We start from the raw sequence: 43,591 nt of genomic DNA on the forward strand, positions 1-43,591 counted from the left end.
TAAGAATTTAATTCCAATAAGACCGAATCGTAATTTTAATCGGCATAAAGATAAATACAGAAATAGAGTCAAACCAAAGGTTACTAAAAATCAGCGTGATGCTTTGTGAAATAACCTTAACTTAATGACATTGAGCTCGCGCCAGCGGCCGATACAAACTCGGACCATCTGGGGGTAAAAAAGTTACTGCTAATACGAGTTTACAAGCGCTACCTCAAGGAATGGTGCCAAATGCTGGAGGAAAAATTGTATCATTTACAACGAAAGAACCCACCAAATACTATAGAGTTTTTTCAAGTAATCCCAATGGAGGAGCTTTTCTTACGAAAGTCCCGCCTAAATCAAGCTCTTACGCAAGACATGGATTAGCTTTACCAAAAACTAATAGAGCTACTTTTATACAAGAAGTTATAGTGCCTGAAGGAGTAACATTGCAAAGATCTAGAACTCTTGGTGCGTTTGGTAAAAGAGGTGGGTTAGAACAATTTCAAATATTGAATTTTGAACCAAAAATAAAATTTTTACCGGGAGTTCCATTAAAATAATTTTTAACCATGAAAATCATAAAGCAATTTAGTCCAAATGAATTTGTTTTTGATAATCTCAAAGACAAGAAAACCAGAGAAATTATTTTGGGAGAGGATAATTTGAAAATTGAGTTTAATAAAATTATAGATAGTCAGTTTTTAGGAGGTAATATTGAAAATAAGTATGATGAATACAAAGATTTTTTAGGGCTAGGAATATACTCTAAAGCTCCCTGTGGTGGTTTCATTAACTTTTATAAAATACGAAGTGTAAAAAAGACTAATTATGTGATTTACTCAGGGATTAATGAAGTTTCAAATTCCCATTATGTTATTACGATTCATATGGTTCTAACATTTTAAAATAACACCGGATGGCGCGAGTTTGCACTATCTGCTGGTGCGAGAGTTTCACTCGTACCAGTTTTCGAAGAAAATAAAGGAAATATAGTGAGTACAGAAAGTACGCAATTGCCATAATTCTGCGGCTTTATGGCTAGAAAAATAATCATTTAAACAAGCTTAATTAATACATGAAATTTTATATTCTAACTATCGCTTTAGTCTTAACCTCTGTAACCTCTTTTGCTCAAGAAATTTTAAATGAACAGGAAATTAAACTGCGAACTTATTTATCGGATAAGCGAGAAGTGTATCCTATCGTAAATCAGGAGAGTGGAGATATAGTGTTATTTTTAATGGATAATGACACAATTAATGTACAAGTTTATAACCAGGCATTTGATTTTATCAAATCATATAGATGTAAGCGCCCTAATGGTAAGTATAAGCATCTTTTGGGGCATACAATTGAAAACGACAACTACAACTTATTCTTTACAAATAAAAGAAATAAAGAGTTTCTTGTAAAAACAGTTAATTATAATAAAGAAGTAAGTGAAGAGAAAAAAGTACCAATAAAACTTAGCAAAGAGGAGTATCTGGAAGCGATATGCTATAAAAACAAGTTTTATGTATTAAGTAGAATATTCACTGCATCAATTTATAAGCTACGTGTGTTTGAAGATTGTGAGATGAAGATCTGTGTCGAACATGATTTTAGCAATATATTGCCTAATAAAATCAATTCGAATGTAATTTTAGATGATTTATACGATACTCCAGAACCTGTTATTGATTCTAATTTTGAGAAGATTGTAAACGGTGATCCTAATCCTTTGGATATAACTTCAAACGATAAAAAAATATACTGTCATGAGGATAAGATGTTATTAACATTTGATGATGATGATGACATGACATTGATTGTTAGCATTGATTTAGAGAGTTTTTCATTAGAGACAAAAACATTTACACATGGAGGGGATGTGAATAATACGAGGGTTTTATCAAATTCCTATCTGTATGATAATAAGTTATTTCAATTAAAAGTTAGTAAGAATGAGTTATGTCTCAGAATTCAGGATTTCAAGACTGAACAAATTTTGAAGGAGTATCGAGTAGGAAATGCGCAAGATATAGATTTTAAAAATTCATCTTTAATTCAGGCAGTTGGTTCAGGTGCAGGAGGCAGAGAAAAAGAACTGGAAAAAACAAAGCAAGTATTACGCAAATTACTTTCTGGAGCTATAGGTATAAGTGTTTATCCCAACAAGGATATACTACAGCTTACCGTTGGTGGTATTAATGAGCATGTTTCGCCATCAACTGGGGATGTTTTGCTTGCAGGTTTGTTTGGAGCTTTGGCTGTACCTTTAGCTTCTGGAGGCAAGTATATGGCAGTTCCAAATCATACAATGTATTCGTACTCGTCATATGCAAATAGTCGTTCTGTCTATTTTAAAAGTCTTTTAGATCGAAACAGTTTAGAACATTTACAAGGAATTCCGGCCAAAAATCCTTTCGATAAATTAATGAAATTTGCCAATAATATCGAAACACCTCCTTCCACGCAAACCTTTTTTAAAGTAAATAATTTTTATGTTTTGGGTTATTATATTGAAGAGGAAAAAAAGTATGTGCTAAGAAAGTTTTATTAGAAGAATAAAAACTTTCCTAATAGCAATAAGCCTATGATTTGTTATTGCAAAAAGAAACCAGAAGCCATTTGCAGAGTGTTGGTGGCTAGTTCTTTGGATTGTAAGGTCTGTTGTATAGCAGAGTGTGGGCTGTAAGTTGCCTTAGCGGGAGTGTGAAAAAGAAATTTTAAGGGGCAATTTGGATTTGGTAGAGGCCACACGAAAGGATTCGTGCGGCAGCGAGGGGTTTTGCCGATATGGTAGCCTATGGTCAGCCTTTTATCACCAATCCCGATTTGGTAAATCGATTCAAAAAGGATTATGAATTGACCGAATTACATTCCGAGAGTCATTCCACTTTTTACGGTGGCGGAGAAGAAGGATTTACAGATTATCCTACTTACGAGGAGATGAAGCTTCGAGAAAACTAAATTCCAAACAATAAAATTGAAGCGTAATAAACAGCAACACCCAGCTAACATGAGTTTGAAATGTCTGCTGGTGCGATGTTTCACGCGCAGCTGTTTTCAGAGGAATTATAATTGGTGCAAAAACAATAAGGCATTCCATTTATTGCAGAATGCCTTATTGTTTTTTTGAAATCAAATTGTGGCTTAATTCAGATAAGAATCAACCGCATCTTTTCTCGATTGGGCGTGCGATTGTAAAGTTTCCACTGCCTGATCGAACTGAGAATCGTTGCTAATGTATGAATAACCCGATACTTCGGCATAGGCATGTTCTCTAATCAGCTTATAATGGTTTGTATAAGTTTCGCTCATTTTTGCAGGAATAAACACTTCGTTTACAAAGCTTTGCAGGTAATCATCGTAAACTTGCCTGTACTCATCATCGGCAACAATGTAGCTAATTAATGGCCAAGCCGATCCTACTTCGCTAAGCGATAAGCTTAATGCACCCGATTGTTTTCCGTATTGAAAGGCTTCATTATTATCCCAGGGAATCCATGTTAACAGCTTGGTATCCGGATTGTTGTACAGGTAGTAGTTGTGGGTCATATTGCCATAAGTATCCCAGTTTTGAATGACTGTATTGGCGGCCAGCCATTTTAAAAATCCATCTACATCGAATACGGCTTCCAAATTTGTTTTCCAGAGGGCAATATTGCTGCTTCTGTTGCTGCTGTTAATCATGTCGTACAATGCTCTTACATCCGAGTAATCGCCTTCCTCTTCGTTGGTTTTCTTTTCCATTTCGCCTTCGTCGTAGGTATTTTGGGCAAAACTTGCAGCATCGCCATCGGGCTTGTACAGGTTGCCCGTTCCTTCGCTAAACTGGGTTTCAATTACTGTGTCGTCAACCTCTTCAACCAAAGTGTAAACCCCGTAATATTGTGATCCCGAACCCTTGTCAACATAAACTACGCAGAAGGCAGTATTTGCCGATGCCAAACCAAACTCGCGAAACAGGTCGGCCCCAACTTTCTCGCGCATTAAGGATTCGTCATCAAAATTGTTGTTCAGGTTCAATTGTTTAAATCCGTAGAAACGTTGGTTTTTTAGCGATGGATAATCGTCTTCGAACTCATCAAAATCCAATTTAAAAGAGAGCTTATTGTTCCCCGATTGATAAGCTGATTGTAAAGAGGAATTCCCTTTAAATCGCACCCCTACATGATACCATTCTGTATCGTTAAATGTAAATGAGCAAGGCACCCAAATCGGATCGAAATCGGAGGTGTTCTGCTGTCCTGGTCTCGAGCTTCCCAGGTTCGAAGCCAAATCCGACTGCATGTCCGACCAATCATCCGAATCGATTTTAATATCGAATCGAAGCACTTCATTCTGATTGAATACAATATCGTAGTTCAATTCGGCATCATTGCTATGTGTCGCCTCTGTCCAGTCGGGATAAGTTTCTGTATCAACAATCACTTCTTCCTCTTCTTCTTCTTCTTCTTCTTCGGTGCTTTCTGTAATGTTTTCATCGCTGCGGCAAGCAAAAAACAGGCTTGCACCAAATATCAGTAAGAATGTATAATACTTTGTCATGATAGAATAATTTTAAAATTTCAATTTGTACCCAATGCTTAGAATGTGCTTGTTTTTATACTCGTTCATAAAATAGTCGAACTTGTAGTTGAAGCACAGAAAGTTTTTCTTTCGTAGTTTGTAGTCAACACCAACAAAATATCTCATTTTGTGCAAGTCGCTTTCATTCAGCTGGTGAAATGCTTCGGCACCCAGGTAAGGTGTGAATTTGCACTTTTTAATGTCGTATTTCAATTTTGCCCTGTATCGCAAAAACTTGCCATCTTCATCGTCGTCGGAATTATTGGTATAGCTTACTTTTAATGAGGATTCGATTCTCCAGATCCATCTTTCCAACTTGGTCCCCAATTCGTAACGACTGTAGTATTCTGTGTCTTTATTGTCTCGTTCGTTAGCGTAGAATCGGTATCCGGCATCGAAGGACAAATGCTTGCTGACTTTGTACCTGGCTTTTCCTTCCAGGAAATATTTGTCGAGCGAAAAGTTTTCATCAAATCGCAATTCAGGGCTAAAGCTAAGCCTTAGGTTTTTAACAGGCTTTGTACTAAGCGTGAACGAAGTTCTGGTTTCAGTTTCATTTTCTGTTTCCTGGGCTAATGCACTAAAGCAACAGAAAAACATCAGGAATAAAATGTAGTAGGATTTATTGATATGCATGTTTCTTCACTTTCTTGAATGATTTATTATTTCTGTCCGTTCACATTGTAGAAGAGGGTGATTTCGGCAACATCTCTTAGAAAATCGATCTTCTCAATTTCGAACCTGCTAATGTTGATTCCGGTTCTTTCCTGGAAGTCGATCATCATGGCTTCGTGATTTTCTGAGTTTACATTTTCGATTTTCTCATAAATCAGTTTAATCGATTTCTCCTGCTTCAACATCAATCGTTTTTCCAGGTACCATAATCCGTAAACAATTAATGCGTTGGTTAATACCAGCTCGGCATAGCTTACCTTTTTGTTCGAAAGAGCATTCATTACCGAAATGCCAATAATAATAAACAGGTAGGTCATTTCTTTAATGGGGATGGCATCGGTTCTGTATCGGATGATACCGAAAATGGCGAATAAACCTAAGGCAAAACCTAGTTCTAACTTTACGCTATTAAGCAGGAAACAAAGGAGGAATACGATAACTCCAATGGCCAGGTAGCTGAAATAGAAATCTTTTCGACTGCTATTTTTTGCATACATAAAATGAGTTACCAAATAGATTAATGAGGTGTTTAATGTGAAGCGAACAATGAGTTCGATAAAATCACCTACGTTAATTATTTTGATACCCAGGAAGCGCAATTGCTCTTCCCAGTTGGCAACTTCCTCAACTGCTGGTATCGCGTTTGTAATTGTGTCTGTTACACTGATGTAGTCGATCATTTGTAGGGGGTTTATATGAATACTTGATTTGTCACTTTTTCGAGTGATCTTAACTTTGCTTTGAATGCATTTCGTTTGAGCAAGGGATCTGTTATGGATCTTCCAAGGCAATACTTACTAAAGCCACTCTCTTTAATTTTATGCTGACCTAAGGCCAAAGCCAATGGCGAGTTCTTCGATTTTCCGTCTGATTTAATTTCTACAATCACCAAATTGTCAAGCGTTGCATACTGATTTGAGATCTCAAATTGCAGGTCTAAATCGATGGTGCAACGCTCTTTGAAATTCTTGTTTACCAGGGTTAAACGCGTAAATTTATTCACAAGAGATTCTTGCAAATCATTACAGCAATAAGGTGTGTTCTGATCGATAAATTGACCTTCGGCACTCGAGAAGCAATCCATATTCAATGTTGTGGGAATTCGCTTTTTTACGGTTCTGCCTTTGTTGTTCTTGAATTTAATTTCCAAAAAGGCGATTTTAGAATCAACATAAGTGCGTTTGCGTATCTTGAAGCGATTCAGTTTGCCATTGTGGTGGGCCGAAAACATTTTATTGCCACAAGTATCGAAATAAGTGGTTGTGTATGGCAGGCAACTTTTTCCTCCAATGTGTAAAATGTAGTAGCTGTCTTCTATTGTTCGAAGAAGTTCGGGTAGGTAAGAAATGTGGAACCAAAACTTTCTATCGGTTCTGTTCATTAGCTGTACTTTGTCCATCTCTTCCAATCGGATAGGTGCGAATGATTCTACTTTCATGTTCTTCAGATGTTTGGTATGTGTCAAAAATATTACACAGAGGTTCGAAGGCGAAAAGGAATCAACAGATCGCGTGATTTTATCAACGAATTGGTATCATGAAATGTGCAGGCATAAAAAATGCCTCTTGAATAAAGTTTCAGGAGGCATTCTTTGAACTTGAATGGATGTATTGACCTGAATTAAATCAGGAAGTTATTATCGATATAATTTTGAAATTTTGCTTTGTATTGTTCGCTTACAGGAATATATACATCGTCGAAAATAATCCTGTTGCGCTCAATGGTTCTTATCTTTTTCAGATTTACGATGTAGGAGCGGTGCACACGCATAAAAGAATCATCGGGTAGTTTTTGTTCTATTTTCTTCATGCTAAGCAGCGACATAATTGGCTTGGCATTGTCAAGATGAATACGAACATACTCTCTCATGCCTTCAATGTAGAGGATATTTTCAATTTCGATACGAATAATTTTATATTCCGATTTTATAAACAGGTGATTGGAGTTGGCCTGAAGATCGGTTTTGCTTTTTTCCAACAAATCGAAATGTGCTTGTGCCTTGTTGGCTGCCTTTAAAAATGTGGCATAATCCAATGGTTTTAAAAGATAATCCAGCGCATTTACCTTAAAACCATCAACAGCATATTCGCTATAGGCTGTAGTGAAAATAATTTCCGGTTTTTTTTCCAGCGATTTGGCCAAATCCATGCCATTTAAATCTGGCATTTGGATATCTAAAAACATCAAATCAATATCGTTTGTATTGATAAACTGCAGGGCTTCAATGGCATTGTCGAAACATCCGATTAGTTCCAGAAAACCAGTTTTTTCAATATATCCTGATATTTGTTGAAGAGCTAAAGGTTCATCATCTATGGCAATACATTTAATCATCTTGTAATGGAATTATCAGTTTTACACGGTATTCTTTTTCGGTTTCAATAACATCGAAAGTGTGAATTTCGCCAAATAACAAATCGAGTTGTTTTTGCAGGTTAACCAAACCTACTCCTGTGCTTGATTTTACATTTTTTTTATCGCTTTTGCTATTGGCAACTTCGAATGTTAGTTTCTTTTCTTCCTGAAAAGCAAGTATGTAAATATAGGATTCCTGATTGTAGCTTACGCCGTATTTAAACGCATTTTCGACCAATGAAATAAAAAGGAGTGAAGGTATTTTTATGGAATCATTGGTGAGATTTAGGTCCATATCAATCTTCACCTTGTTCGAATATCGAATACTCATTAAATCGATATAGGAAGTAAGAAACTCAAATTCTTCCTTAATGCTAGCCATTCCCTCTTGCGATTCTTTTAACAAGTATCTCATTAATCGCGAAAGCTCTATGACCGATTTTTGTGCTTTTACCTGATCCATTTCTATTAATGCATGAATGTTATTTAAGGTGTTCATGAAAAAATGCGGGCTAATTTGCTGACGAAGAAAAGACAATTCTGTTTCCAGGTGCATTTTCTCTTTCTCTTCGCGTAGCAATTCTTCTTTCTGCTGCTTAATGCCTAGTTTAATAGCATTATTAAACCCAACAACCAAAAAGGAAATAATCATGTTCTCAAATATGAGATAGGATAATGGTTTTTTATCCCTGGGTTTTGCAGGTGTTGGATTCATAGGTTTTTTTTTCATGGGGCCATGAAAAGGCAAATCCCTTGGACTAATTTGCCTGGGTGGTTTCATTGGTCTTTCCCTGGGAACCGGCGCTTGAAACAAAGCCCTATGCAAAATGCGGGGCAGATGATTAAATGCAGACAATATAAATACAATTGAAACGATCGAAACAAGGTACATAACATGTTTCTTTCGCAGCAATAATTTAGGAGCCAACAAACTGTTGTTGATAACAAATATCAATAAAAAGGGAAGGGTTCGAATCCATTCGAAAACAACTCTATTCCAATTGAATTCATTTCCACCTTTTAATGTAAATACCGGAAGAGATAACACCATGGCCCAGAGAATGGCATAGGTAATGTTCTCGCTTCTTTTTTGTGTAATCATTGTGGAATGGTAAAAGTGTTCTATATGTAAAAGTATTTAAAAATTGTTAGTAATCAGTATACAGTGAGCAGTGAACAGTAATCAGCTATCAAGATAAGAACAACTGATTACTGCATGATATTTATTTTCTACCTCTTTGAGGCGGTCCACTTCGCTGCGATTTATTTTTTTCCAGGTACTCTTCGTATTCCTCTTGCTGTTCCTCTGATAGTACCGATTTTATATCTTCTTCAAATTTCTTTTTCAGATTTTCCATCTCCTTTCTCGAAGGTCTGCCCGATTCAAATATCTCCTTTACATCCTCAAAATGAGCTGTATACAAATCTGAAATTTCTTTGCTTTGATCTGCATTCAAATCGAGAGTGGAAACCAATTCCTGAATCATTTTCTTAATTTGAGTAGAGTTGGGTATAGGTTTTGGACCTTGCTGGCCGCCGCGCTGTGCCTGAACCAAATTGCTACTAAATAACATTCCTATTGCCATAAATAGAATGGCCGATGCTTTGATTACATTCATTTTGCTAAAATTTTTAATTATTCGTTTTACTAAGCATTTGCAGCAGCTAAATAATGGAGTAGATCGAAGAATGAAAAATGCAATCAACGAATGGGGCGATTTTATCAATGAATGGGGAATGTTGGCAATTGATGATGCCTTTTGTTAGAGCTGCAGGGAGTCAGAGTTCGGGAGTAAGTATTTAAAAATCAGTAATAAAGGTTTTATTGGTATCCGAATAGGTGTCTGGTATAAATTAAATTTAGGATATTTTGAATTTGTTGTAAGATGTTATGAATTTACAACTATTCTTATAGTAAAAATGGAACCTAGCTGTTTTAGCATTAGGTACTTCTTGTTTGTTAATTGATGTTTAAAATTGTCTCTTAGTATTTAAGTAGAAAGTGTAATAAACTCGTATCAGTATCCAAATTAAGTTTTTTCCTTAAACGATATCGACTTACCTCTACACTTCTGTGTGCAATGTTAAGATAACTTGCAATTTCTTTTGAGCTCAAATTCATTTTCAGCAGGGCGCATAGTCGCAAATCGGTTGTGGTAAGCTTAGGAAAATCTCGCTTTAAGTTATCGTAGAACCTGTTTTGAGATGCCATAAAATGTTGCTCGAAATTGGCACGATCCTTTTCATTGTTGATCATTTGCAATTCAATTGTTTCCAGGATCTTTTTGTAGTTTTTCTGTGGGAATCTACCTCGCAGATCTGTGTAGGCTTTTGTTAGTTCCTTTTTAATTGCTCCAATTGCTTCATCTCTTTTTAAGATTTCGTTGGTAGAAATAGTTAATTGGTTTTCCAGATTTTCCAATTCTTTTCTTTTTACCTCTTCTTTAAGAACCTCTACTTGTTGTTCTTTCTTTTGCAGTTGCTTACTGTGTTTCACTTTTATTTTGCTGGTTCTTTTCTTGTATGTTCCAATGGAAATCAATGTAATTGATAGGACAATTAAAAGCAAACCAATAGGAATGTATGTATAGGATAGCATTAATGGCAAAATGGTGAATTTGTAACTTATTTCATCAGAATATTTGCCTGCTTCATTCATAAAGCGAAGGTATAGGGTATAATTTCCAGATTCTAACTGTTGAAAACTAAGAGTATTGCCTTGGTTTATATCAATCCATTCGTTCTGTTCAGGAGTTAGTTTGTATTGAAAAATTGGCTTATAAGTTTTAATAAACTTTGTGTTAAATGTGAAAGTGATGTTGCTTCGGTTCTTTTTTAAATTGATTTTTGAATTGGGCTGAAGAGGTAATAATAATGGGGCCTTGTATGGTGATTGTTGAATTTCTATTCTGGTAAAGAAAAGTTCATCATTAACTTCGTTTTTTTGATAATCCTTATTAACCATTGCAAAGCCATTATCAAGACAAAAATAAGTGTTGCTGCCACCAGTTGTTAAACTTTGGAACTTATCGGTGAGGCTAAAGTGCTCTTCAATAGTATAGTTTCGCTTAATATATAAACTGTCTATATCACTTTGTACCAAAGATATTTGTCTGTCGCCAACAACCCAAAGATGATTATTTCCTTCAGAAATTATATTGTTGATTCTATCAGATGAAGATAAAATTCGATTTAATTTTTTGAATGGAACGATTTTGTTCTGGATGTAGTCAAACGTGTACAAACCAATATCTGTAGAAATTACAATGTGTTGATTTGCATTGAAAATATCCAGATGATAATCGCTTGGCAGTCCATCATCGGTACCAAAGGATTTAGAAGATAAAATTTCGCTGTAAGATTTATCAAGTTTAAGTCGGGTTAGCCCTTTTACTTCATGACTCAACCAAACAAATCCATAATTGTCTATTTCAATTAATCTGCAAGTACCCGAAAAACCTTTAACGCTATGTGCAAATTCCCACTCCTTGTTATTCAACTGAAAAACATAAAGGTCGTTGTAAGTTGAAGCAACCAGGTATTTTTGATCATTATGCCAGGTAAGTGAAAAGTCGGTAACTCCTGATTTTCCTGAAATACTAACTGCCTTGTTGTTGCGGATTGCATATAATCCATTGTTACAACCGCATAATAATTCACCTTCAATTACATCTAATTTCCAAATATGTTCATTGATACCAGGCATTAGCTTTAGTTCACTAAAATTAAGATGTTTCGCACTTTTGGCTTTCGCAAATAGTAAGCCTGTGTTGGTGGCCAGATAACAATACCCTTTGTGTTCAATTACGGAGTAGATGGAATAGGGGATGTTCTTTTTGTCTACCCTATAATGCAGGGGAGAGTTGACTATGATATGAGCAATTCCATTATCGAGACCCAACCAAAGATTATCCTGCTGGTCTTTTGCTATGCTTAAAACTGTGTTGTTTTCTAGTCCGTTATGCTGGTTAACCTGATATAGGATATTTCCGTTTTTATCCAGAATAAATAATCCGCCCGATATGGATCCAATGGCATAGTCGCCATTGTTTAGCTTTACTCCACAGTTAATGTTTTGTGTTTTTAGCAATTTATTACTTTCTGCATTCCATTCCTTTATCTTGTCATCTTTCAAGATAAATAAACCATTTTCAGCGCTCCCTATTAGTGTTCCATCATGGTGGTCAAGATAAAATCGCAAGGTAGAGTTGCTAACAGAATCAACGGAACCCATTCTGTTGAATGATTCATTTTTGATTGTGATTAAACCCAGATCGCTGGATTTGGAATAGATCTTCTTATTTGCTTTGCCCAAGAACAAGAAGGCACCTTGTTGTGCAAGTAATTTGCTCGTTTTTGTCGACTCATTATAGGTTAAAATTGCAGCAAATGATTGAAAATAAACAATTGAATCCTGTTTTGTGATCGACCAAAAGCTATTGTTGGTTAAAAATTCTTGATCAAACTGTTCTTTCAGGCTATTATAAGAAAGATTGCCATAAATATCTCTTTCCCAAAATCCAACTTCTTCGTAATGACCAGAGTAAATTCGGTCTGTTTCAGCATCGTAATAGAGAGATCTGGTATTTACTGTATTTGGATACTTGTGTAATTTCCAGTCAAATCCATCGAATTCGAGTAATCCATCGTTGTTGCCAAAGTATATGTTCCCTTTTTTATCAGTTACTACGCTCCAGTTCTGACTCTTGGAATGGTATTCATTTCTAGGGTAATATATAATTACCGGACTGTAATCTTTTGCGATACCGGAAATTGGTATCAACAAATAGATTATAAAAATGATGACTTTATAAAACGATGTATTGCTCAAGATTATGGAAGTGTTAGTGAGTAATGGGATATTCCAAATATAGAATTTTCATTGAATAGCTACAAATGAGATTGTTTATAAATTAGAAAAAAACAACAAAATAATTAATTGTAAATTATTGAAAATAAGCATTAAAAAATAAAATGTTGTAGTGTTGTAGTGGTGTTTGTATGAGGTGTATGGTTCGTGTGTTTGTAATTTTTTGGTATCAGGCTACTTCAGTTTTACTTTTACAATGCATGCTTACAATCTGATTTGATGTTTGGGGTTTCGGTTGGCAAATGAGAAATTCCAATCTTAAACAGAGGTAATAATAAATTAGGAAAATTAAAGAAATTATAATACAGAATTAGCTATAGGAATAATGAAGAATAAGTTTGTTTATAGTGTAATCGTTGTCGGAGCTTTACTGGTTGGATGTAAATCTAATTCCACAAAAGATAAAATAGAATGGAAGAGTTACAGCCAGGATCCGATAATTGAAAATAAGGTGGATTCCTTGCTTTCATTAATGACTCTTGAAGAAAAAGTTGGGCAAATGGCTCAATTCTCTGGACATACAAATTTAACTGGGCCAGCTACTGGAGATGATTTTCGTGAATATGTTGACAAAGGGTTGGTAGGGAGTATATTCAATGTTTTTTCTGTAGATGCTTTAAGACAAATTCAGGAATACGCTATTGAAAAATCGCGCTTGAATATTCCTGTATTGTTTGCCGCTGATGTAATTCATGGTTATAAAACAACCTTTCCTATTCCATTGGCAGAATCGTGCTCGTGGGATTTGGACTTAATGGAAAAGAGTGCTAGGACAGCTGCAATTGAAGCAACTTCTGATGGTATAAGCTGGAACTTTGCACCTATGATTGATATTTCAAGAGATCCTCGATGGGGACGCGTTATGGAAGGAGCAGGTGAAGATCCTTATTTGGGAAGTCTGATAGCAAGTGCAAGAGTGAAAGGCTTTCAGGGAATTAGCACTTATAAAGATTTGGCAAAAACCAACACCATGATTGCCTGTGCAAAGCACTTTGCCGCATATGGCGCAGCAGAAGCCGGTCGTGATTACAATACCGTTGATATCTCGGATTATCGCTTACGCGAAACGTACCTTCCTCCTTTTAAGGCTGCTGTTGATGCAGGAGTGGGTTCATTTATGACAGCTTTTAATGAAATAGATGGAATTCCATGTACTGGAAGTAAATATCTGTATACCGATATTCTGCGTGATGAATGGGATTTTAAAGGTATGGTTGTAACCGATTATACTGCTATCGAGGAAATGATTGATCATGGCTATGCAAAAGATTTGAAGGAGGCAGGAATGCAAGCGGTAAACGCAGGAATCGACATGGATATGAAGAGCATGGCTTTTACCAAACATTTGGAAGAATTGGTGAAGGAAGGAAAAGTTGAAGAATCGGTTGTTGACAGAGCAGCTGCAAGAATTTTGGAAATGAAATTCATGCTTGGACTTTTTGATAATCCATACAAATACATGAACGAAGAAAGAGCAAAGGAATTTGTTGGTAATCCGAATCATATTGAACAAGCATTGAAAGTATCGCAACGCTCGATTGTGTTACTAAAAAATAAAGATCAACTGCTTCCTTTATCTCCAAAAAATAAGAAAAGAGTGGCGCTAATTGGCCCTATGGTAAAGGAAAGAAATAGCTTAAATGGTGAATGGGCAATAAGAGGAGATCGAAACGAAAGTGTTACCTTATATGAAGGGATGAGAGATCGTTATGCCAATAGTAATGTTTCCTTTTCCTATTCTAAAGGGTGTAGTCTTGACGATCAGGATGATATGAAAGGATTAAGAGAGGCAATGCGTGTTGCAGCCAATAGCGATGTTATTGTGTTGGCATTGGGAGAAAACTACCATTGGTCTGGAGAAGCTGCTTGTCGTACAAATATTAAATTGCCTGAACCACAATTGAAATTAATGAAGGCTTTGAAGAAAACAAACAAACCAATTGTTCTTGTGCTCTTCAATGGTCGTCCGTTAGATCTTTCTTGGGAAGATGAAAATGTGGAAGCAATAGTAGAAGCCTGGTATCCTGGAACAATGGCAGGAATGGCAGTTGCTGATGTTCTTTCTGGGAACTATAATCCTTCAGCAAAGCTTACAATGACATTTCCTCGCAACATTGGTCAGATTCCTATTTATTACAATCACAAAAATACGGGAAGACCTTATGTTGATGGAAGTGGTGTAGATTATCTTTCATCATACAGAGATGTACCAAATTCACCTTTGTATCCTTTTGGATATGGACTTAGCTATACCAGCTTTGAGTATCAATCTTTACGAATGAGCTCAAATTCTTTTACCAACGATGGAAATATTAATGTTACTGTAGAAGTAAAAAATACCGGAGAATATGATGGAGAAGAGGTTGTTCAGCTCTACATACAGGACGTTACTGCTAGTGTTACAAGGCCTGTAAAGGAGTTGAAAGGGTTCAAGAAAATACATTTGGAAAAAGGAGAAGCAAAAACTGTAAGTTTTACAATAGATAAACATACGGTTGAATTTTTAGGAATGAATAAACAACTGATTGCTGAACCAGGAAAATTTAGACTTTGGATAGGTTCTCATTCAGCTGATAATACTCTAAAAACCGAGTTTGAGCTTAAAACGAATTAATAATGGTAACAGACATATTAAGCTTATATAATAAAAGAAGTGTGTCTTTAAAGTAGAATTACCTAAATACTAATCATAAAAAATAACTCTATGTTAACAGAAATTCTGAAAAGTGTTTTTGCGCATTTGTTCAAATCATCAAGAGCAATGGGTGCAATTAAGAAAAAGAATACCAGGATATTGGCTATGATTTTACTGCTAGTACTACCTTTTAATGTACTTATGGCTCAAAATCATTCGGTTAGTGGTGTAGTTGCAGATGCTAATGGAGAACCATTAATTGGTGTTACAGTTATCGTGGAAGGTACAACTTTGGGTACTTCAACAGCAATTGATGGTTCTTATGCCTTAACTAATGTTCCTATCGATGGAACTTTGATCTATTCCTTTATTGGTATGCTTACTCAATCGCATCCAATAAACGGACAATCAACAATCAATATTACTTTATTGGAAGATAGTGAGATGGTGGATGAGGTTGTTGTTGTTGGTTATGGTACAATGAAAGTTAAAGATTTAACCTCATCAATTACAACTGTTAAAGCTGATGATTTAATGAAAACTCCAGCCGGGCAAGCTGTTCAGGCTTTACAAGGAAAAGTTGCTGGGGTACAAATCGTTAGTAATGGTTCGCCTGGAGATTCTCCAACTATTCGAGTAAGAGGTATAGGTTCTTATCCAGGAAATGGTAGCGAGAATCCATTATTTGTTGTAGATGGTGTTTTATATGACAATATCGATTTTTTGAATTCGGCCGATATCGAATCAATGTCTGTGTTAAAGGATGCTTCGGCTTCCGCAATATATGGTGTTCGTGCAGCTAATGGTGTAGTTTTAATCGAAACTAAAAGTGGAAAGAAAAACCAGAAAGCTACAATTACTTACGATGGATATTATGGTGTTCAAGTGGCTGCAGATGTATTAAAAATGGCTAATTCTGAGCAGTATGCTCAAATGATTATGGAATCTGGTTCTGATGCTGATATCGCAAAGGTTTACGAATCCATGCAACAGTATGGAAGAAGTCACAACAATCCTAATGTTCCTGCAACCAATACAAATTGGTACGATGAGGTAATGCGAACTGCTTCAATTCAAAATCACAGTTTGAATGTTGCTGGTGGATCTGAGAATGCGATATACTCCTTGGGCTTAAGTTATTTCGATCAGGAAGGTATTTTAGATATGCCGAATGATTACACTCGCTTGAACTTAAGAGCAAAGCTAGATTACGACGTTAATGAATTAATTACTGTTGGAGGTAATATAATTTTTAGTGATGCCGATAAGAACGCTCCAGAGTCAGGAGCATGGAGAACTGCCTATTTTGCTGTGCCAATTATGCCAGTGTATGATGGAGATAACTTGGCGAATGCTAAATCAATGGGTTACAGAGGATCTCAGAATCCATTCGTTGCAATGAATTATAATAGGAATGCATTAAATATTCAGAAGACTTTAGCTAGCTTTTATGCTAAAATCAATATTATTCCTAATAAACTGAATTTCAAAACCTCATATAGTAAGAATGTTTCTGATTTAACAGAGCGTTATGTAAGATTGCCTTATGATATTGGATATCAAACACAACGCCTGCCTGAAGAAGCTTCAATCCGAAGAGTAAGTAAAAAATATACAAATGAAACAATTGATAATGTTTTAACCTATACTGATTCATTCGACAAGCATAACGTAACGGTTATGGCAGGTCATTCTTATCGAAATGATGAGTTTGTAGGTTTTGAGGCAAAAGGTCTTGATTTCCCATATCAGGATGAAAAATCATGGTACTTAAACCAAGCTAAAACAATTGAAGAAGGATCGGTATTCGATTATGGCTCGAAATCATATGGGATTTCATATTTCGGTCGTGTATCCTACAGTTTCGACAATAAATATCTGTTATATGGTACATTTAGAGCAGATGGTACTTCAATTTACCAGGAAAAATGGGGATATTTTCCAACAGTAGGTGTTGGTTGGGTTCTATCGGAAGAAGATTTTATGAGTGATGTTCCATTCGTTGATTTCCTGAAAGTGCGTGCAAGTTGGGGTGAGCTTGGTAACAACAATGTTCCTGCAAATGATGGTACTTCTACGGCAAATGTGGTAGATGCTGCTCTTGGAGATAATAAGATCCCAGGAACTGTAAATCAAAATATTTACTCTTTTCTAAAATGGGAGGTTAGTACCGAAACTAACTTTGGTATTACTTCTACATTGTTTAACTCAAGACTATCAGTAGAGGCTGATTACTATGTTCGTGACACCGATAATGCTGCGATTAGAGTACAAGAACCTTTTACAAGCTTTTCAACATTACGAAACGTTGGTGTAATTCGAAATTCAGGATTTGAATTGGCAGTAAACTGGAATGATAAAATTTCTGATGACTGGAGCTATAGTGTTGGCTTTAACATGTCTACCCTGAAAAATGAAGTAAGAGATCTATATGGTCAAGCATATATTGATGCAGGACAGGCTGAGTTCCGCCAAAGAAGTGCTGTTGGGGAACCATTAATGTCTTTCTATGGATGGAAAACAGATGGAGTGTATCAAAACGATGCTGAAATTGCTGCTGATCCTATAGCTGTTGCAAATGGTTTGGTTCCTGGAGATTACCGCTATGTAAATCAAAATGGTGATGATGTTATTGATGATAACGACCGTGTATTCCTTGGATCATACTTCCCTGATTTAACTTATGGATTTGATTTCTCGGTGAATTATAAGAATTGGAATTTATCTGCAAGTTTCTACGGACAAAGTGGAAACAAGATCTTGAACCGTAAGCGTGGTGAAATTCTTTGGACTTCGGATGGAAACATGGATGCCGACTTGGCTAAAAATCTATGGAGAGGTGAGGGAACTTCTAACAAGTATGTTTCTTCTGCTGGATTGCGTAAGGGTTGGAACCAAAAAATGAGTAATTATTTTGTAGAAGATGGATCATTCTTTAGAATTCAAAATATTCAACTATCATATTTATTCTCTAACAAAACTTTATGGGGTGTAGACATGCCTGATGCAAAAATCATATTTACTGCTGATCGCCCTGTTACGTTTACAGACTATAATGGATTTAATCCGGAAATAGCTAATGGAGTGGATACACAAACTTATCCAATTCCTGCTACTTATACTTTAGGTTTAAACATTAAATTCTAAGTATGCAGATAACAATATTCAAAAGGATAACACATAAAGATATGATAATGAAAATGATATATAAAACAATGATAGTGACACTGCTATTTGCTATTGGTGTAGTATTTACAGCCTGTCACGATGATCTTGATGAACTGCCTGAAAACAGAACTTTTGTTGAAGAGATCGATTATACGAGCGAATCAAATATGTATGATGTCCTTGTTGGCGTATATGCCGAGTTGGCTTCAAGAGGTTGGGAAGATATACCAACCGTAGCGGTACGTGGCGATGATGTTAATCATGGTGGAGAAGGAGACCAGCAAGGATTTGCTGATATTGATGACTTTAAATACGATAATGGTTTTTGGATGATTAACTCTGTTTGGAAAAACTTCTATGGTGATATTTTTAAATTTAATGCTGCCATTGAGGAGTTTGAGAAGTACAGAGAAGCTGGTATCAGCTCAAGTTTGGTAGATCAATACATTGCAGAGGCAAAAGTTTTACGTTCCTTCTGTTTGTTGCAAATCTCTCGTTCGTTTGGAACCATAATGACACCTGAAACTTCACAACCTAGTGAATTATATGGTTTAGAGTTGAAGACAAAGGCTGAGGTAATGCAGTACATTGTTGATCAAATGGCTGAGGTGAAAGCAAGTTTAGTGAGAACTCATCCTGCCGACAGAACTGATATTCCTGGAGGTGTAAACTTATATACCGCTCTTTCTGTTGAGGCAATTGCTCAATTGGAATTAAAGAACTATCAAGGTGTAGCCGATGCTACTTCAGAAATTATTTCAAGTAATACTTATCAATTGGCCGATGATTTTTACCAATTGTTCAAAACTCCTGGAAAACTGAGTAGTGAGAATATTTTGGAACTTCAATATTCAGATTTTGGTGAAGGTACTGGTGATAGAATTGGACATTTATTTGCATTCTACGGATCACAAAACTGGACTCCTGCAGTAGAAGGAGCTTCATCGGGTTGGGGATTTTACGAGCCAAGTATCAAATTCATCAAGTTCATGCTCGACAGAGGTGAAACGGTACGTTTGGAAACAAGTGTTTTGTTTACTGATAGAGGAATTGCAGAAATTCAGAAAGATGGTGAATATCCAAACTTACCTTCATTTGTTTCAAATACAACAAGAGATGGTGATGTAATTAATGATTACGCACGTGCAATGTTTGCAAGTGGTAAACACTACCTGCCTTCGGTTCAATTGATTCCGGGAAGAACTTCTTACGGATCAAATAAGAATTATACAGCAATTCGATATGCTGAGATATTGTTGATGCATGCCGAAGCATTGGTAAGCGGTGCAACAGGAACAGGAATGTCGGCAGATCAGGCTGTTAATGCCATAAGAGCCAGAGCTGGTTTAGGAAACCTATCAGGTGTTTCATTAGATCAGGTAATGGATGAAAAATTTGCTGAGTTAGCTATGGAGTGGGGAATTCGTTTTTACGATATGGTACGCTTGGGTAAATACGACGAACTAAGTTACGAAGGAAGAAGCTTTACTGAGGATAAGGTGTTTATGCCATATCCACTTGAGCAGTCGGATGCTTTACCAATTCTTAAAGATGCGATTCAGGAATAAAAATCTAGTGTAAAAGATTGACTTTTACATGATTTCATAAATAATATCAATAACTATGAAAAATATAAATTTATTAATAGCCGGAGTATTGATGTGTGTTGCTTTTGCCTGTGACAATGATTTGGATTCAATTACTCAAGTGCCAAAAGGTGCCGATGAAACCGCACCAGTCGTTACAATTAATTATCCACAAGAAGGTGATTTGGTACAGGATTCTCTTGAGATTGCACCGGTAACCTTTAAGTTTACAGCTGAGGATGATGTTGAAATGAAGAAAGTTGTGGTTGAGCTTGATGGTCAGGAAATTGAAAGTTACACCACATTTACTGATTATATGGTGGTAAAAAAAGATGTTTTTTATCCTACACTTGAAGTTGGTGCACATACACTTACAGTTACTGCAACCGACTTAACTGACAAAACAACAACTATTAGCGTTAAATTCTTGCGTGTTACTGACCTAGGAATGGTTGGGCCACTACCAAATGAAAGTTTCTACATGCCATTTGATGGTGACGATATTGGTCGATTTGTTTATCGTACCGATATGGTATCTGTGGTTGGATCACCACTATTTAATGATGCTGGTTGGATGAAAGAAGCTTATGAAGGAGCTGAAGATGCTTACCTAACTGTTCCTGTAAGTGCAATTGCTTCTGATGAATTCTCTGCAGCATTCTGGTACAAAGTAAATGCAACTCCTAATCGTTCAGGTATTTTAGTAGTAGGCGCTCCTGACGAAGGAAAGGAAGTTGACAAGCAAAATAACCGTAAGCATGGTTTCCGTTTATTCCGTGAAGGAAATGAGGAAAAACAAAGAATTAAGCTGAATGTTGGAAATGGAACAGGTGATGCCTGGAACGACGGAGGCGAAATCGATGTGAATGGAGAATGGGTACATGTTGCATTTACAATCTCTTCTTCAAACTCAGTTGTTTACATTAATGGTGAAGCTGTAAATCAGAATGATATTACTGGAATTAGCTGGGAGGATTGCGAAATCATGTCTATTATGTCTGGTGATCCATATTTCAATGGATGGAGTCATAAATCGGATGCCAGTCTGATGGATGAATTGAGACTTTTCAATAAAGCTCTAACAACAGAGGAAGTAAATGCTCTTATGGCTGATGTTCCTGATATTCTTGATAGTGAATCATTCTATTTATCATTTAATGATAATTATTTGCCTGAACAAGCAGCTTCTACAATAGGAATGCCTTCTTATTCTGATGATAGTTATTCTCGCGAAGCGTACATGGGTGCAGAAGATGCATATTTGACTGTTCCTGCTGTAGGATTCCTTGGCGATGAAATTTCTGCTACATTCTGGTACAAAGTGAATGCAACTCCTAATCGTGCTGGTATTCTTGTAATTGGTGCGCCAGATGAAGGAAAAGAAGTAGATAAGCAGAACAACCGTAAACATGGTTTCCGTTTATTCCGTGAAGGAAACGAAGAAAAGCAAAGAATTAAGCTGAATGTTGGAAATGGAACAGGTGATGCCTGGAACGATGGAGGCGAAATTGATGTGAATGGAGAATGGGTACATGTGGCATTTACCATTTCAGCAATGCAATCAATTGTTTATATTAATGGTGAAGCAGTAAATCAGGCTGATATTACAGGAGTAAGCTGGGAAAATTGCGAAATCATGTCGATTATGTCTGGCGATCCATATTTCAATGGATGGAGTCATAAATATGATGCAAGTACAATGGATGAACTTCGATTCTATAATAAAGCTCTTACTCAAGCTGAGGTAATGGCAACTATGGAATAGAAATCAATGTGAATTTTTTACAATAGCATATTGTTATGAATCAGGAAGGCTACTTAAACTCGTTTGAGTAGCCTTTTTTTTCAAAATATATTTACTCTGTTTAAAGCTTTTTGTCGAACTTGAAGACAATTAAATAACGGATTTAGCCCTTCAAACCAATATCACAATAATTGTATGATGAGAATTTTACTGCTTATAACAGTTTTAATATCAAGCTTAACGGCTAAATCACAAGTTGTTTTTTTTGATGATGGAACTACAACATCCTATTACGATCAGGGAATTGTAGATGTCAATAATTTGGGGAATAGCCTTTTTGAACATACATATCCACCTGGAAATCCACAGTGGAATGATAAGATTCCTTGTGTTACAAGCTCTTATAGAGGAAATTCGGCATTAAAATTTAATTATACTTCATCGTCCGATGGAAATTGGAAGGCAACGGTTTATAGAAAGTCATGGAGCTTAGCTGATATCACGTCCAGTGATTCGATTTCTTTTTACATATATTCAGAAGAAGATATTCCTTCTAATGTACTGCCAAGAATTGCCATAAAAGCGAATCTTAAAAGTGGCAATGGTGATAATGCTTCCGAATTATATCCTTTAAGTGATTACAATCAGAATGTAAACGCTAATCAGTGGACTCAAATCCGATTTCCTTTATCAGTTATTTTTTATGATACTCAAAACTCCGATTTGGATTTTACTCAAACTAAGGGAATCATCTTTAATCAATCAGAAACCAATAACAGCAGTCGATTAATTTATATCGATGAAATTACAACTTATGAATATTTAGAGTTCATTCCACTTGCAACAGAATTTAAAGCAGTTGGCTACGATTCTCATGTTGAGCTAATGTGGAATGCTCCGCAAGAAGATTTAAATTACAAAATCGAAGCGTCTTTTGATGGCGGAAATACCTACGAATTAAGAGCTGAAACTGCGGAGAATTTTTTGCTTGACTTTATTCCTGACAAAGCTAGAAATAGCACAATCCAATATCGTATCTACACAATTGCTGGCGGCAATCAGTCAGAAGAGCTAACTAGCCAAGCGGAAGTTCGTGATTTTTCTGATGATGAACTTATGGATATGGTTCAGCAATATACCTTCAGATATTTTTGGGAAGGTGCAGATCAGGCTTCAGGCATGTCTAAAGAGAGAGCATCTGGAACAGTTGTTGCTTCAGGAGCCTCAGGAATGGGACTAATGGCCATGATTGTAGCTCATGAAAGAACTTACCTTCCGCAAGAAGAAATTAAAGATCGCATATTGGAAATGCTTGAATTCCTGGAAAGCTGTGATAGGCATCATGGAGTCTGGTCGCATTGGTACAATGGTGATACAGGTGCCAGCCAACCATTTAGCACAAAAGATGATGGAGGTGACCTGGTTGAAACATCATTTGTTGCATCAGCCTTAATCGCCTTAAAGAATTACTTTTCTGGTAATGATAACAAATCGGTTCAGATTAGAGAGAAAGCAGATGAATTGTGGAGAGGTATTGAGTGGAGCTGGCATCAGAAAGATGGAGAAAATCAACTGTACTGGCACTGGTCACCAAATTATGGTTTTGAAAAGAACCTTAAAATTAGAGGATGGAACGAAAGTCTGATTACTTATATCATGGCTGCTTCATCCCCAACTTATGGCATCAATAAGGAAGTATATGACAATGGATGGGCCAATAATGGAGGAATGGTTGATTCACGTTCTTTTTACGGGTATGAGATCTCATTGGCTCCTGATTATGGAGGGCCTCTTTTCTGGATTCACTATACACATTTGGGAATTGATCCTCACAATTTATATGATGCCTATGCTGATTATTGGGAAGAGCATGTGAATACTGTGAAAATACATCACACCTATGCTGTAAATAATCCCAAAGGGCATAAAAATTACAGTGATAAATGCTGGGGTTTAACTTCAAGTGATGATCCTGATAAAGGTTATTCATCACATAAACCATTGTATGATGATAATGGAACCATTGCTCCAACTGCCGCTTTGGCATCAATGCCTTATGCTCCTGAAGAATCGATGAAAGCTTTGAAATATTTTTATCGTGAAAGGGGAAGTGAATTATTTGGACGATTTGGATTCTATGATGCCTTTAACGACAATAAATCCTGGGTGAAACAAGATTACCTTGGAATTGATCAGGGACCGATTATTATCATGTTGGAGAATTACAGAACTGGCTTACTATGGGAAAATGTAATGAATGATAGTGATGTTCAGGAGGGGTTGTATGAACTTGGATTCAATCGAATCACCTCAGTGCCTGAATTGGAGAAAAAATCAAAGCTGATCATATATCCTAATCCTAACCAGGGACAGTTTAAAATTTCATTACCCGAATTTGCAGGTAAAGATGTTACTATCAAACTATACAATTTGCAAGGTCAACAAGTTTACAATGAACTGATACATCGAATGTCCTCGGTTCATGATGTGAATGTTGGAGATTTGAAGTCAGGTTGTTATGTTCTTGTTCTAAGGACTGAAGAACAGTCAATTCAAACAAAATTAATTATCAGATAATACCATTTTATAAATAAATTGGTAAAAAAAAGCATTACAATGCGATTCAAAATATTACTTTATTTACTTACGATCACAATGCTAAGTGCTTGTGTTTCATCAACAAAAAAATCAAATTCTTCAGATGCTGATGGCAATCTCAAATTGACTGATGAACAATTGCTAGACAAAGTTCAGTATCAGACTTTTCAATATTTTTGGGATGGTGCAGAGGAAAATTCAGGAATGGCTTGTGAGCGAATCCATCTGGATGGAATCTACCCACATAAGGATCAACACATTGTTACCCTTGGTGGTTCTGGTTTCGGTGTAATGGCCATTCTTGTTGGTGTTGAGAGAGGCTTTATCAGCAGGGAAGATGCCCTAAAGCGTTATCAGAAAATTGTGAAATTTCTTGCCCAGGCAGATCGTTTTCATGGAGCCTGGCCCCATTGGTTGAATGGAAAAACAGGAAAAGTAAAACCATTTGGAAAGAAGGACAATGGAGGTGATTTGGTAGAAACCGCCTTTATGATACAAGGATTATTAGCCGTTGCAGAGTATTACAGAGATGGTAATGCGGAAGAAAAACAACTGGTAAGCGAGATTGAAAAATTGTGGCATGAGGTAGAATGGGACTGGTACACTAAAGGAGAAAATGTATTGTATTGGCATTGGTCACCAGAATATGATTGGGAAATGGATTTTCCGGTTGGTGGATATAATGAATGTCTGATCATGTACATATTGGCTGCGGCATCGCCTACGCATGCAGTTCAGCCAGAAGTATACCACGAGGGTTGGACATGTAATGGTGCAATCAGCAATGATACAGTTTATTATGGACTACCAACCATTTTGAATTATTACGAACATGGTGATGACCCAATAGGTCCTTTGTTTTGGGCGCATTATTCTTATTTGGGCTTAAATCCTAATGGATTGAAGGATAGATATGCTGATTATGTGGAATTGACTACGAATCATGCTAAAATTCATTACAAGTATTGTGTTGATAATCCTAAAGAATTTAAGGGATATGGAGCCAATCAATGGGGATTGACATCCAGCTATTCCATGAAAGGATATTCTGGTCACCACCCGGGCGACAGCGACTTGGGAGTTATTGCCCCAACAGCCGCCTTGAGTTCATTCCCATACACTCCAAAAGAATCAATGCAGTTTCTAAGATATCTATACACCGAGGCAGATTCATTAATAGGAAAATATGGTCCGTTTGATGCATACAGTCATACCAGTAAATGGTGCAAACCTCGATATCTTGCAATTGATCAGGGACCTATTCCGGTTATGATAGAGAATTACAGAACTGGATTGTTGTGGAAGCTTTTCATGAAGAACAAAGATGTTCAGAATGGCTTGAAGAAATTAGATTTTGTTGTGGATTCAAATTCAAACGAAAATAAAAGATTAGCAGATGACAAGTAAGAAATGTATCCAGGGTTTTGTCTTGATCTTTATTCTGTTTGTTGGACTTACAGGTAAAGCACAAGAAGGAGGGAAATTTCACAAATCTGTTTTTGTGGAAGGTAAGGACAGTTTGAATTATCAAATCATGTATCCTTTGAATTACGATTCTTCCAGGCAATATCCATTGATACTTTTTTTACATGGAGCAGGAGAAAGGGGAAATGACAATAAGCGTCAGATGCATCTGGGATCACATATCTTCAGGGATAAACAAAACCAAAAGGATTATCCTGCTATTGTGGTATTTCCGCAATGTCCCAAAGATGTAATGTGGACCAATCGCAGGAAGTTTAAAAAGCCGGATCGAATGGTATTCGAATTTCCTGTTAGCGATCCTGCCCCTAGGCCGTCTCAATTGGTAAACAGTCTGGTGGAGCAGCTTGTTGCTGATAAAAAGGTGAATGTTGATAAAATGTATGTAATGGGCATCTCGATGGGCGGTATAGGAAGTTTGGAATACCTATACCGATGGCCAGACAAGTATGCTGCAGCCTATATTGTTTGTGGAGGTCACAATGCTGATTTGGCGAGATACTATTCCCACATTCCAATTTGGTTTGTGCATGGCGAGAAAGATCCTGTTGTGCCAATTGAATATTCACGATCTGTTTATGAGGAACATTACAAGTTAAATCAAAATACCCGTTTTAAAGTATACCCAGGACTTGATCACAGCATTTGGACTCCAGCTTTTAAAGAAAAAGAATTGCTGCCATGGCTGTTTCAATTTTCGAAATAATTAAATTGAAAAGGTAACCTATAAAAATACAATGCAAATGCAGGCAATAAAAAACATATTTCTAGTTGTAATCTGTTGCTTTTCTATCCAGCTTAGTGCTCAGGAAACCATAGCTCAAACTTATTGTAATCCTTTAGATATCGACTATACCTATATGGTGTACAACTCGAGCCGGAATATTTCATATCGCTCGGGGGCGGATCCTGCGGTAGTAGAATTTCGAGGTGAATATTATATGTTTGTCACACGTTCCTTTGGTTATTGGCACTCTACAGATTTGGTAAACTGGAGCTTCATTAAGCCTGAACAATGGTTCTTTGAAGGATGTAATGCTCCAACTGCCTACAACTACAAAGATTCCCTGATTTATTTCGCGGGTGATCCGGCAGGTTATGGAAGTATTCTTTATACGGATGATCCGAAAAGTGGCAAATGGACACCAACTGCATCCATAAGTAATAATCTTCAGGATTCGGAGTTATTCATTGATGACGATGGAAAAACGTATCTGTATTGGGGCTCATCAAATGTTTATCCTATAAAAGTTAAGCAATTGAATAAGGATGATCGAATGCTGGTTGTAGGTGAAACAAAAGAATTGATCAACTTGGTTGAAGAAGAGCATGGTTGGGAAAGATTTGGAGAGAATAACTTTCATCCAACCTTAAAGGAAGGTTATATGGAAGGAGCTTCGATGACCAAATACAATGGAAAATACTATCTGCAATATGCCGCTCCGGGGACACAATTCAATGTATATGCCGATGGGGTATATATTGGCGAGACGCCTCTTGGTCCATTTAAATACATGAAAAGTAATCCCATGAGTTTTAAGCCCGGAGGTTTTACCAATGGAGCAGGACATGGAATCACTATGAAGCAGACCAACGGACAATATTGGCATTTTGCTACCATGGCATTGGCATCAAACTCGCATTGGGAACGACGCTTGTGTATGTTTCCAACTTATTTTGACAAAGATGATTTGATGTATTCAAATACCCATTATGGGGATTATCCTCGTTATGCGCCCAATCATCCAACTAAAGCAGGTCAGCACTGTGGATGGATGCTTTTATCCTATAAGGGGAAAACAAGTGTTTCATCCTCGAAAATGCAAATTAAGAAAAGTACTTCTACTGATGATGATTATGTGATTACTGAGATGCCAGTGGTAAAAACTGATGATGAAAAGATTTTATCAGAAGTATTAACGGATGAGAGCCCCAAATCATTTTGGGTAGCCGATGCTAACGATGACAAGCAATGGGTGAATATAGAGATGGCTCAACCAGGAAAAATCTATGCCATTCAATTGAATTTTCATGATCATGAATCGGGCATTTATACTCGTGTAGAAGGTTTGCGTCACCGTTTTACAATTGAGGCTTCGAATGATAACAAAAATTGGCAAACCGTAATTGATCGCAGCAAAAGTTATAAGGATTCTCCTAATGCTTATATGGTATTAAATCAACCAATAGATGCCAAATATGTGAGGTATAAAAATATTAAAGTACCAGGTGCAAATCTGGCTATGTCGGAAATAAGAGTCTTTGGGCTTGGACATGGAAAGAAACCATTGTCGGTTAAAGGATTTGCAATCAACAGACAAGAGGACAAGCGGGATATAGCCTTTTCGTGGAAACCTGTTAAAGGAGCACAAGGATATAATATTCGTTGGGGAATTGCACCAGACAAAATGTATCAATCCTGGATGCTTTATGAGGTAAATGAGCATTTCATGCGTTGTTTGGATCGAGATACTCCGTATTATTTCTCTATTGAAGCATTTAATGAGAATGGGATCTCGGAAAGAACAAAACCGATACTGGTGGAATAAAATGAGACATGTGTGTTCTTTCCACTTCAATACTTTAAAGAACCACGAATTGCACAAATTTCACAAATGGCTTTTTAAAAAAAAAGCAAATTAATCCTTCAGGATTTAGATTAGTGCAATAAGTTTATTTTGAGATGATTTAATTGGTTTAAAACTTATTAATAATACGATTTGATTTAGAAAACATGGGTAGAATTCTTCTAATATTACTCTTACTTTCATTTCATGTACAGATTGGTAAGGCAATAAATTCTTACACAATAAATGAAAATTGGCAATTTGCTTTGGAAGGTAAAGCATGGAAAACTGTTAATTTACCACATACCTGGAATGCAGAAGATGCATTTGGTGATCAGGCTTATTACAGGGGAACAGGAATCTATAAGAAAAAGTTAAGTATAGACTCGGCCCAAGTCTCTAAAGCATTGTTCATTCAATTTGATGGAGTTAATGCTTTCGCAGATTTATTTATAAATGATCAGTTTGTGGGGCAGCATATAGGTGGCTATACTGCATTTAGATTTGATATCTCAAACTTTGTACATATTGGTGAGAATGATGTAAAACTGATTGTTAACAATGAATTGAATCCCAATTATCCTCCTTTGGATGGAGATTTTACCATGTTTGGTGGGATCTACAGAGATGCACAATTAATTGAGGCCAATAAGCTTCATATTGATTTGGACAACTTGTCTTCATCAGGTGTTTTTATCCGTCAGAAAAATGTTAGTGAGAAGAATGCCGACATTTTTATTACAAGCAAAATTGTTAATAAAAGCGAATTTGCGAAAGTTGCAGAATTAAGAGCCAGAATTATGGATGCCAACAATCAGGTGGTATCTACATATTCGAAAAAGATCAAAATAAAGCCCAATGATCAGCTTGCTATTGAAGGCAAGCTTTCATCGCTGAAAAATCCTAAGCTTTGGTCACCCGATCAACCATACTTGTATAAGATTATAGTTGAATTGTATGATGAGGACAATCAGGAATTGGACAGTAGGATTGAACCTCTTGGGATTCGTTGGTTTTCTGTTGATCCTGACAAAGGTTTTTACTTAAATGGAAAAGCTTTAAAGTTGGTTGGGGTTAATCGACACCAGGATTTCTTTGGTTATGGAAATGCTGTGCCAGATGAGGCACATTTAAAAGATATGCGACTCATTAAGGAAATGGGAAGTAATTTTTTACGAATTGCGCATTATCCGCAAGACAAAATGATATTGGAGGAGTGTGATCGTTTGGGGATTTTGTGTTGTGTTGAGGTACCTTTGAATAATAAGAATAATGTATTCTCTGATGAATATTGGCAAAATTCCATGTTGCGTCAACAAGAGATGGTGCGTCAGTCATTTAATCATCCTTCCATTGTGATTTGGGCCATGCTTAATGAATGTTTGTTGCGCACCAAATTACGACCTCCTTACGATCCCGAGGATGAGTATTTGAAGAAAACAGGAGAATTTGCAGCAGCGATAAATTCCTTGCTAAAAGAAGAAGATGAGGACCGTTTGACGATGATTGTGAATAGTGAAAAACCTGACATTCATTTGGCGGCTGGAACTGGATTAACACCAGATATCATTGGTTGGAACCTTTATCATTGTTGGTATGGAGAAGAGAAATTCGATAACACATTGAATGATTTTATTACTCGCATGCATCAGCAATTTCCTGCGAAAGGATTGATGATCACGGAGTACGGAGCCGGGGCTGATCCACGAATTAGCTGCGAAGATCCACACCGATGGGATTTTAGTCGTGAGTATCAGGTTAAAGTTCACAAGCATTTTATGGAAACAATACTCGGTAGAGAAGATGTAATGGGTGGTGAAGTCTGGAATTTTGCCGATTTTGCCTCAGGCGTTCGTCAGGATACCGATCCAAATATCAATTCTAAAGGATTAATGACGCATGATAGAATTCCAAAGGACGCTTACCATTATTACCATGTAATGCTATCGGATAAACCTATTGTGCGAATTGCTTCAGGTGAGTACAAACAACGAATAGGAATCGAAGATAAAACTGGAGCTGAAACATGTACACAAAAAATTGAAGTGTTTGGAAAAGGAGGAGATATCAAGCTTACTATAAACGGAAAACTTATTGGAACTAAAACACCTGATCAGCACAATTCGGCCGTTTTTAAGGTGCCTTTTATAAATGGTTTAAACCAATTGGAAGCCAAATGTGGAGATGTTGCCGATATGGTAGATATTCACTTCAATTTAGTTCCGTTCGATTTGGATTTATATGCAGGCAAAATAAATATTTCCGTAGGTGATCACCGTCAGTTTGTTTCTAGAGAGCCAGCAGGTCAAGCATTTGTTCCAGAAAAGGAATATACACCTGGATCTTGGGGCTATATTGGAGGTAAGGCAATCATAAAAAATGGACTTCCATCAGTAGGAACTGCCTTAAACATATACAGAACCAAGGATGATCCACTTTATCAAAGCCATAGAGAGGATATTCAGGCTTTTCAGTTTGATGTGAATCCTGGATATTTTGAAATTAATCTTCTGTTTATGGAGCCAAATACAAAACTCAAGAAAAAGCCTTTGGTTTATGAATTGGGAAAAGGCAGAAAACGAAAAGAAAAGCTTGAAAAAAGAGTGTTTGATGTATTAGTGAATGGAATGCTAGTTCTGAAAAATTTCAACATTGTGGAAGAGGCTGGAGCCAGATCGGCAATGGAAAAAAAGATCAATGTTGAAGTGAAGAATGATAAAGGAATTAGAATAGAGTTTGTTTCAGTTGAAGGATCAACAATATTAAGTGGAATAAGTTTGAGAAAAATCAGATAATTATTAAGATATGAGATATTTAATTTGTGCTTTATTACCAATATTACTGTTTTCCTGTAAAGAAAAAGCAGTTGATCAACGTCCTAATATTCTGTTTATTATGTCGGATGATCATGCATATCAGGCCATTAGTGCTTATGATACAAGTTTAACACAAACTCCAAATATTGATCGCATTGCTACCGACGGAATTAAATTTACAAATGCCTGTGTTACCAATTCAATTTGTGCACCATCAAGAGCTGTAATTCTTACTGGGAAACACAGTCATTTAAATGGGAAAATTGATAATCGATTCCCATTTGATACTACTCAAGTAACTTTCCCTCAAATTCTACAAGAAGCAGGTTATCAAACCGCCATGTTTGGAAAATTGCATTTTGGAAACAACCCTAAAGGATTCGACCAATTTAGAATCCTTGATGATCAGGGAAGTTATTATGCACCTGATTTTTTCACAGCTCACGAGGGAAAAATAAACATTAAAGGTTACACTACCGATTTAATTACTGATATGACCATTGATTGGCTGGAAAATGATCGTGATGAAACCAAACCTTTTTTGTTAATGTATTTGCACAAAGCGCCACACAGAGAGTGGTTTCCAGCTCCAAGACATCAAGCGGAATTCACTTCAAAGACATTTAAAGAACCAGAAACTTTGTTTGATACATTCGAAACTCGAGGAACTGCTGCTCGCACAGCAGAAATGAACTTGGTGAAACACATGAACTATGCAGGCGATTCTAAGATTTATCCCGAAGTTATGGATGCATTGGGTATTCCGGAATATATGAAATGGGATAAATCAGCTTTCCAGAAAGAGTATAACCGAATGACTGAAGAGGAGAGAGCATCATGGGATAAACACTACCAACCAATTAATGAAGAATTCAAAAAGGCTTATCCAAATATGAATGAAACAGATTTGATGCACTGGCGATATCAGCGTTACATGCAGGATTACTTTGGTTGCATTGCTGCTGTAGACGAAGGAGTAGGGAGAGTATTGGATTATCTCGATAACAACGATTTGGATGACAATACCATTGTTGTTTACACATCTGATCAGGGCTTTTACCTTGGTGAACACGGGTGGTTCGATAAGCGCTTCGCATACAATGAATCATTTAAAACACCATTGCTGATTAAATGGCCAAATGTGATAAAATCAGGAATTACCAATACTCAAATGGTGCAAAACTTAGACTTTGCACAAACTTTTCTTGAAGCTGCAGGAATTACACCTCCTAAAGATATGCAAGGAGAGAGTTTGCTGCCATTGTTCAAAGGTCAATCAGAAGGGTTCAGAGATGCCGTGTATTACCATTACTATGAGTATCCATCGATTCATATGGTGAAACGTCATTACGCAACTGTAACCGAAGAATATAAGTTAATACATTTCTACAACGATGTTGATGAATGGGAACTGTATGATCGCAAAAAAGATCCGAAAGAAATGAATAATGTGTACGATAAAGCGGATTATGCTGATATCGTAAAAGACATGAAGAAAAAGCTAATAGAAATTCAGAAACACTATAAAGACTTTGAGAGACTGAAATACTCTCAACCATAGATAGATTAGTACGGGCCTTAGGTTCAAATTTGATTTAGAAAGAAATCCTAATCTCATTATTGCGATTAGGATTTTGTTATATTAAAAGAAATCGCTTTAATGTGATTCTATTTGGTACCTAATAGGTATCTATTTTTGAATTAATATCGAGTAAAATTAAACAACAACACCCTCAAATCAAACGATTTGAGGGTGTTGTTATATTAAGTGGAGCTGCAGGGAATCGAACCCTGGTCCAAACATGCGACCAATAGGCTTTCTACATGCTTAGTGATTTATTAATTTTCGACTAAGGATAGGGAAAGCACACCCGAGACCTTAGCTTATCTTCTAAATTTCGCGAACTCCCCGAAGCTTGAAGTTAGCTAACCCTGAATTGCCAGCATCCCATATACTTACCGGAACAAGGTGGAACCATAAGCGGGATGTCTCGTCGCAGCAACCTTGTGCCGCAATAAAGCTTTAATCTACTATGATTCGATTAAGCAGCAAGAGCGTAATTATTTTCGCCAATTAAAAAGTGTGAGATCCGATATTTACGAGCTGGAATCACAACGCTCGACATGCTTACATATCAATTCTACATGCTGTCAAAACCACGTCAGCCCCTAGAATTCATGCAAAATTAGTAAAAAACCATTAGCTACTAAATATATTACCATAGAAATGAAGCGAATGTTTCAATTTTTCTTACATAATTCACCTATCATCTTCAAAATCAGCAAGCCATATAGATGTTAAAAATTTAATGAAAATTCTTATTTCTGTTAAATGTTTATTAAATTTAAATAAGCATAGTGATATTTCCTGAAAGAGAACATATCCTGAGCCTTTGCCCAATTCTCACACCTAAAATACTAGCATATGAAAAACAGAATTCGAGTAGGAGTACTAAGGGAAACAAAGAATCCGCCTGACAGAAGGGTAGCCATTCCACCTGCAACAGGTTTGAAAATTCTGGACAAATTTCCCAATGTGAGTATTTTTATACAGCCCAGCGATATTCGCTGTTTTACCGATTCTGAGTATCGTGAACAAGGGTATTTCCTAACCGAAGACCTTAGGGAATGCGATATATTAATTGGTGTGAAAGAGGTAAATATTCCAACATTAATTCCCAATAAAACCTACTTGTTTTTCTCTCATACTGCAAAAGAGCAAGCGCACAATCGTGAATTATTGCGGCAGGTCATTAAAAGAAATATCACTTTAGTGGATTACGAATACCTGACCAATGTGGCCGGCAAACGTTTGGTTGCGTTTGGACATTGGGCCGGTGTGGTAGGTGCATATAAGGCCTTACGTGCAAGAGGGATGAGGACCGACTTTTTCGATTTGCCTCCTGCCAGAACCTGTTTGGACATGGACGAAATGTACGAGCATCTAAAAAAGATAAGGCTTAAGCCAATTAAAATTCTGATTACAGGTGGGGGAAGGGTAGCCATGGGAGCCATGCAAACCATTCGTATACTAAACCTAAAGGAAGTAAGTGCTGATGAATTTTTACATACCGAATACGATGAGCCTGTGGTTTGCAGAATCGATCCCGATCAGTATGTGGAGCGAATTGATGGTTCGGAATTTGATATGCAGCACTTTGTAAAACATCCGGAAATGTATCGTTCTACCTTCAAAAAGTTTTCGAAGGTTAGCGATTTATATATTGCTTGCCATTACTGGGATCCAAAAGCGCCAAAATTTTTAACGCCCGATGATTACAAAGAGGATGATTTCAGAATTTCGGTAATTGCCGATGTAAGTTGTGATATTGATGGTCCACTTCCATCAACCTTACGACCATCGACAATAGCTTCATCATTTTATGGATACGATCGATTTAGCGAGGAGGAAACAATTCCTTTTGTCGACCGACGAAATGTAACCGTAATGGCAGTAGATAATTTACCTGGTGAGTTACCACGAGATTCTTCTATTGATTTTGGAGAAGCTTTGGCTGAAAATGTTTATGAAGCCTTGTTTGGCGATGATCCCGATGGAATTCTGGAAAGAGCTACGATAGCCAAAGGAGGAAAACTCACAAAACATTTTGCCTACTTGCAAGATTACCTGGAAGGAAAAGATGCCGTTACAGTATAAAAAAAAGACCAAATGAATGTTCATTTGGTCTTTTTGTATCTTATAAATTCTTCAAATTCGATATGGTTTCTGTTGGGTTATTGGCCCCAAAAACAAAGCTACCTGCAACCAGCGCATCGGCCCCGGCTTCCAGTAATTTTTTTCCCGTGTTTAGGTTTACACCACCATCAACTTCAATAATGGTATTGGCATTTTGTCCGGTAATCATTTGTTTCAATTGAGTCACTTTTTTGTAAGTGTTTTCAATAAAGCTTTGTCCTCCAAAGCCAGGATTAACACTCATCAATAGCACCAAATCAAGATCCTGAATAATGTCTTCAAGAACCGATACTGAAGTGTGCGGATTTAAGGAAACACCAGCTTTCATGCCATGTTGCTTGATATTTTGAATGGTTCGGTGCAAGTGCGTACATGCTTCGTAGTGAACGGTCAAATAATCAGCGCCAGCTTTCTGAAAAGCTTCAACATATCTGTCCGGATCAACAATCATTAAATGTACATCCAAAGGTTTTTCGGCAATTTTATTAATTTGTTGAACAACAGGTAATCCGTAAGAGATGTTAGGAACGAACACGCCGTCCATAATATCAAGGTGAAACCAATCGGCTTCGCTTTTATTAACCATCTCAATATCGGCTTTCAGGTTGGTGAAATCGGCAGATAATAAGGATGGTGAAATAATTGTTTGCATTTGATTGTTTAATTTGTATTTATTTGGCGCAAAGATATAATTAAAAAAGGATAAGAGAGAAATGTAGAAATTTTTCCCTTATCCTTTCAATATCTTATAATACAAGAAATGGACTTACTCTCCTAAATAGGTTTTTAGGATTTTGCTTCTGAAAGTCGACTTCATCCTTTTAATGGCTTTCTCCTTAATTTGTCGCACACGTTCGCGTGTTAAGCCAAATTCTTTCCCAATTTCTTCCAGTGAATAAGGAGGTTTGCCATTTAATCCAAAGTAAAGGCGGATAATGGCAGCTTCCCTTTTCGATAGAGTCGATAGGGATCTTTCGATTTCCTTTCTTAAAGAATCCCTTATCAAAGCCTTGTCTGGACTGATCTCGTCATTGCTAAGCAAGATGTCGTATAAGGTATTTTCTTCGTCAGGGTTAATAGGAGCATCCATGGAAACATGTCTTCCCGAAGCTTTAAGAGCCTCTTTTACATCTTTAGGGCTCATTTCTAAAATATTGGCAATTTCTTCAGCCGAAGGTTCGCGCTGATATTCTTGCTCTAACTGAGAGAATGTTTTGTTGATTTTATTAATCGAACCAATTTTGTTTAATGGCAAACGTACAATTCTTGCTTGTTCTGCCAAAGCTTGCAAAATCGATTGACGAATCCACCAAACTGCGTAAGAAATAAATTTAAAACCCCTGGTTTCATCAAACCTTTGGGCAGCCTTAATCAGTCCAAGGTTTCCTTCATTAATCAAATCGGGCAAACTTAAACCCTGATTTTGATATTGCTTGGAAACCGATACAACAAAACGCAGATTACACTTAATAAGCCGATCCAGAGCTTTTTTGTCTCCTTTCTTAATCTTCCGGGCAAGTTGAACCTCCTCTTCCGCTGAAATCAGGTCGACCTTCCCAATTTCATGCAGATACTTGTCCAGAGATGGAGTCTCTCTGTTTGTTACTTGTTTAGTAATTTTTAGCTGTCTCATAGTGGATTTTTGGTATAAAATGATAGAGCCTAACTCTGTCATTAATATTTAAATATAGCAAAATGATTTAAAAAATGAAATCGCTGACAGCTTATTTAAAATGGGAAAATGCACGATAAAATCATCTGTATTTCTATTTTCGGGATAATTCTTCAATTATTTTTTGCGAATTATAAGTAATTCCGTAATATTGCATTTGAATTCCGATTGATTCTTCTCATTTAGAGGTCGAAAGATCAGGTTCCGTATTGTTCGAATACAATTCTATCTTAAAAACATTACCCAAAAAATATTAACAAAATTTATATGTACGATATTCTTGAATTAAACAAGAAGCTTGTGCCTGAGTTGCGAGAAATCGCTAAAGAACTTAAGATCAAGAAGGTTGAATCTTTTAAAAAACAAGATTTAATTTATAAGATTCTTGACCAACAGGCGATTGTAGCTTCTGAAATGAAATCAACAGAAAAGAAAGCTCCTCGCAAGAGAGTGAAAAAAGCTGAAGCTGAGGCTAAAACGGAGGAAGATCAGCCTAAAATAAAATTGCGCAGAAGAAGAAAAACTGAGCAGGCTGTAAAAGAGGTTGTAAAAGAAGCTGCTTCTCAAATTGAGCCGGAAGAAAAGAAGGCAGAAGAAGCGCCAGCAAAACCAAGACGTACCAGAAAATCTGCTGAAAAGCAAAGTGAACCTGTAAAGGAAAAGCAGGAAAAAGTTGAAGAAGTAAAAGCGGTTAAAACCGAAGCTCCTGTTGCCGAAGAAAAACCAAAGCAGGAAAAGCAGGAAAGAGGCGAAAGAGCAGAAAAGGCTGAAAAAACTGAACGTCCTGAAAGACAAGAAAGATCCGACAGACAGGATCGTCATGATCGTCAGGATAAAAATCAGCAAAGAAAGAGATTTGAAAAAAGAGAAAAGGAAAAGCAATTCGAATTCGATGGCATCATTAACAGTTCTGGTGTTCTTGAAATTATGCCTGACGGATATGGTTTCCTTCGCTCATCAGATTATAACTACTTAAATTCACCGGATGACATTTACGTTTCGCAATCGCAAATTAAATTGTTCGGTTTAAAAACCGGTGATACCGTAAATGGTTCGATTCGTCCTCCAAAAGAAGGCGAAAAGTATTTTCCATTAATTAAGGTTGAAAAAATTAACGGTCGTTTGCCGGAAGTTATTCGCGATAGAGTTCCTTTCGATCATTTGACTCCACTTTTCCCAGACGAGAAGTTCAATCTAACAGGAGGTTCTTCAAACTCATTATCGACTCGTGTAGTTGATATGTTTGCTCCTATTGGTAAAGGACAAAGAGGTTTGATCGTGGCTCAGCCAAAAACAGGTAAAACAGTATTGTTGAAGGAAGTTGCCAATGCAATTGCTGCAAATAATCCTGAGGCTTACATGATTATCTTGTTGATTGATGAGCGTCCTGAGGAGGTTACCGATATGGCCAGAAGCGTAAATGCGGAAGTAATTTCATCAACTTTCGACGAACCGGCAGAACGCCATGTAAGAGTAGCTAATATTGTGCTTGAAAAAGCAAAACGTATGGTAGAATGTGGTCATGATGTAGTGATTCTTCTTGACTCGATTACACGTTTGGCCCGAGCTTACAATACGGTTTCTCCTGCTTCGGGTAAAGTACTTTCTGGTGGTGTTGATGCAAATGCACTTCACAAACCAAAACGTTTCTTTGGTGCAGCCCGTAACATCGAAAATGGAGGGTCGCTTACCATTTTGGCAACCGCATTAACCGAAACAGGTTCGAAAATGGATGAAGTAATCTTCGAAGAATTTAAAGGAACAGGTAATATGGAACTTCAGTTAGATCGTAAATTATCTAACAAGCGTATTTACCCTGCTGTTGATATTACCGCATCGAGTACACGACGTGAAGATCTTCTGTTGGATGAAGGTCAGTTGAACCGCATTTGGGTACTTCGAAACTTCTTAACTGATATGAATTCGGTAGAAGCAATGCAGTTTATTAGCGATAGAATGAGAAAAACTCGCTCGAATGAAGAGTTCCTGATTTCGATGAACGATAAGTAATACAATTACATTAAATATAGAAGAGGCAGTAAACTTACTGCCTCTTTTTTTGTGCTTTACTTTCTGCCTGAGAATTAGAAAGCTGTTGTGCGGCATGTTATTTTAAATAAGTATAAATTGCAAAAAATACACGCTTTTGTAATCTCGAGATAGCAAAAATAAGCTTTAATTCTATAAATTTGCCTTGTAAATTTCGAAAAAGTATGAACACCTTATTACAGACTCATAATAGTTTGTTGAAAAACAAAAAGAGCAACATTCGTCGCGAATTGGCCGATCAAATCGATTGGTCACAAAGACTAATTGCGATTAAAGGTGCAAGGGGAGTTGGTAAAACTACTTTCCTGTTAGACTATATTCGAGAGAATTGCGCAAACGATAAATCCTGTCTTTATATCAACATGAATAACCTTTTCTTTACAGAAAGAGGATTGGTTTCGTTTGTAGATGAATTTTATAAAAAAGGTGGCAAGTTATTATTGCTCGATCAGATCCATAAATATCCAGATTGGGCAAAAGATCTAAAAACCTGCTACGAACAATATACCGGCTTAAAAATCATTTTTACCGGTTCTTCCATTTTAAGAGTAAAAACCAACGATGAGCTAAAAGATATCGTTAATGTTTATTACCTGAATGGATTATCGTTCCGAGAATTTCTGAATCATGAAACCGGAAACGATTTTAAAAGCTACTCTTTAGAAGATATTATTGAGAATCATGAACAGATTGTTGATGATATTTTGGAAAAAGTACGTCCATTGGCATATTTTAACGACTACTTGCGTTACGGATATTACCCATGCTACCAGGAAGAGAAAAGTTTTATTGATAATTTATTGAAGATTATCAACCTGATGCTTGAGTTTGATATCACCTATCTGAACCAGATTGAATTGAAATATCTGCCAAAGCTGAAAAAATTACTTTATATTATTTCAAGTAACGTACCATTTCAGCCAAATGTAAGCAAACTGGCAAACGATGTGGAAACTTCGAGAGCTACTATCATGAATTACCTGCGCTATTTAAAAAATGCCAGGTTAATTCGATTGCTTAACACAAAGGATAGTTATAAAGATTCATCTAAAAAGCCGAATAAGGTATATTTACACAATACCAATTTGCTTTACGCGATATCTCCTGAAAATATTGATCAGTCTAATTTGCGTGAAACCTTCTTTTACAACCAGGTTGCACCATCGAGATTGATTACCAGCACAGATATGGGGCACTTTTTAGTGAACGACAAATATAATTTTAACATTACAGGCAACCTGGGCATGTCCGATTCTAAAATCAGAACCGAAGACTTGTTTGAGGCTGCAGATATGATCGAACGCGGTGAAGGAAATAAAATTCCTTTGTGGTTGTTCGGTTTTTTGTATTAGAGAATTAAATAACAGAAATAAATAACAGAAATAAATTAAACTACCATTAATTAAAATTAATTGGAGGAGTAAAATGGCAAGAGAAAAAAAATTCATTACCTGCGATGGTAATGCTGCTGCCGCTCACGTAGCATATATGTTTAGTGAGGTGTCTTGTATTTACCCAATCACACCATCTTCGCCTATGGCTGAAAATGTTGATGAATGGGCTGCACAAGGCCGCAAGAACATTTTTGGCGAAACAGTTCGTCTAGTTGAAATGCAATCAGAAGCTGGAGCAGCAGGTGCTGTTCACGGTTCATTACAAGCTGGTGCATTAACAACTACTTATACTGCATCTCAGGGATTATTGTTGATGATTCCTAACATGTATAAAATCTCTGGTGAGTTATTACCATGTGTATTCCACGTAAGTGCTCGTGCATTAGCTGCTCAGGCATTATCAATCTTTGGTGATCACTCGGATGTTTATTCAGCAAGACAAACAGGTTTTGCAATGTTAGCATCAGGATCTGTACAGGAAGTAATGGATCTTTCTGCAGTTGCTCACCTTACAGCAATTAAATCACGTGTTCCTTTCATCAACTTCTTTGACGGATTCCGTACTTCTCACGAAATTCAGAAAGTAGAAGCGATCGATTCTGATGATATGAAAGAATTGGTTGACATGGAAGCTCTTCAGGAATTCCGTAACCGTGCTTTAAATCCTGAGAATCCTGTAACAAGAGGTACTGCTCAGAATCCTGATGTATACTTCCAGGCTCGTGAAGCAGCTAACCCATTCTACGATAAAGTACCTGAAATTGTAGAAGGTTACATGAACGAAATTACCAAGTTAACTGGTAGAGAATACAAGCCATTCGTATACTATGGTGCTGAAGATGCTGAGAACATCCTTATCGCTATGGGTTCTGTAACTGAAACCATCAAAGAGGTTATCGATTACAAGATTGCAAATGGTGAGAAAGTAGGTATGGTAGGTGTACACCTATATCGTCCATTCTCAGCGAAGCATTTCTTAAGTGTTGTTCCAAAATCTGTGAAGAGAATTTGTGTTCTTGACAGAACTAAGGAGCCAGGTGCAAACGGAGATCCAATGTATCTTGACGTAAGAGAAGTATTCTACGGAAAAGAAAATGCTCCTATCGTAGTAGGTGGTCGTTACGGTTTGGGTTCTAAAGATGTTACTCCATCTCAAATCATTGCTGTTTACAAAAACCTTGCAATGAACGAGCCTAAGAATCAATTCACTTTAGGTATTGTTGATGATGTTACTTTCAAATCACTTCCATTGGAAACTGAATTAAAAGTAAACTCTGAATCATTATACGAAGCTAAATTTTACGGTTTAGGTTCTGATGGTACTGTTGGTGCTAACAAGAACTCTATTAAGATTATTGCTAGTGCAACTGATAAGTATTGTCAAGCTTACTTTGCTTACGATTCTAAGAAATCAGGTGGTTTTACTGCATCTCACCTTCGTTTTGGTGATGATCCTATCCGTTCTACTTACCTGGTAACTACTCCAGACTTTGTAGCCTGTCACGTTCCTGCTTACGTATATCTTTACGATGTATTGAAAGGCTTGAAAAAAGGTGGTTCTTTCTTGTTGAACTCTATCTACGATGTAGAAGAAACGAAGAAGCACTTACCTGATCACATGAAGAAGTACATTGCTGATAACGAAATTAAATTCTATATCATCAATGGTACTAAGTTAGGTGAAGAATTAGGTCTAGGTAACAGAACCAACACCATTATGCAGTCTGCATTCTTCAAAATTACCAACGTAATTCCTTTCGAATTAGCTGTTGAAGAAATGAAGAAAGCAATTGTGAAGTCATATGGTATCAAAGGTGAAAAAGTTGTTAACATGAACTTTGCAGCTGTTGATGCTGGTGGTGACAACGTAATTGAAGTTGAAGTTCCTGCTGACTGGAAAAACATTAAATCTGATGGATTCTCAACTGATTCTACTGGTCGTCCTGAATTTGTAGCGAATGTTTGTGATCCAATGAATGCTCAGATTGGAGATAACCTTCCTATTTCTGCTTTCACAGGTAGAGAAGATGGTACTTTCCCAGCTGGTACGACTAAATATGAAAAACGTGGTATCGCGGTAAGCGTTCCTGAATGGAAAGAAGAAACTTGTATTCAGTGTAACCAGTGTGCTTACGTTTGTCCTCACGCTGCTATCCGTCCATTCTTGTTAACTGAAGAAGAATTGGCTGCTGCTCCTGCTGGAACTGCTGTTAAACCTGCAACAGGTAAAGATTTGAAAGGACTTAGTTTCCGTATTCAGGTTGCTCCACTTGATTGTACAGGTTGTGGTAACTGTGTTGACGTTTGTCCAGCTCCTAAAGCTAAAGCTCTTGAAATGAAGCATCTTGAAACTCAGGAGGCTGAAAAAGAGAGATGGCACTATATGGATCAGAAAGTAGGATACAAAGAACTTCTTCCTAAAAACAATGTGAAGAACTCACAGTTCGCTCAGCCATTATTCGAGTTCTCTGGAGCTTGTGCTGGTTGTGGTGAAACTCCATATATCAAGTTAATCACTCAATTGTATGGTGAGAGAATGATTGTTGCAAACGCAACTGGTTGTTCTTCAATCTACGGTGGTTCTGCTCCATCTACTCCATACTGTAAGAACGATAAGAGCGGTAAAGGTCCAGCTTGGGCAAACTCTCTATTCGAAGATAATGCAGAGTATGGTTACGGTATGGCTGAAGGTGTGAACAAAATGCGCGCTCGTATTGCACAACGCATGGAAGAGAACATGGATGCTGTAAATGAAGCAACTAAAGCTGCTTTTGTTGAGTGGTTAGAAGGAAAAGACAATGCTGAAGCTTCAGAAGCTGCTTCACCAAAAGTATTGGCTGCACTTGAAAATGAAACTCACGAAGTTGCTAAAGAAATTAAGAATCTTGAGCAATACCTAATCAAAAAATCTATCTGGATCTTTGGTGGTGACGGTTGGGCTTATGATATCGGTTTCGGTGGTCTTGACCATGTATTGGCTTCTGGTGAAGATGTAAATGTATTGGTAATGGATACTGAGATTTACTCTAATACTGGTGGACAGGCTTCAAAAGCAACTCCTGTAGGTGCTGTAGCGAAATTTGCTGCTGCTGGTAAGCGCATCAGAAAGAAAGACCTTGGTATGATTGCAATGTCTTACGGATATGTGTATGTAGCTCAGGTAGCAATGGGTGCAAACCAGGCTCAGTACTACAAAGCATTGAAAGAAGCTGAGGCTTATCCAGGACCATCATTGATTATTGCTTACTCACCTTGTATTTCTCACGGATTGAAAGCATCTATGGGTAAATCACAAGCTGAGGAGAAGAAAGCTGTAGAAGCTGGATACTGGCAATTGTATCGTAACAACCCATTGTTAGAGAACGAGAACAAAAACCCATTTGTATTAGACTCGAAAGAGCCTAAGTGGGAAAACTTCCAGGACTTCTTATTGGGTGAGGTACGTTATACTTCATTACAGAAATCATTCCCTGAAGAAGCTAAGGAGTTATTCGAAGCTGCTGAAGAGAATGCGAAATGGAGATATAAAACTTACAAGCGTCAAGCTTCATTAGATTACTCTGAAGAAGAAAAAGAACTTGCATAAGTTTTTAATCTGTGAGTCGTCCTAAAATAGGTTGACACATTTATAAATTAATTATATGATCCAGTGAGGCTAGCCTCACTGGATTTTTGATGTATAAAATTAGGTGTTTTATAATTCAAACTCAAATGAGGTCTCTTGTTATTATAGATCCAAACAGA

Annotated in this window: 29 protein-coding genes and 1 other RNA gene; 19 read left to right on the forward strand and 11 right to left on the reverse strand. The window is 36.9% G+C overall.

Going from position 1 to position 43,591, the window contains the following annotated elements; all coding sequences use genetic code 11:
• Positions 1 to 221: 221 nt before the first annotated feature.
• The 4 genes from ELS83_RS19255 to ELS83_RS19270 all read left to right on the forward strand — a co-directional run bounded on the left by ELS83_RS19255 (position 222) and on the right by ELS83_RS19270 (position 2,937).
• Complete coding sequence (locus ELS83_RS19255) at positions 222 to 545, forward strand: hypothetical protein (RefSeq protein ID WP_171597178.1); 324 nt, start codon at positions 222 to 224, stop codon at positions 543 to 545.
• A gap of 9 nt (positions 546 to 554) precedes the next feature.
• Positions 555 to 890, forward strand: a complete 336-nt coding sequence (locus tag ELS83_RS19260) for a hypothetical protein (protein ID WP_171597179.1) — start codon at positions 555 to 557, stop codon at positions 888 to 890.
• A gap of 170 nt (positions 891 to 1,060) precedes the next feature.
• On the forward strand, positions 1,061 to 2,527 hold the full coding sequence (locus tag ELS83_RS19265; RefSeq protein ID WP_171597180.1) for a hypothetical protein: 1,467 nt from the start codon (positions 1,061 to 1,063) through the stop codon (positions 2,525 to 2,527).
• 236 nt (positions 2,528 to 2,763) lie between these two features.
• Positions 2,764 to 2,937: a hypothetical protein gene (locus ELS83_RS19270; protein ID WP_171597181.1), complete on the forward strand. Its 174-nt coding sequence runs from the start codon at positions 2,764 to 2,766 to the stop codon at positions 2,935 to 2,937.
• 183 nt (positions 2,938 to 3,120) lie between these two features.
• Here the strand turns inward: ELS83_RS19270 and ELS83_RS19275 are convergent, their stop codons facing one another.
• The 7 genes from ELS83_RS19275 to ELS83_RS19305 form a co-directional block, all read right to left on the reverse strand.
• Positions 3,121 to 4,518, reverse strand: coding sequence for a CotH kinase family protein (locus tag ELS83_RS19275; RefSeq protein ID WP_171597182.1), 1,398 nt, complete (start codon positions 4,516 to 4,518; stop codon positions 3,121 to 3,123).
• A 12-nt stretch (positions 4,519 to 4,530) separates the two neighbouring features.
• Positions 4,531 to 5,175 carry a DUF2490 domain-containing protein gene (locus ELS83_RS19280; RefSeq protein ID WP_171597183.1) on the reverse strand — a complete coding sequence of 215 codons (645 nt, stop codon included), beginning with the start codon at positions 5,173 to 5,175 and terminating at the stop codon, positions 4,531 to 4,533.
• A gap of 26 nt (positions 5,176 to 5,201) precedes the next feature.
• Entirely contained in the window at positions 5,202 to 5,894 is a 693-nt protein-coding gene (locus tag ELS83_RS19285; protein ID WP_171597184.1) for a DUF4956 domain-containing protein, read from the reverse strand.
• Between the two features lie 11 nt (positions 5,895 to 5,905).
• Positions 5,906 to 6,652, reverse strand: a complete 747-nt coding sequence (locus ELS83_RS19290) for a polyphosphate polymerase domain-containing protein (protein ID WP_171597185.1) — start codon at positions 6,650 to 6,652, stop codon at positions 5,906 to 5,908.
• Positions 6,653 to 6,834: 182 nt separating this feature from the next.
• The gene (locus ELS83_RS19295; protein ID WP_171597186.1) at positions 6,835 to 7,548 is read right to left on the reverse strand and encodes a LytR/AlgR family response regulator transcription factor; all 714 of its coding nucleotides are present in this window, start codon (positions 7,546 to 7,548) and stop codon (positions 6,835 to 6,837) included.
• Positions 7,541 to 8,671 (reverse strand): sensor histidine kinase, encoded by a 1,131-nt coding sequence (locus ELS83_RS19300; RefSeq protein ID WP_171597187.1) that lies wholly within the window; start codon positions 8,669 to 8,671, stop codon positions 7,541 to 7,543. Before ELS83_RS19300 ends, ELS83_RS19295 begins: the two co-directional genes overlap by 8 nt.
• Positions 8,672 to 8,792: 121 nt before the next feature.
• Entirely contained in the window at positions 8,793 to 9,188 is a 396-nt protein-coding gene (locus ELS83_RS19305) for a DUF4890 domain-containing protein (protein WP_171597188.1), read from the reverse strand.
• Between the two features lies 1 nt (position 9,189).
• Here ELS83_RS19305 and ELS83_RS19310 point away from each other — a divergent pair, with 1 nt between their 5' ends.
• Positions 9,190 to 9,336, forward strand: coding sequence for a hypothetical protein (locus ELS83_RS19310; protein WP_171597189.1), 147 nt, complete (start codon positions 9,190 to 9,192; stop codon positions 9,334 to 9,336).
• A 217-nt stretch (positions 9,337 to 9,553) separates the two neighbouring features.
• Here ELS83_RS19310 and ELS83_RS19315 read toward each other — a convergent pair whose 3' ends face one another.
• Entirely contained in the window at positions 9,554 to 12,400 is a 2,847-nt protein-coding gene (locus ELS83_RS19315; RefSeq protein WP_171597190.1) for a helix-turn-helix and ligand-binding sensor domain-containing protein, read from the reverse strand.
• A 364-nt stretch (positions 12,401 to 12,764) separates the two neighbouring features.
• On the opposite strand from ELS83_RS19315, the gene bglX reads away from it, so the two are divergent.
• The 10 genes from bglX (at position 12,765) to ELS83_RS19365 (ending at position 32,596) form a co-directional block, all read left to right on the forward strand.
• Complete coding sequence (gene bglX, locus ELS83_RS19320) at positions 12,765 to 15,053, forward strand: beta-glucosidase BglX (RefSeq protein WP_171597191.1); 2,289 nt, start codon at positions 12,765 to 12,767, stop codon at positions 15,051 to 15,053.
• 90 nt (positions 15,054 to 15,143) lie between these two features.
• Positions 15,144 to 18,221, forward strand: coding sequence for a SusC/RagA family TonB-linked outer membrane protein (locus ELS83_RS19325; protein ID WP_249414513.1), 3,078 nt, complete (start codon positions 15,144 to 15,146; stop codon positions 18,219 to 18,221).
• Positions 18,222 to 18,289: 68 nt separating this feature from the next.
• Positions 18,290 to 19,810 (forward strand): RagB/SusD family nutrient uptake outer membrane protein, encoded by a 1,521-nt coding sequence (locus tag ELS83_RS19330; protein WP_249414514.1) that lies wholly within the window; start codon positions 18,290 to 18,292, stop codon positions 19,808 to 19,810.
• A 55-nt stretch (positions 19,811 to 19,865) separates the two neighbouring features.
• Positions 19,866 to 21,593, forward strand: coding sequence for a LamG-like jellyroll fold domain-containing protein (locus ELS83_RS19335; RefSeq protein WP_171597193.1), 1,728 nt, complete (start codon positions 19,866 to 19,868; stop codon positions 21,591 to 21,593).
• Positions 21,594 to 21,767: 174 nt separating this feature from the next.
• Entirely contained in the window at positions 21,768 to 24,149 is a 2,382-nt protein-coding gene (locus tag ELS83_RS19340; RefSeq protein WP_171597194.1) for a glucoamylase family protein, read from the forward strand.
• Between the two features lie 39 nt (positions 24,150 to 24,188).
• On the forward strand, positions 24,189 to 25,577 hold the full coding sequence (locus tag ELS83_RS19345; protein WP_171597195.1) for a glucoamylase family protein: 1,389 nt from the start codon (positions 24,189 to 24,191) through the stop codon (positions 25,575 to 25,577).
• Positions 25,567 to 26,358, forward strand: a complete 792-nt coding sequence (locus ELS83_RS19350; RefSeq protein ID WP_171597196.1) for a carboxylesterase family protein — start codon at positions 25,567 to 25,569, stop codon at positions 26,356 to 26,358. The genes ELS83_RS19345 and ELS83_RS19350 overlap by 11 nt, the downstream gene beginning before the upstream one ends.
• 37 nt (positions 26,359 to 26,395) lie before the next feature.
• A complete protein-coding gene (locus tag ELS83_RS19355; RefSeq protein WP_171597197.1) occupies positions 26,396 to 28,201 on the forward strand; it encodes a family 43 glycosylhydrolase in 1,806 nt (601 codons plus the stop codon).
• Between the two features lie 185 nt (positions 28,202 to 28,386).
• On the forward strand, positions 28,387 to 31,014 hold the full coding sequence (locus ELS83_RS19360) for a glycoside hydrolase family 2 TIM barrel-domain containing protein (RefSeq protein ID WP_171597198.1): 2,628 nt from the start codon (positions 28,387 to 28,389) through the stop codon (positions 31,012 to 31,014).
• A 10-nt stretch (positions 31,015 to 31,024) separates the two neighbouring features.
• Entirely contained in the window at positions 31,025 to 32,596 is a 1,572-nt protein-coding gene (locus ELS83_RS19365; protein ID WP_171597199.1) for a sulfatase family protein, read from the forward strand.
• A gap of 205 nt (positions 32,597 to 32,801) precedes the next feature.
• On the opposite strand, the gene ssrA is transcribed toward ELS83_RS19365, so the two are convergent.
• Positions 32,802 to 33,205: a transfer-messenger RNA gene (gene ssrA / locus ELS83_RS19370) on the reverse strand.
• 255 nt (positions 33,206 to 33,460) lie between these two features.
• Here ssrA and ELS83_RS19375 point away from each other — a divergent pair.
• Entirely contained in the window at positions 33,461 to 34,693 is a 1,233-nt protein-coding gene (locus ELS83_RS19375; protein WP_171597200.1) for an NAD(P)-dependent oxidoreductase, read from the forward strand.
• A gap of 40 nt (positions 34,694 to 34,733) precedes the next feature.
• On the opposite strand, the gene rpe is transcribed toward ELS83_RS19375, so the two are convergent.
• Together rpe and ELS83_RS19385 are read right to left on the reverse strand one after the other, a co-directional pair.
• Complete coding sequence (rpe, locus tag ELS83_RS19380; RefSeq protein WP_171597201.1) at positions 34,734 to 35,384, reverse strand: ribulose-phosphate 3-epimerase; 651 nt, start codon at positions 35,382 to 35,384, stop codon at positions 34,734 to 34,736.
• Between the two features lie 114 nt (positions 35,385 to 35,498).
• Positions 35,499 to 36,365: a sigma-70 family RNA polymerase sigma factor gene (locus ELS83_RS19385; RefSeq protein WP_171597202.1), complete on the reverse strand. Its 867-nt coding sequence runs from the start codon at positions 36,363 to 36,365 to the stop codon at positions 35,499 to 35,501.
• A 306-nt stretch (positions 36,366 to 36,671) separates the two neighbouring features.
• Here ELS83_RS19385 and rho point away from each other — a divergent pair, with 306 nt between their 5' ends.
• From rho to nifJ, 3 genes are all read left to right on the forward strand, one after another.
• Positions 36,672 to 38,414, forward strand: coding sequence for a transcription termination factor Rho (rho, locus tag ELS83_RS19390; protein ID WP_171597203.1), 1,743 nt, complete (start codon positions 36,672 to 36,674; stop codon positions 38,412 to 38,414).
• A gap of 203 nt (positions 38,415 to 38,617) precedes the next feature.
• Positions 38,618 to 39,805 carry an ATP-binding protein gene (locus ELS83_RS19395; protein WP_171597204.1) on the forward strand — a complete coding sequence of 396 codons (1,188 nt, stop codon included), beginning with the start codon at positions 38,618 to 38,620 and terminating at the stop codon, positions 39,803 to 39,805.
• A 73-nt stretch (positions 39,806 to 39,878) separates the two neighbouring features.
• Positions 39,879 to 43,433 (forward strand): pyruvate:ferredoxin (flavodoxin) oxidoreductase, encoded by a 3,555-nt coding sequence (gene nifJ / locus ELS83_RS19400; protein WP_171597205.1) that lies wholly within the window; start codon positions 39,879 to 39,881, stop codon positions 43,431 to 43,433.
• The last annotated feature ends 158 nt before the right edge of the window (positions 43,434 to 43,591 follow it).

This window comes from Marinifilum caeruleilacunae (assembly GCF_013141825.1).
In the GTDB taxonomy this organism is placed as follows: Bacteria; Bacteroidota; Bacteroidia; order Bacteroidales; family Marinifilaceae; genus Marinifilum; species Marinifilum caeruleilacunae.

Excerpts from the sequence above, each read along its gene's own strand:
- ELS83_RS19255 (WP_171597178.1), top strand. The coding sequence starts at position 222 with ATGGTGCCAAATGCTGGAGGAAAAATTGTATCATTTACAACGAAAGAA.
- ELS83_RS19260 (WP_171597179.1), top strand. The coding sequence starts at position 555 with ATGAAAATCATAAAGCAATTTAGTCCAAATGAATTTGTTTTTGATAAT.
- ELS83_RS19265 (WP_171597180.1), top strand. The coding sequence starts at position 1,061 with ATGAAATTTTATATTCTAACTATCGCTTTAGTCTTAACCTCTGTAACC.
- ELS83_RS19270 (WP_171597181.1), top strand. The coding sequence starts at position 2,764 with ATGGTAGCCTATGGTCAGCCTTTTATCACCAATCCCGATTTGGTAAAT.
- ELS83_RS19275 (WP_171597182.1), bottom strand. The coding sequence starts at position 4,518 with ATGACAAAGTATTATACATTCTTACTGATATTTGGTGCAAGCCTGTTT.
- ELS83_RS19280 (WP_171597183.1), bottom strand. The coding sequence starts at position 5,175 with ATGCATATCAATAAATCCTACTACATTTTATTCCTGATGTTTTTCTGT.
- ELS83_RS19285 (WP_171597184.1), bottom strand. The coding sequence starts at position 5,894 with ATGATCGACTACATCAGTGTAACAGACACAATTACAAACGCGATACCA.
- ELS83_RS19290 (WP_171597185.1), bottom strand. The coding sequence starts at position 6,652 with ATGAAAGTAGAATCATTCGCACCTATCCGATTGGAAGAGATGGACAAA.
- ELS83_RS19295 (WP_171597186.1), bottom strand. The coding sequence starts at position 7,548 with ATGATTAAATGTATTGCCATAGATGATGAACCTTTAGCTCTTCAACAA.
- ELS83_RS19300 (WP_171597187.1), bottom strand. The coding sequence starts at position 8,671 with ATGATTACACAAAAAAGAAGCGAGAACATTACCTATGCCATTCTCTGG.
- ELS83_RS19305 (WP_171597188.1), bottom strand. The coding sequence starts at position 9,188 with ATGAATGTAATCAAAGCATCGGCCATTCTATTTATGGCAATAGGAATG.
- bglX (WP_171597191.1), top strand. The coding sequence starts at position 12,765 with ATGAAGAATAAGTTTGTTTATAGTGTAATCGTTGTCGGAGCTTTACTG.
- ELS83_RS19325 (WP_249414513.1), top strand. The coding sequence starts at position 15,144 with ATGTTAACAGAAATTCTGAAAAGTGTTTTTGCGCATTTGTTCAAATCA.
- ELS83_RS19330 (WP_249414514.1), top strand. The coding sequence starts at position 18,290 with ATGATAGTGACACTGCTATTTGCTATTGGTGTAGTATTTACAGCCTGT.
- ELS83_RS19335 (WP_171597193.1), top strand. The coding sequence starts at position 19,866 with ATGAAAAATATAAATTTATTAATAGCCGGAGTATTGATGTGTGTTGCT.
- ELS83_RS19340 (WP_171597194.1), top strand. The coding sequence starts at position 21,768 with ATGATGAGAATTTTACTGCTTATAACAGTTTTAATATCAAGCTTAACG.
- ELS83_RS19345 (WP_171597195.1), top strand. The coding sequence starts at position 24,189 with ATGCGATTCAAAATATTACTTTATTTACTTACGATCACAATGCTAAGT.
- ELS83_RS19350 (WP_171597196.1), top strand. The coding sequence starts at position 25,567 with ATGACAAGTAAGAAATGTATCCAGGGTTTTGTCTTGATCTTTATTCTG.
- ELS83_RS19355 (WP_171597197.1), top strand. The coding sequence starts at position 26,396 with ATGCAGGCAATAAAAAACATATTTCTAGTTGTAATCTGTTGCTTTTCT.
- ELS83_RS19360 (WP_171597198.1), top strand. The coding sequence starts at position 28,387 with ATGGGTAGAATTCTTCTAATATTACTCTTACTTTCATTTCATGTACAG.
- ELS83_RS19365 (WP_171597199.1), top strand. The coding sequence starts at position 31,025 with ATGAGATATTTAATTTGTGCTTTATTACCAATATTACTGTTTTCCTGT.
- ELS83_RS19375 (WP_171597200.1), top strand. The coding sequence starts at position 33,461 with ATGAAAAACAGAATTCGAGTAGGAGTACTAAGGGAAACAAAGAATCCG.
- rpe (WP_171597201.1), bottom strand. The coding sequence starts at position 35,384 with ATGCAAACAATTATTTCACCATCCTTATTATCTGCCGATTTCACCAAC.
- ELS83_RS19385 (WP_171597202.1), bottom strand. The coding sequence starts at position 36,365 with ATGAGACAGCTAAAAATTACTAAACAAGTAACAAACAGAGAGACTCCA.
- rho (WP_171597203.1), top strand. The coding sequence starts at position 36,672 with ATGTACGATATTCTTGAATTAAACAAGAAGCTTGTGCCTGAGTTGCGA.
- ELS83_RS19395 (WP_171597204.1), top strand. The coding sequence starts at position 38,618 with ATGAACACCTTATTACAGACTCATAATAGTTTGTTGAAAAACAAAAAG.
- nifJ (WP_171597205.1), top strand. The coding sequence starts at position 39,879 with ATGGCAAGAGAAAAAAAATTCATTACCTGCGATGGTAATGCTGCTGCC.